The organism is Mucilaginibacter inviolabilis (assembly GCF_011089895.1).
Classification (GTDB): domain Bacteria; phylum Bacteroidota; class Bacteroidia; order Sphingobacteriales; family Sphingobacteriaceae; genus Mucilaginibacter; species Mucilaginibacter inviolabilis.
This window is the reverse complement of the sequence record NZ_JAANAT010000005.1, coordinates 115,343-173,013: the sequence shown is the minus strand read 5'-3', so window position 1 is coordinate 173,013 and position 57,671 is coordinate 115,343. Positions and strand designations below refer to the sequence as shown.

Below are 57,671 nucleotides of genomic sequence, written 5' to 3'. Positions count from 1 at the left end.
ACTGATGTCCAGGTATTCAAAATCGCTGGTTGAGGTGCGTACTTTTCGGTAGGAATTAAAATTGGGGAACTTTTGGCCAACGAGTTTGGTTTTAATAATTAGGCGTAGAGGTTTGAGTACGTAATTAGAATAAAACTGATCGGCCAGAATGGTAAGCAATATCATACCCAGTAATACCTGGAAAGCAATGTTTTGAAGCGGAGCACTGGTTTCATCAAGCGTATCTACACTTTTACCTATCTCCAGTAAGTAGTTGTGGTTTTTAACTTTAAAAGTGTGGCTTAGTATACGGTATTCAACGGTGTCGCCTTCAAGCCGGCGTTTACCCATTTTAATAGTATCTAAAAAGAAACCGGGTTCAACCTCATCCAAGCTAATGTATTCCTCTTTAAGGGGCAGGTAACTGCCATAAGCTTCGCCGTTTTCGATATAAGTTTGAATACCCCGACTTTTTACAATTTGCAGCAGCTTGTTTTTTTGTTTGATAAGTTTACTATCAACATAATTACTGCTTATGTTTTTGATCAATACGGGTACCAGCAATACAAACAGTACTACAATTACCAATTTTGATATGGCATTAAAAAGCGTAAGTTTTGTTCTGAGTTTCAATACTTAAGCGTTGATCTTTATTTTATAACCCAAGCCCCGTACCGTTTCCAGCCAATCGGGAGATCCAAAGGCATTTAACTTTTTCCGTATATTTTTGATGTGCGCATCAATATAGTTGGAGTCGTAATCATTATTTACTACGCTACCCCAAATATGTTCGCTTAACTGCATGCGGGTTAAGGTCCTGTTTTTGTGTAAAATTAAATAAGCTATCAGGTCAAATTCCTTTTTGGTAATCGTATTTACAACGCTATTTCCATGCGATATAGTACGATTGGTTAGGTCAATCAGGAATTCTCCCAGTTCAATAGTATTATTTTTTACTCCAAACTTGCGACGTATAATGGCCTGCATACGGCTTTGAAGTTCGAGCAGCGAAAATGGTTTGGGTAAATAATCGTCGGCTCCCAAATCAAGCCCCTTAATACGGTCGTTAATTTCGGCGCGGGCGGTGAGTATGATACAAGCGGCTTCAGAATCTACCTTTTTGGCCTCTTTCAACAGATCCAGCCCGTCATAATCAGGCAGACCAAGATCAATCAAAATAAAATCATACAGGTTAACCGCAATTTTTTCGGAAGCCGATGCTCCAGTAAAACAAACATCGCAGATATAGTTATAATTGGTCAGAAATATTTCCAGTTCCTGTGCAAGTGCCCGTTCGTCCTCAATAATCAATACATTCATACGCCGTTAATAAAAAAGGTAGTAAAATGTAAAGTTAAAAAACGATTCCCGCCTGTTTTCGAGGGTGCCCTCCACGTTAACCGGCATCGAATAGCGCCAGGAAGCTTCCAGCGTATAATGCGGCCTGTTATAGGCAACCGGTACCTTAAAGCTATAGTTAAGCACATTAAAGATCCTGTTTCTGCGTGCGGCACTCAGGTCGAGATTTTCTAATACAGCAGGAGGTAAAACGTGCTGGTAATTATGATCAACCTCATAACGCTGCACAAAATTCTGTGTTCCCAGGATCACATTGAATGAAGGATTGAACGACAGGTAGTCTTTATCGTCAAAAATACTCCAGCTGGTTTCAAAATATTTTGAGGTACTTACGGTAGTAAAAAAGTCATTCGACTTTCCGAAAAGATAATCCAGAACAACGGTGGTTTTAAAGAGTTTCCAGTCGTAGGCATTTTTAAAATTAATATCATTTGACGACGCCGATTTGATCACATTGGCATTCTTGTTAAATATGAACCGGGTATAACTAACCGCGCCCGAAAATGATTTGGAGAATTTGTAAAAATAGCCGCCGCCCACATCAACCTCATCAACAGGTGCATAGCCTAATACTTTGAGCACCGAGCCATATATAAACACCCCCGATTTGGTGTTATAAATAGCATCGCCGGTAACAAATGGATACTTGATGGGGCCGGTACGCCCAAAAAACAGGGCGTCGCTGCCATAACTTACACCAACAGAAACCGATTTTTTTCTGACAATAGTGTCTGTATCAGCATTGAGCCGATAGCTTTGACCTATAGTCAGGAGGTTCCTGTCAATACCTGCAGCGTACAGGGCATTGCTGCCGGCAATAAAAAAAAGTAAGCAAAGGTACTTCATCAATAATTGTTAATTTTTATTAACCTGTTAACTGCCATTTCTTCTGGGTATCTCCGGCGGGCGTTCCATACCCTCTGGCCGGCGTTGTCTTTTGGGTTTGGGTTTAGAGGTCACGGGTTCCCCTGAATCATCAACCTTTGTGGGCTTAGCCTGCTTTTTTGGTTTTGCTACCTCTTTAATTTTATTTTTTTCATCCTGCTTCGCATTTTTTACCAATATCGTATCCGCCAGAATTTTATTGTGCAGAATGGGTGCGATTTTGCTATAAACAGGATCCGACAGACTGTTTTTAGCGCCTGCAAATAACAAATATGGTGCAAATATTAATACCAGGACAATATACGCAAACCACTTTATCATTGAGGGGATGAAAAACTTAAAATTGTTGTCAAATATCGGTCAATTTATACAGTTAAATCCAAGGGGAGGGATACTGTTAACAAAAATACCATCTGCCTTAACATTTTGTATACAAAGTGTTAAGGCAGATGAGTAATGAAGCTTGCAGATTTGCCAGAATAATTATGATATGTTTAAATATAAATGCTTGTATCAGATACTAACATCCTTTGACGTATAAATACGGTTTTGGTCGTCAATAATAATACAGGCAATTTGATTTAGCTGATTGATCATATACAGGCCTGCGTTAACACCAATGTTAATCAGTGGTGAAGCCATAGCGTCTGATAGCTCGGCTGTTGGGCTGATGATGCTCACGCTGGTAATTTCACTTACCGGGAAGCCTTTTTTGGCCGTCATTACACTAACAAATTTTTTGTTGCTGATGCTGGCATATTTTTCGGCATTAATGGATGTGGCAAAAGCCATATTGCTGATATCCAGATGGGCAAATGGTTGTTTTCTTTGTTCCGGATCGGCTGTGCCAACTGTCCATGGTTTTTGGTTCGGCTGTGTACCCCAGGTTAGCAAATCGCCCCCTGCGTTAATAACACCGCTGCTTACGCCATTCATTTGCAAAATATATTTGGCGCGGTCGGCAGCATAACCTTTGCTATTAGCGCCAAAGCCAATGCGCATACCTTTTTCCTTTAAAAAAACGGTTTGCTTAGCGGCATCAACCACTACGTTTTTATAATTGGTAAGCATTACCGGCGAAGGTGCTATTTTAACATCGGCATTTTCGGCAAGCACGGCGTCATCAGTATAAGCGGTACCGGTAAAGTAAGTAATGTCAAAGGCTCCGTGTGTAAGCTCTGATATTTGAAGAGCTCTGTCAATCAGTCTGAAAATTTCAGTATTTGCTTTCACCGGTGCAATGCCCGCATTACGGTTAATCTGGTTAATATAACTGTCTTCGCTAAAAGCCGACAGTAATTTTTCAACGCGGTTAATTTCGTTGATGGCAATATCAATTTGTTCATCGGCCAGTAGGGGATCGTTCCCAACTACACTAATTTCAAATTTATCACCCATTAAGCGTACACTGCGCCTGTAAGTGGCTAAATTATTGGTTAAAGTTTTTACTGCCAGCATAAATAAAATTTAGTTATTGTCAAAAAAATAAGCGGTGTTATGAAGCGCTAAGTACAATACGAAAGTGTTATCAAAAGCGCTACATCATCACTGTACAAGGACTAAAGTAGGCGGCTTATATGAAAATAAGATGAAAAAGGGATTGTAATTATCGCATCGCGATAGTTTTCACATTTTTTAACAATTGGATTACAGTTGGTTAGGTAGAATAGGTTGTCTGTAAATTAAAAATGCCTTAAGTATATAACTTAAGGCATTTTTATATCATATTAAATAATCTTTCCGATCCAGAAAAACCGCGTCGGGTATGGTTAAACTACTGTTCCTTCTTTTAGTTTCTCTGCATTTTCGGCAAATTGCAGGGCTTCCATTATTTCCTGCAGATCGCCATTCATTACACCGGGCAGGTTATATATGGTAAGCCCGATGCGGTGTTCGGTTAAGCGGCCTTGCGGATAGTTATAGGTACGAACCTTTGCCGAACGGTCACCGGTAGATACCATGGTTTTACGTTTTTTAGAGGTTTCTTCCAGGTGTTTCTGCAATTCCATCTCATAAACACGTGAACGTAGAACCTGTAAAGCCTTATCGTAATTTTTTAACTGCGATTTTTGATCCTGGCATTGCGCCACAATACCGGTAGGAAGGTGGGTTAACCTAACGGCAGAATAGGTAGTATTTACCGATTGACCGCCTGGTCCTGATGCGCAGAACAGATCTTTACGGATATCACTTACCTGTAAGTCGATATCAAACTCATCAACCTCGGGTAATACTACAACCGAAGCAGCCGAAGTATGTACCCTGCCCTGGGTTTCGGTATCAGGTACACGTTGTACGCGGTGTACGCCCGACTCATATTTTAAGTTACCGTAAGCGTCTTCGGCGTTTACGTTAAACACAATCTCTTTATAGCCGCCACTGGTACCTTCGGTATAATCAACCAGTTCGGTTTTCCAGCCGCGTTTTTCGCAGTAACGCATGTACATGCGATAAAGATCGCCGGCAAAAAGAGCTGCCTCATCACCACCGGTACCACCGCGGATCTCGACAATAGCATTTTTGCTGTCTTCAGGATCTTTAGGGATCAGCATCAGGCGGATCTCTTCCTCTTTTTCTTCGCGCTGAACGAGTAATTCATCCAGCTCTGTTTTGGCCATTTCACGAAATTCTTCGTCTTTTTCTGTGGCCAGGATCTCTTTATTGGTGTCGATATTGCTGATGATGTTACGATAGATGTGGTACTCATCAACAATTTTGGCAAGGTCTTTATATTCCTTATTCAGCTGGGCAAAGCGTTTCATATCCGACATTACTTCCGGATTGCTCAATTCGCCTTCTACACTTTTCCAACGTTGAAATATCAGCTCTAATTTCTCTAACATATATTATCCTCAATATCTATAACTCATTACAGTTGATGATGGTCCGGGTTAAGAAAATTCTTTATGTTTTCGATCGGGATACAGACATACTGCAAAAAGCCCACAAAAATACATATTTTCAGGCATATATAATTCAGTGTATTGTAAGTATTATGGTGAGTGGTTAGTAGTGAGTGGTGAGTTTTAATTTTGAGTCAAAACCTTGATGTAAAATGGATATGAGTATTTTTACTACTCACCATTCACCACTTACTATTCAAAGCTTTTCAAACTGCTTTAATTTGAGTTCGGTCCCGTCAAATTCGGCGTAGGTGTTGTAGTTAACCCATTCGCCCAGATTAATGTAGCGGCTGTTGGGGTTTAGCTGTATATCCAGGGGCAAGTGCCGGTGACCGAAGATGAGATAATCGTAAAAATTGGTTTGTAATTCTTCGCGGCAAAAAGTAACCAGCCATTCCTGTTCCCCTGGTTTCGGGTTCTCTTTTTTCTCGTTGCTGGTTCGGCTATGCGTCGACCAATAATTGGCAATGCCCACCCCCAGGTTAGGATGTATGCGGGCAAAGAGCCATTGGCAAAATCTGCTTCGGAAAAAGTTTTTCAGCACTTTATAAAAACCATCGCCCGGGCCAAGGCCATCGCCATGATGCAGGAAAAACTTTTTGCCGTTGCGTTCTATCTTCAACTCATTGCTGATAATGGTGGCGCCCAGTTCCTTTTCAAAATAATCAAACATCCACATATCGTGGTTGCCTTTAAACAGGTAAAGCTTTACGCCTGCATCGGTAAGTTCGGCCAGTTTGCCTAAAAAACGGATATAGCCTTTGGGTACTACGGTTTTATATTCAAACCAAAAATCAAATACATCGCCCATTAAAAACAGCTCGGCGGCATCGGCTTTAATACTATCCAGCCAGCGAACTATCCGGTCTTCGCGTTTACGGCTTTCGGCATAACCGCCGGCGCCTAAATGAAAATCAGATGCGAAGTAAAGTTTGTTACGGATTGACGACATACCGGGCAAAAATACATTTTAAGCATGAAAGCAGAAAACGCTACCACTCACTGGATTTAGGGCAAACATCTCGCCCCGTTTATCGTTGTATACCTAATTAAACCCACAAAATTATGGCAATCCCAGAAAATCCCAATCTTGATGATGCTCAGGAAGATAAAGACCCTGGTAATGAATTTGAACAGGGCGACGGAGTAGATACCGGCAACCAAATATTGGATGCCGACGAGCCCAATATCAGCGGTTTGGAAAGAGCGAGCCGCGCTTCGGAATCAGCCTTTACCTTAAACTTTGAAGATGGCATAGCTCCCCGGGCCGATCAGCAGCCCGACAAGAAAAAGGACAGCAAGCTTGGCGCTTAACCATTTGTAAACATGGGCCAGGTATATTTGTAAATATTTGATGACAAGCACGATAAATCAAAGCTTTCCATTATCATTACAGAGATGAAAAAGATATTAACCTCGGCCGTTTTGCTACTTGCTTTTGCAGGTGCGGCAAACGCGCAGCACGCGTTTAACGCTGCTGAATTTAAAAATAACCTGGGTAAAACAGGCACCCTTTGCGATACGGTTTATTCTATGAAAATGGTAAACGATACGCTCACGCTGCTTAATCTGGGCGGTGCCTATCCGCATCAGAAATATACTGTTGCTGTAAAGGGCAAAACAACATTAGATCTCCCGCATATCAAAGGCAAACAGGTATGTGTAACCGGTATTTTTGAAATGTTTAAAGAACAGCCCGAAGTAGTGGCCACTCAGCCGCAGCAGATAGAGGTTCATTAAAAATAAAAGAGGCTGTATCATAAAAATCACCACTGTTGTTGGGCTACTGATGAATTGAGATTTAGCCGGTGATATTTATAAAAAAGTGGGTTTACACATTTTTCTCACAAAAAATATGTAATTAATTGATTATCAATTACATGAATCAATGTTAACCATGAAAAGTGTAAACCCATGTAAACCCACTTTTTTGTTAATTTAGTCAATCCAGCCCAAAACCAGCTACCGCTTAAATAGCCAAATAAGTCAATAAAAAAAGAGCCCGCTCATGAGCGGGCTCTTTTTTATTTGCAGAATAGGTGGAAACCTGTTTGATATCAATTAAAACTCTTTTACCAGGCCAAACACAATCTGACCTTCGGTCATCGGTTGTTTGGTAACTATACGGCCCAGGTTACTGGTACGGCCGGTAGTAGAAATATTTGGTCCATCCGACTTAATATAATTGCCTTTCAACAACAAGTCCCAGCCCGAACCCATGTCAAAGCGAACATCGACACTACCACCATAAGCAAAGGCTGTACCTTTTGAGCTTTGCTGGGTAAACGTTCCGGTTTGTGCCGGTACACCGGTAATATCCACAGCCACACTTGGTGTAGCGGTATTTTTAATAGCACCTGCCGATGCCCTCAGATCAAACCTTAAGCGATGGTATACAAATGTATATTGTGGGCCAATCAAAACATTGTAGCTTCTGTATCGCTTGTCGGCAGTAACAGTTGAGCCGTCGGCTTTAAAATCATTAGTATATCCCTGTGAAATTATTTGATCATCATTATAGGTTAAATTACCCTGATCTTGTTTGGATACAGTAAAGCCTATGGCAAAATGTTTGTAAAAATAAACAGCTCCATCAACACCCAGTACAAGCCCATTTTTAGCAAAGCCTGCTTTAGTGTTGCTGTAATCGGTGCTTTTAAAATCGCTCATCGGGCGTGACTGGCCACCAAATATGCCAAAGTAGCTTTTAAGCTTGGCCGGGGCGTCGCCATCGTTTTGACTATCCTGAGCCCGTGCATTAAACACTATCAGCATCATTAGGGCTGCCGTAAGTAATGTAAAGATTTTTTTCATGTTATAAATTTGTACTAACAACTTGTATAAGTTTGCAGCTTACCATCTTATCCGGTTTAGCAAACGTGTAAAAAAAAGCATTATTATCAATAAAGATGCAGATAGTAAAAATCCATTGTAAATAAATAATTACATCCGGAACCTGTTATCAATAAAAGCGGGATTAAATAACCCGGCTTTGGCTTGTTTTCGTAATCGGGGGCTAATATAGCTTGCCCCGCTCAATTAAACAGCAGGATTGGTTAAAATTAACAACTTTTAACTTTATCAGTTGATTAGTTCACTGGTTCATTTGTTCATTAGTGCAGGATCGGAGAGCTATGTTGCCAAGACAAATGAACAAATGAACCAGTGAGCCAATGAACGGACAAACAAAATCCCTACCTTTAGTTTTCCTGTAATTTAAAATCAACATGAAACTAACTACCTGTTTATTTGCATTTGCTGTTTTATTTTGCAGCTATACCCATGCACAACAAATGACTATAAAAACGCTACCCTACCCCCAGACCAAAAAAGTTGATACCGTTGATACTTATTTTGATACCAAAGTACCAGACCCATACCGCTGGCTCGAAAACGATCAGGCCACAGATACTAAAGAATGGGTAAAAGCCGAAAATAAGGTTACCCAAAACTACCTGGGCCAGATCCCGTACCGCGAAGAAATACGCAAACAGCTGGAAACCCTGTGGAATTACGAAAAATACACCGCCCCCTTTAAAGAGGGTAAATACACCTATTTTTATAAGAATGATGGTTTGCAAAGCCAATCGGTTTTGTACCGGCAGATAGGTGATAATGGTACCCCCGAGGTGTTTTTAGATCCCAATAAATTTTCAGCCGATGGTACTACCTCGTTACAGGGGATAGATTTTACCAAAGATGGCCACCTGGCTGCTTACCAGATATCCGAAGGCGGGTCTGACTGGCGGAAGGTGATTGTGATCAAAACCGCAGATAACAGTGTGGTTGGTGATACTTTAACTGATATCAAATTCAGCGGTCTGGCCTGGAAAGGTACTGATGGTTTTTATTACAGCAGCTATGATAAACCCAAAGCTGGCAGTCAGCTATCGGGCATGACACAGTATCATAAATTATACTATCACAAACTGGGCACTCCCCAAAGTACCGACAAACTTATTTTTGGCGGTGATAAGACCCCGCGCCGCTACATTGGCGCCTATCTTACCGAAGACGAACGTTTTCTGGTGATCACCGCAGCTACATCAACCACCGGTAACGAACTGTACATACAGGACCTGAGCAAACCGGGCAGCGATATTGTAAATGTGATAGACAATTTTGATAATCAGCATTCGATACTGGATAATGTAGGCAGTAAACTATATATCCTTACCAATATTTATTCCCCCAATTTTAAAATCGTTACGGTTGATGCGGCAAACCCAACGGTAACCCACTGGCAAAACCTCATCCCCGAAACTAAAAATGTATTGAGCGCCACTACAGGCGGTGGTAAAATCTTCGCCGAATACTTGCAGGATGCTACTTCTTTTGTGCAGCAATATGATATGAATGGCAAGCTGGAACGTACCATTACCCTGCCATCAGTGGGGACCGCTTCTGGCTTCGGCACAAAAAAGGTTGAGAAAGAAACCTATTATACTTTTACCAATTATGTTTATCCGCCCACCATTTTTAAGCTGGATATTGCTACTGGCAAATCAACCTTGTATAAAAAATCGGGTGTAAAGTTTGATCCGGAACTATACGAATCAAAACAGGTGTTTTATACCTCTAAGGATAAAACCAAAATCCCGATGATCATCACTTATAAAAAAGGTACGGTACTGAATGGTCAGAATCCTACCTTATTATATGCCTATGGTGGTTTCGGTGTTAGTTTGACGCCGGCTTTCAGTACATCAAACATTATATTGTTGGAGCATGGCGGTATTTACGCCGTGCCGAACCTGCGTGGCGGCGGCGAGTATGGCGAAACCTGGCACCGCAAGGGCATCAAAATGAAAAAGCAAAACGTATTTGACGATTTTATTGCCGCAGCTGAATATCTCATCAAAAATAAATATACCTCTAAAGAGCACCTGGGGGTATCGGGCGGTTCCAATGGCGGTCTGCTGATAGGAGCGATGATCACTCAACGCCCTGATCTGTTCAAAGTAGCTTTCCCGGCGGTAGGTGTTCTGGATATGTTACGTTATAACAAATTTACCGCGGGAGCCGGTTGGAGCTACGATTATGGTACCGCCGAAGATTCGAAAGAAATGTTTCAATACCTGTACAACTACTCGCCGTATCATGCCTTAAAGCCGCAGGAGTATCCGGCAACGATGGTTACTACCGCCGATCATGACGACCGTGTGGTACCTGCGCATTCCTTTAAGTTTGCCGCACGCCTGCAGGAATATCAGAAAGGTACGGCCCCGGTACTCATCCGTATTGAAACCAAAGCGGGCCATGGCGCCGGGCAATCAACAGCCCAGGTAATCAGCGGTCAGGTTGATAAATGGGCCTTCATGTTCTGGAACATGGGCGTGAAATGGTGAGGGAGTAGCGAGTTATGAATGTGTTAAAAGCCAGGCCACGTGCAATTCCTTCCCGCGGGAAGGGGAGGAAGGGGTTTACTGAACTATCCAATATGAAGCATTTTTTTATTGCCGCATTATTATGCTGCAGCATTTCATCAATCTTTGCCCAATCCAAAAAAACAAATATCAACATTGTTTTTATCGGCAATAGCATTACGCAAGGCGTGCAGCTGACTGATCCGGCTGCGGAAGCGCCGCCTGCTACCGCCATAGCCTGGCTGCGTAAACAGGTAAGCCTGGGTACGGTTGAATTTAGCAACCAGGGCCACAGTGGTTATACCACACTTGATTTTTTACCCGGTACCAACACCTTTACCCAGGTAGAACAGGCTGCTGGAGCTTTTACGGATAAAGAAGCCCTGCTGATATTTTCCATGAAATTAGGCACTAACGACAGCGCCATACAAGGCCCGCACGGCTCACCCGTATCGCCTGCTGATTATATCCAAAATGTAAAAACGATAACCGATAAGCTGCTGACCGATTTTCCGAAAGCTATCATTATTTATCAGCACCCCCTTTGGTACAGTCCAAATACCTATAATGGTGGCAAGTATCTGCAGGAAGGTTTATCGCGTCTGCAAAGTTATGTGCCCAAACTGGATAGCCTGGTAGCTACTTACGGTACCACCAATCCACACCACGTTTTTGTGGGGGATAAAAAAGGATTCAACTACTTCAAGAAACATCATTTAACGGATCTGATACCTGAAAATGGCAAGCAAGGCACATTTTACCTGCACCCCAACAAACAAGGTGCTTTAGCTTTGGGGGAGTTTTGGGGGAGAGCGATTGAGAAGGTGGTGAGGAAGGTGGCTAAGTAATGGATTACCTTAAATAATAAATACTATATCATGTCATTGCTGTAAGGGTACGAAGCACCCCTCCACTGCCGTTGTTGGTGTTGTCACCAACAACAATCTGCATGAGTAATTAACCAGTAAGTATAATGTTGGTGACAACACCAACATTGGCGGCGAGTAAATTCGGCCTGACCTGACCTTATAATACCTTCGCCATTCTTTTTACAAACCATTTTTGCTTTTTAACCAAAGAGTGCCCAACTTCGCAGTCCAAAGTTTACTATGATATCGCATTATAAAAAAATAGCCCAGGAGCTTTCCATTGCCGAAAAGCAGGTGAGTGCCACAGTTGAATTGCTTGACGAGGGCGCTACCGTTCCGTTTATTTCCCGTTACCGTAAAGAGGTTACCGGTACGCTTGATGAAGTGCAGGTGACCGAAATCCGCGACCGTGTACAACAACTGCGCGACCTGGATAAACGTCGGGAGGCCATCCTGAAATCGCTTACCGACATGGGTAAACTAACCCCCGAGCTGGAAAAGCAGATCAACGAGGCCGAAACTATGGTGACGCTGGAGGACATTTACCTGCCCTATCGCCCCAAACGAAAAACCCGTGCTACCACGGCCCGCGAAAAAGGCTTGCAGCCCCTCGCCGATTTATTACTGGAGCAAAACAAAGTTGATCTTGAAACCGCTGCCGAGGTCTATATAGATGCCGAAAAAGGGGTGAACAGCATAGAAGAAGCCCTGGCCGGCGCAAGGGATATCATTGCCGAAACCATCAGCGAAAATGCCGAGGTACGTACCCGCATCCGCGAGCTGTTTATTGAAAAGGGAACCTTTCAATCCAAAGTTGCCGAAGGTAAGGAAGAGGAAGGCATCAAGTATAAAGATTATTTCGACTGGACAGAACCCGTAAAATCGGCTCCCTCACACCGTATCCTGGCCATGCGCCGGGGCGAAAAAGAAGAGATCCTGTGGCTGGATATTAAACCCGAAGAGGAACAAGCCATTGCCATATTGGAAGATACTTTTGTAAAAGGCATCAACTCATCTGCCGATCAGGTTAAACAGGCCATTGCCGATGGTTACAAACGCTTGCTGAAACCATCTATGGAAACCGAGGTGCGCCTGGTTACCAAAAAGAAAGCCGACGAAGAAGCTATCCGTGTGTTTGCCGAAAATGCGCGCCAATTGTTATTGAGCGCACCACTGGGCCAAAAACGGGTTATGGCTATTGACCCGGGTTTTCGCACTGGTTGCAAACTGGTTTGTTTAGACGAACAGGGCAAGCTATTGGAAAATACCGCCATTTACCCGCATACGGGAGCAGGGCAGGCGCGTGAAGCCGAAAAAACTGTTCAGCATTTGTTTGAGAAATACAATATCGAAGCTATTGCCATTGGTAACGGTACTGCCGGTCGCGAAACGGAGGTGTTTGTACGCAATCTGAATTTGCCAGGCGCAGTGATTGTAATGGTGAATGAAAGCGGAGCATCTATCTATTCTGCATCCGATGTGGCGCGGGAAGAATTCCCGGATAAGGATATCACCGTAAGAGGGGCGGTATCTATAGGCCGTAGATTGATGGATCCACTGGCTGAATTAGTAAAAATCGACCCAAAATCAATAGGTGTTGGCCAATACCAGCACGATGTGGATCAGAACAAACTACAAACTTCACTGGATGATACCGTAATGAGCTGCGTAAACGCGGTAGGTGTGGAGCTGAACACGGCATCTAAACAGATATTAGCTTATGTATCAGGTCTTGGTCCGCAATTGGCGCAAAACATCGTGGAGTACCGCGATCAGAATGGAGCATTTAAACGCCGCGACCAGTTGAAGAAAGTTCCCCGTCTGGGCGATAAGGCTTTTGAACAGGCGGCTGGTTTTTTACGCATCCACAATGCCGAAAATCCGCTGGATTCCAGCGCGGTACACCCCGAGCGTTACAGCCTGCTGGAACAAATAGCCAAAGACATGAATTGCACGGTGAAGGATTTGATGGGCAGTGCTCCGCTGCGTAAAAGCATTCCGCTGCAAAAATATACTTCAGAAACGGTGGGTTTACCTACCTTAAATGATATCATGGCCGAGCTGGCCAAACCCGGTCGCGACCCGCGCGAGCAGTTTGAAGCTTTCAGCTTTACCGATGGCGTAAATGCCATTGGCGATCTGAAAGTGGGCATGAAGCTGCCGGGCATCGTCACCAACATTACCAACTTCGGCGCTTTTGTAGATATTGGTGTTCACCAGGATGGATTGGTTCACCTGAGCCAGATCACCAATCGGTATATCAAAGATCCAAACGAGGTATTGAAAGTGCACCAGAAGGTGGAGGTTACCGTGACCGAGGTTGATGTGAACCGCAAGCGCATAGCTCTATCCATGAAAGAAAATGATAAAAGCGCCCCGCAGGAAAGACGGAATGACGACAGAAGGCCTGGCAACGGGAACAATAAACCCACTTATAATAAACGGGTTGAAAAAGAACCAGAAACTGATATGGCTTTAAAGCTGGCTGCTTTAAAGAGTAAGTTTAAATAGGGCAATAAAATTAAATTGTCATCCTGAGCGATAGCGAAGGATCTGTTGTACGAATAGATCCTTCGTTCCTCAGGATGACAGTTGGGGTATATCAAGTAAAATTTTATTCCAAAGTGATCTGCCTCCTGATGCTTTCTTCAAGCGAAATAAAGGTTTCGGTACGTTGGATACCTTTAACTCCCTGAATCTGCTCGTTCAAAACCTCGCGCAGGTGGGTGGTATCATGACATACGATCTTGGCGAAGATACTCCACTCGCCGGTAGTATAATGCAGCTCAACAATCTCTTTTATGGTTTTTAATTGCTTAACCGCCTCGTTGTACTGAGAGCCCTTTTCGAGGTAAATACCCAGGAATGCTGTAATGTCATAACCTAGTTTTTGAGGATCTACTTCCAGGCTGGCTCCCTTTATTACACCCATCTCTTCCAACTTTTTCATTCGCACGTGTATGGTTCCGCCAGAAACGATTAACTCTTTAGCTATCTCGGTGTACGGAGTGGTAGCATTCTTCATTAATATTGATAAAATCTGAATATCAAGATTATCAATTTCTAAATTTTGAGCTTTTCTGTGGGACATAAATTTGAATATCTATATTGAAATACAAGTTTAATTAAAATTTGAATAAAAATAAAATATTTTTGTTGAAATATTTGCAAGGAATTGATGGGTCTATTAAATTTGTATCAAGCAAATGACAATTGCTTTCTGTTCTTTAATCAAAAAAACAATGTTGGGTGGTGAAATTTTTGGCAGACACACCTCCTTGTCCCGGTGGCGGAGATCATAGAAAACCCGAAGCGGGCTAACTACTCTGTGGAGGTTCGAATCCTTCCCCAACAGCAAGTTCCTCAGCAAGTCGTGGAACTTTTATCCTGTAGGATGGTGAAATTTTGGCAGACACACCTCCTTGTCGCGGTGGCGGAGAAATTGGGAAACTTTTAGCAATAAAAATAACCACTCCGTGGAGGTTCGACTCCTTCTCCTACAGCTCTTCTCATAATTTAGGTTTATAATTGGTTAGTAAAGGCCCCTGCCCATCAGGGGCTTTGCTGTTTTGCAATAGAACCAAGAAATTAGAATCAAGAATTAAGACAAAAAATACACCTTACTTATCTTTACTCCTGCGTTTAAGTTGTTTTCTCTCTTGATTCCTGACTCTTATTTCTTGATTCTTTTCTCAATTGTGTCATTTTTACGCATTGATATTATTATCTTAATATTTTTATGATAAATTTGATCGAATACTTATTATTGTAATCGATTGCGAAGCCCTTGTTCCTGATCGTAAAACCCAATTAAACCAATTATAATAACACCATGAAAAAAATCCTACTCCTTTTTCTCACAGCCTGTTGCTGCATCACTTATCTTGCATTTAAACTGGCTGGGAGCGGTAAACCCCGTGTGCTTATATTTTCAAAAACAATGGGTTTCCATCATGCCTCAATTGATGTCGGTATCGCAGCCATTCAGAAACTGGGCAGCGAAAACGGATTTGATGTGGATACCACTAAAAATGCCGACATGTTTACCGACGATAACCTTAAAAAATACGCCACCGTTATCTTTTTAAGCACTACCGGCGATGTACTCAATTACCGGCAGGAAGCTGCCTTTGAGCGTTACATACAAGCCGGCGGTGGTTATGTGGGTGTACACGCCGCTACCGATACCGAGTATGATTGGGGCTGGTACGGCCGTTTGGCTGGGGCCTGGTTTTATGACCACCCGGGCATTCATGATAAAAGCCCTAATGTGCAGCCGGGTGTTTTAAACGTAGTGGATAACAATAACGCGGCAACCAAACACCTGCCCAAAGTATGGAAACATACCGATGAGTTTTACAGCTTTAAAAAAGCGCCTGCACCCGATGTTCATGTATTGGTTACTATTGACGAAAGCAGCTATACCGGAGGCAAAAGAATGGGCTATCATCCTATGGTATGGTACCATGATTTTGATGGCGGACGTGCCTTTTACACCGAATTGGGCCATACCGACGAAACTTATAAAGATGCCGACTATCTTAAAATGCTGCTTGGCGGTATAAAATATGCCATTGGCGAAAACAAGGACCTTGATTATTCAAAGGTTAAAACACAATTGCCGCCCGATGAGGATCGGTTTAAAAAAACACAGTTAGTAACAGGTTCGTTTTATGAACCTACTGAGATGACCATTCTGCCTAATTTTGATATCCTGGTATTGCAGCGTCGTGGCGAGATTATGTTATACAACCACACTACTCGGAAAGTAAAGCAGGTAGGTGCTTTTGATGTATATTATAAAACCCTGCATACTCCCGGCGTAAATGCCGAAGAAGGGATGCTGGGCCTGGCTAAAGACCCTGATTTTGCCAAAAACCACTGGATCTATATTTATTACAGCCCTGCCGATAGCTCAGTTAACCGCCTGTCGAGATTTACTTTTGAGGGCGATACCATTACCAAGAAAACCGAAAAAGTAATATTGGAAGTAAAGGCCCAGCGCGAAATTTGTTGTCATACTGGCGGCTCCATCGCTTTTGGCCCGGGTCCTGATAAAATATTGTTCTTCTCGGCTGGTGATAACTCAACGCCTTTTGATGAGAAAGGACAGAAATATGTGAGCAGCGGCTACGCACCTTTAGACGACAGACCAGGTCATTACCAGTTTGATGCCCGCCGCTCGGCCGGTAATACTAACGATCTGCGCGGTAAAATTATGCGTCTTAAGATTAATGACGACGGAACTTATGATATCCCCGCAGGAAATCTTTTCCCGAAAGGAACACCAAAAACACGCCCCGAAATTTATGTAATGGGCGACAGGAACCCCTACCGTATTTCGGTCGATCAAAAGAATAGTAACTTATATTGGGGCGAAGTTGGGCCCGATGCGCACAATGATAGTTTAGATACCCGCGGCCCAATGGGTTACGATGAGATAAACCAGGCCCGTAAAGCAGGCAACTTTGGCTGGCCTTATTTTGTGGCCGATAACAAACCATATCATGTTTATGATTATGCTACCGGTACTTCCGGCGCAGCATTTGATCCGCAGCATCCTATTAATGAGTCGCGAAATAACACGGGTTTAAGGGATCTGCCGCCAGCACAGCCTGCATTCATATGGTATCCTTATGGACCTTCGGCAGAATTTCCGCAGGTAGGTACAGGCGGCCGTAACGCTATGGCCGGTCCGGTTTATTATACTGATATGTATCCGGATTCGACACGCTTACCCGAGTATTATAATGGTAAATTTCTTGCTTATGAGTGGATGCGCGGCTGGATAAAAGCGGTTAGCATGACCCCAGAGGGTGATTTCGATAAAATGGAACCATTTTTCCCGAAACTGAAATCGAATTCCATGATCGATATGGAAGTAGGCCCCGATGGCAGGTTATATGGTTTGGAATATGGCAGCGGCTGGTTCAGTAAAAACCCCGATGCCGGATTGTTCCGTATTGATTATATCAGCGGCAACAGACCGCCTTCTATAGCTTTCTTAAAAGCCAATAAAACATCGGGCAATTTACCGTTTGCCGTTAAACTAAGCGCTAAAGCTACCGACCCGGAAGGCGATCAAATCACTTACTCATGGAACCTGGGTAACGGAGTTACTAAAGAAACAACAGTTCCGGAGTTAAACTATACTTACACCAAAGTAGGCAGTTATAACATTACGGTTACCGCCAAAGACATCCACGGCGCCAAAACTAAAAGCACACCATTAAATGTATATGCTGGTAATGAAGAGCCACAGGTAACGGTAAAATTAACCGGTGGCAACAAATCTTTTTATCTTCCGGGTGTGCCTGTTAAATACGCGGTAAAGGTAACTGATGGTACTAAAACTGCCAGTGTCGACCGCAGTCGCATTTTTGTAGAGGTTAACTACATTGATGATTATAAAAAACCGGTATCGGCAACGCAGTTAGAACAAACTACTCCCGAAAACAGCGGCAAAGCTATTATGCTGAGCATGGATTGCAAAAGCTGTCATAAAGAAGTGGGCAAATCAATAGGTCCGTCATTTACCGAAGTATCGGCTAAATATAAAAAGGACCCTAAGGCGATGACTAAACTGACCCAAAAGGTAATAAAAGGTGGCGCCGGTGTTTGGGGCGAAGTACCGATGTCGGCACACCCCAGCATTAAAAAAGCCGATGTGGAGCAGATCATTACCTGGGTTCTTTCATTAAATAATCAGGGCAATAAAAAGAAATCCCTACCTGCAGAGGGCAGCATCATACCAAAACCGGGTAAACAGCCAAATGCTACCATGGTATTGTCGGCAGCTTATACAGACAATGGCGGTAAAAACATTAAAGCCTTAACCGGCAGGGGTGTGGCAACGTTAAAGAGCAATAATTACTTATTTGCCGGTAACGAAAAAGTGAACGGCTTTACCGCGTTTAAATACAACGGTATTAACCTGATGATTATGCCGCAAAACGGCGGCTGGTTTGAAGTAGATGGTATCGATCTGACCGGTGTACGCTCGGTAGATATGACCAACTTCTGGCAGGCACCTCCAAACAATACCCTCGATTTTGAGGTGCGCTTAGATGCGCCCGATGGTGAGCTGGCAGGTAAAGGAAGTATGCCTGTGCCAACAGCCGACCAGAAAGGGGGGCTTACCCATGTAACCATCAACCCGGTAACGGATGGCAAACTGCACAAGCTGTACTTTATTTACAAACCTGTAAAACAGGTAGCCTTGGTAGCCGGGGTTACGGGCTTACAGTTTAATGCAAAATAAGACAGGACTATCCCTGCAGATATAAAACAAAAGCCCTGGCAGGTTATCTGCCGGGGCTTTTGTTTTTATTCTTTGTCATCCTGAGCGGGGCGAAGGATCTATTAACGAACTATCATACGAGCTAGCAGATACTTCACTGCGTTCAGCATGACAAATTAATGGTGTAAAAAAGACTCCCTTAAAGTATCTTAAATCCTACGCTTAGCGCCCAAAGGTTTTGACGCTTGGCAAAGCTGTCGCTTACCTTGGTTAAGCCGCCTTCATAACGCAAATCGGCGGTGATAGAGCCTATGTCAACGCCCGCACCCACCTGATAACCAATATTGCTTTTGTTGAAATTATTAGCAGCTCCGCTCAGATTGCTGCCTAAACTTACACTGTTATCTAATTGATAAGTGTAAATAGGGCCGCCCATTACGCGGAAATTCAGGTCTTTTTGCCCAAATGATCTGCCGATTAACAAAGGCACGTTCAGGTTGGTAAACCGCACTTTACCGTTAAATGCGGTATTGTTATCGCTCGATTCAAATTTACCGCCTGTACCGCTTAAATAAAGCTCGGGCTGTAAATACCAGGTGTTACCTATGCGGGCAAATAAACCGGCCTGGTAACCGGTAAGGGTTGATTCTTTTACATTGTCGGTGCTGATTTTTGAAAAATTGACACCGCCTTTAATACCTAATGAAACTTGTGCTTTGGCTCCGATGCTGACCGCTATCAGTAATGCCGCACTCAATAATAATTTTTTCATAATCTTGATGTTGGTGATGCCGTGTGAGTGTTGGTTTACGCACACGGCTGTTTTTAAAATAAATTAGTTTATAAACGGCTTTTATAAGCAAAGCGTATTAGTTGATATGTTAAACTTTTAAACATTGCCCGCCATATCCGGTTCTATGGCCGGCTGTGGAGGCGCATATTTGCGTTTATTATGGCTCTATTGGCCTTATTTAGCAAGGGGCCGCAATTGTGCGTCTCTACAATAAAAAGTGGACTAAGTATTTTAAATATCACGGAGTAATTTGGCTAATATTTCAACACTGAGCTGTAGTTCTTCAACGGTGGATGACGCAAAGCCAAGCCTGGTAGTGTTGGATATTGCACTTTCCCCATCCAAATACAGACCTTGTTTTAAGGCATTTTGGGATAGCTTCACCAAATCTATATGTTTATCAAACTGCGTCCATACAGCCAGGCCACCATCGGGGATCTTAAATTGTACATGATGGTACAATTGGCTGTTCATCAGATCGCAAAAAGCATCACGCCTTTGCCGGTAAACGCGCAATGATTTACGCAAATGGCGCTGAATAATACCATTTTGCAAGAGCTCGGCCACCGCGTTTTCTAACAAGGTATCGCCCTGGCGGTCAATAATACGACGTAAGCAGGCCAGATGTTCAATCACATTTTCGGGCCCAATAAGATACCCCACCCGGATGGCGGGCGATATGGTTTTTGAAAACGAGCCGCAATACAACACCATACCCGCTTCATCGGCGCTGGCAAGCGGCATCAGGGGTTTATTCTGGTAATGAAAATCGTAGTCATAATCGTCCTCAAAAATGATAAAACCATGTTTTTGAGCTAATGCCAGCAACTGCACGCGTCTGTCGGCCCGCAGGGCTACTGTGGTAGGGTAGTGGTGGTGCGAGGTAACATAAACCATACGCACCGGTTGTTTTTGGCAAAGCCGTTCAAGCTCATCGATATCCAATCCATACTCATCTACGGGTATTTTAACCAGGTTGGCGCCCGCCTGTAAAAAGTTCATCTGCGCGCCCATCCAGCCTGGTTCGCCGGTCACTACGGTGTCGCCTGCTTGCAATAAACCAGTACAGGCCAGATACAAGCCCATCACCGTTCCGCGTACCAGAATAATATTGGCCGGGCTGATGTGCAGGCCACGGGTTTGGTTCAGGTACGCTGCCAGTTCCTCGCGCAGCCATGCCGAACCCCGGGTATCGCCATAACCCAAACGGGTGTAAGGATTGCCGGTTAATAGCTGAGTACGATAGGCTCTCGACATATCAAGCACAGGAGCCAGCCGCGTATCCGGAAAGCCATCATCAAGGTGCAGCGGCGTATTGGAAAGAGTTACTTTGCGCTGAAGGTGCGTTACCGAGCCGATATTAAAACCGGCTACCTGCGCTGTATTAATAAAGCCGGAAACTATAGCCTGTGGTTTAAACGCGGGTAAATGCCCGGCTACAAAGGTGCCGCTGCCCGTTTGGCTTTCCAGCCAGCCCTGCGCCAGCAATTCGTCGTAAGCACGTATTACTGTTTTACGGTGGATGCTTAATGAAAGCGCCAGCTGGCGGGTGCTCGGTAGCCTATACCCGGCGGATAAAGTACCCGCTTTGATCAGTCCCATTAATTGGTTGCTGATCTGCAAATAAACAGGCAGGGTATTGTTTTTATCGATATATAAAAGTGATGAAAGTATCTGCATTATAAACTGGACTACCTGTTTTGTAATAATTGGATGATTATGACGATCCAATAAACATATAATTTTATAAAAAAACAAAATTATGGCAGCTCCAAAATCACATCTCGTTCCGAGCCGGTCGGCCAAAAGAGCCAACTATGAACCGGAAACCATCCATAGCATACTTGACGAAGCGCTTTATTGCACCATCAGTTATTCGTTTGAAAATAAGCCTTTTTCTATCCCTACAGCTTTTGTGCGTTACGGGGATAAAATTTACATTCATGGCTCGGTAGGCAGTCACTTTATCCGCGAGCTGGAAAAAGGCATCCCGGTTTGTATCACGGTAACCCTGATGGATGCTCTGGTGGTTGCCAAATCGGCTTTTCACCACTCGGTGAATTACCGCTCGGTAGTGATATTTGCGCAAGCCGAAAAAGTAGAGAGCGTAGAAGATAAAATCGAAGCTTTTAAATGGCTTACCGATAAAATTGTACCGGGCAGTTGGGACTATTTGCGTCCCATTAAAGAAAATGAAGTACGCAAAACAACTGCTTTGGCTTTCAGTATTGAGGAGGCATCGGCCAAGATTCGCTCAGGAATGCCGGTTGACGACGAAGAAGATGAGGCATTGCCTATCTGGTCTGGATTGATCCCGTTGCAAAACGGACGCATGGCACCACTCCCAGATAAATTCAGCGAACATATGCCTTTGCCGCCGCACCTTGTTGGTGGTCTTTAGTCCAAAGTTTGAAATCTTGAGTCTATAAAGAGGAAACAGGAGTACGTATAGCTCCTTTCTTCGGGAAGGGGAGAAGTCTGGAGTAAGCAAATCAAATCTTCATAGTAGGGGGTTAGGCTAAAGCCACTAGCTGTTGGTCTATTTATCCGCCCCTTAAAAGGGACGGCAATGAATTAAAAAGAATAATAAATAATTAATTCATTGCCGTTGGCTTCAGCCAACGGATAATTGGCCAGGGCAACAGGGCTTTAGCCCAATGCTGTAGTTGTTATTAGCAAAATAGTTAGGTCTTTGGTTTAAGTTAAACGGAAAGTTCGCGGTGGCAGGGATAACTTTATAGAATGACGTTTCCGTCAAAATCAAACTTATATTTTCTGTTATCCCAGTCAGTAGCCAGAATATAATCATTGGTAATAACAAACTCTTCTTCATTGCTATCCAATGTTACAAAAATATCAGCACCGCTCTGCTGCCAAATCAAATCACCATTGGCACCTAAACGACTGATTTCTATTTCACCGTGAACAATATAGTCTGATTGATATTTGAATATTTCAAAACAAGTGGCAAAATCGGCTTTGGTTTTCCACTGTAACAGCAAAGTTGGTATGCCAAGGCAAAATACACTATCAGAACAACAGATCACCAACCTGTCAGGTTCAATGATCATTCCGGTTGCGTGAATAGCCGTACCTCCACCAGATGCCCCAATAAGTGCACTATTTAAAAGTGAGCCCTCCTTATAAACCTTTATCCCAAAAGCTGATGTAGATCGATAACCATTCTCATTGACATAAATGGCGTTATAATCATGAACATTAGCTGTCGAGTCGCGCCGAAAATCAGGATCAGAAAAAATGTCAATTTGAAATTCGCCTGCAATCAGTGGGGTCATTCTGGATAATTTCAGGTTTTCGAGAGATTAGTACAGGGAAGATTAAGTTTGATTATAAAAGTTTGTCATCCTGAGCGGAGCGAAGTATCTATTCGCCGATTTGCATATTACATGCCAGATTCTTCGCTGCGCTCAGAATGACAATTATTTTTTATTTGCACATCCGCACATCAATTCACTCAATCCCGCAGAGCAGCCTTGATTTTTTCTTTGGTAGCACTAAGTTCTTCGGGGGTAAAGCTTAGTTTGGGGCGGGCAAAGTTCATATCATCAACCCGGTTCATGGGAATCAGATGGATGTGCGCATGCGGAACTTCTAAACCAATTACCGCAACGCCAACTTTTTTGCAAGGGATAGCCTTTTTGAGCGCTGTTGCCACAATTTTCGCGAAAATGTGCAGGCCGGTATAAGTTTCGTCGTCCAGGTCAAATATATAATCAACCTCTTTTTTGGGTATTACCAGCACATGCCCTTCAGCCAGCGGACTAATATCCAGAAAAGCTAAAAACTCATTACTTTCAGCTACTACGTGCGCGGGTATTTCGCCCGCTATTATTTTTGAAAAAATGCTCATGATGTTTTTAGTTGATTGTGTGAATAGTTGATTGAGTTTGATTAAGTTGCCCGAATTTTGATTTTTCGTTGTGTTTATGCAAACATTGCTGTTTCCTGAAACTGAACCAACCTAATATAACTCAATCAACCAATAAGCCTATCTGCTGATTTCCAGTATTTCAAATTCAATTTTACCGGCCGGTACAGTGATCTCGGCGGTTTCGCCAACTTTTTTGCCCAGCAAGCCTTTTGCAATTGGAGATGTTACCGATATTTTACCGGCTTTCATATCGGCTTCGCTTTCTGATACCAGCTGGTAGCTCATAGTAGCGCCGTTTTTAAGATTTTTGATCTTTACCACAGATAATGCCAACACCTTGGATACATCCAGTTTCGACTCATCAAGCAGGCGTGCATTAGCCAGGGTTTCCTGCATTTGCGCAATTTTAGCCTCGTGCAAGCCTTGTGCTTCTTTTGCGGCATCGTATTCCGCGTTTTCAGAAAGGTCACCTTTATCCCGGGCCTCGGCTATAGCTCTTGATATATCCGCACGTCCGGTTGTTTTTAATTTTTGTAATTCTTCTTTTAATTTCTCTAAACCATCTTTGGTAAAGTATGATACCTCTGCCATAACAATAAATTATTTAATGTTCACTTAGTTGGTCATCCCAAAAAAAACCGCCCCCCTTTTTTTAAGAGGGACGCAATGACTCTAAAAACAAACAAGACTACATGGGCCCGAGCCTACATAGTCTTGCTTTTGTATTTAACGAAGATAAGTTATTTAAATTTTAATATCCAAATTTATTTGATGTGCGGATGTGTAAATATGCAGATGTGCAAATGATTGATAACCCTCTTTGCATCTGCATATCCGCTCATTTGCATATCTGCACATTATCCAATCGCCTCCAGTTTCTCGGCCATTACTTCGCTTATTTTGCGGTAGGAGTCAAATGTCCAGCCGGCAACGTGGGGGCTCAGCAACACCCTGCCGCTTTGGCGCAGTTCATCAAACCATACCTGCTCGGCCAGGGCCGGGAATTTTTCTACCTCCAATACATCCAAACCCGCACCCAGTATTTTACCCTGCTTAATAGCGTTCAGCACTGCGCTTACTTTAGCTGTTTTGCCACGCGAAGTATTGATGAAAAATATAGGCTTTTTAAAGTGGAAAAGATATTCGTCATCCACCAATCCATTTGTTTCGGGTGTAAGCGGGATGTGCAGACTCAGTACATCGCTATGTTTCACAATATCCTCCATGCTTACCTCCCGGGCATAACGATCGCTAAAGCCGGTTTTATATTTATCGTAAGCAATTACCTCTACCTGGAAACCCGAAAGCTTACGGGCAAAGCTATGCCCCATATGTCCGTAACCAATAATTCCTACGGTTTTACCTTTAAGCTCAAAGCCACGATTGGCTTCGCGCTGCCAGCTGCCGCCGCGTATTTCGGCATCGCCTTTATTTAAATTATTCATTAAAGATAACAGCAAACCAATGGCATGTTCGCCCACCGCGTCTGAATTACCTTCGGGCGCGTTGATCAGGCTGATGCCCTTTTCGCTCGCATAAGCTTCGTCGATATTATCCATACCAGCACCGGCGCGAGCCACAAAACGCAGGTTGGTTCCGGCATCTATCACCTGTTTATCAACCCTGAATTTGGAACGGATCACCAGTCCGGCGTAATCGCCTATGATCTGCAAAGCTTCATCAGCTTTGATCAGGGGTTGGTAATCGCATTGATAACCTTTGGCGGTGGCCATCTCCATAAATATGGGATGCACATCGTCAACTATAAGAATGTTATTTTTCAATTTCGAAATATTATGAAAGGGCAAATCTACAAAACCTCCAATTATTCGCCATCAGCTATTTATTGTGTGACAGATTTTTACAGTTTGAATAGAATTGCAAGGCAGATGTAGCATGCTGTATTTTGAACGCCGGTAATGACTCACCCCGACATCGCTTCGCTCGTCACCCCTCTCTACGCGAAGCGTAGAGAGGGGTTCTCTTTCTTTTTTCTTTACCCTCTTTCCGCCGCAGGCGAAGAGAGGGTGGTCCAGCGGAGCGTAGACCGGGTGAGTCGGCTATGCATCATTCAATCTTGAGTTCGTTTACAAACGAGCGCAAGTAAACCAGATGAATCTTTTTCACCGACCATTTTAAATATATTTGTTTAGCAACCAATCAATATTTTATGGAAAACTTACAAAAACAGGTTAAAGCATTAAAAATATACTCAGGTATGTTAACCTTGCTGGTATTAATAGTAACAGCATTCAGGCAGAACAATAACATCAACGAACATTTTAAACACATTACCGCCGAACGCCTGGATATTGTTGATGCCAATGGTCAGATCCGCATGGCTATCAGTAATCACGAGCGCCAGCACCCGGGCACCCTCGGCGGTAAAGAGCTGCCTAAACGCGACCGCCCCGCAGGCATGATATTTTTTAATGACGATGGAGACGAATGCGGCGGACTGGTTTATGATGGCAATAAAAATGGCGCTGGAATGGTTTATTCTATCGATCAATATCTGAACGATCAGATCATGCAATTACAATACAATCAATATAATCAAGGTAAAAATCTGCAACGGAGCTATGGTTTTAAACTGTGGGATAAGTACGATAATTTTCCTTCGGCGAAAGTGATGACCTATGTAGATTCATTAAAGAAACTGAATGATACCGCTGCGTACAATGCCGGCGTCAAAAAACTACAACAACCGGGCGTTATAACCGCCGAACGGCTTTTTGTAGGCAAAACCACCAAAGGCGAAGTAGGCCTGTTTTTACGGGATGATAAAGGCAGACCCCGTCTTAAAATTTATATCAATCAACAAAATCAACCTGTTATAGAAAGCCTGAATGATAAAGGCGAGGTTGTGGCGTCGAAGTAAAAACTGCCATTTTGAGCGGTTTCAAAAACTGGCACGGGAATAGCTTTATAAGTCTGGAGTACTGAGTATTAAGTATGGAGTTTTTGGTTATAACTTAATACTCACAACTTAAAATTAATGACAAAGATGAAATTAATCAAAATAAAAAAGCTGGGCGCCGACATCAAACACCAGGCCGAAAAGCTGGCCGATAGCGGCTTTAAACAAATATTTACTCATATAGATCAGCTCAAGATAAAAAAAGGGGTTGATACGATGGGGTTGGATAAGTTTATAAACCAATGCGCGATGATGGCAGCGGGCTCGGGTGCTGTTGCAGGCAGTGGCGGTATGATCACGCTTATAGCCGGTTTGCCTATTGATTTTGCCAACCTCATTACCCAGCAATTTAGGGTAACTATGGCCATTATGTATTATAATAAGGGCAGTTACCAAATTGAATTTAATGATTTCATGGGTCTGGTTGCCACTTCGTTAAGTGTGGAGGCTGGCGTAGCCATATCCAAAACCATGATGGAGGGCATTGCCGAAAAATTCCTGATGGTACTGGGCACCCGTACTGCCGAAAGAATGGTACCCGTGGTGGGCGCCGTAATTGGTGGCACGGCCAATTATCTGTTCATTAAACGCATGGCCGAAATGGTGAAGAAAATGCAGGATGCGCCGGTGGTGATACCGATAGATTAGCCCCCTAACCCCCTGAAGGGGGAACGATATTCTTATTTGCTCCCGCGAGATTAGCGATAGCGTATCTCGTGGGCTGCATATGGTAAGCTTCCAGCTTACGTCAGCTGAAGCCATGTGTACCACGAGCTGAAAGCTCACGAGGGCAAAAGAAGCATAAGATTTGTCATGCTGAATGCAGTGAAGCATCTATTGTTGAACTTTTCAATTGTAGAATAGATCCTTCGTTCCTCAGGATGACAAAGAATATGTAAAGCCGTCCGAATAATAGTCAACTATTCCAATAACCCCTCCGGTATTTTTCCATCCACTTTTGAAAACGGAATACCCAGCAGTTTTACCATAATGGGTGTCATATCGCGCAGATTCATTTCTTCGATCACAGCGCCTTTCCGGATGCCGGGGCCATGGGCGATGAGACCGGTAAGGATATTTTTGGTGTCGGGGAAATACCCGTGTGTGCCGCCTTTACCGGGTTTTACAGCATTGCCCGTACTGGCATTGCCAAATGCAGCGTCATGCTCGCCGGTAAGCGCGAAGGCAACATTGGGGTTATAACCGCCTTTGGTTAATTGTTCTTTGCTGATAATACGATAATATTGTTTAACGTTATCGGGTTGTGCGTCCAGTAATGCTTTTACTTTATCGGCGGTAGCTTTATCAGCAGGATCCTTCAGGTACAGGTAAGCAGATCCGCCGGAGGCATTGAATTGGGCTTTCCAGTCGCCGGTTTTCAGATCGGTGATCAAGCCGGCTTCTTTGAGCCATACATTGGGCGAGATCGTCTTTTTTACATCGTAAAACCCATGGTCGCCACCTATGAGCAATACGGTGCTTTCCCATATACCTGCTGCTTTCAGGGCATCTACAATAATACCCACGGCAGCATCAGCATCGGCTACCGCTTCCCGTACATGTGGTCCGTAACGCCCTTCGGTATGTTGCGCACCGTCTACAGAAAATACGTGAATGGTCATAAGCCCGGGCTTACTTTTCTTGATTACATAAGCGGCTATTTGAGCTATGTTCTGATTCTTTCCCGCATCTATTACGTCAACGCCACCAAACACTTCTTTCTTTACCTCGGCATAAAAACCCTGTGGTAACGAATACTGCTCGCGAACCCCATCGCCCAGGCCGCCTATGTCCGGGATGTTGTAATCAACCGGGGCATTGGCCGATACGGGCCAGTAGAGCGAAGCAACGGTCATGCCCTTTTCTTTGGCAGCTTTCCAGATGGTAGGGGCATGAATGGAGCTATCCTGCCAGTAGGGCTGTTGTGGCGCACCATCGGGGGTAAATATATTGTTATAAAATATGCCATGTTTTACAGGCTGCACACCCGTAACGATAGTGGTATGTGAAGGATAGGTCATGGAAGGGATACGCTGTTTACGCCTTTGGCATAAGCTCCGTTTTTCATCAGCGCGCGCAGGTTAGGCGTTTGCCACCCGCTGTCGAGATAAAAATCGGGTCGTAGCCCGTCAATGGTCAAAAAGATAACGTGTTTGGCGGTTTGTGCCATCAGTCGCCCTGTTATCATAAACAAGGCCAGTAGTGCTATGGAGAATTGCTTTTTCATATGGTATTGAACCGATTAGGGTTTTGCGGGAGTAGGGGAATCCACGAACAGATAAAAAGAACAGCGCAAAAGTGTTGGTAATCCTGTTAACTTTTTATGATATTATGATTATTTAATTTGCTTGAAGTGGGTAGTTCAATTTAGGGTTACGGAAAAATTGCTTTTACCTTAAATAGTTTGTAGGAGGCACCTACGGAGCCATAAATAAATGTTTTCTGTCTATAAACAGGTTACTCCTCCGGAGTTTTGCAAATGACACAAACACAACTCCAGAGGAGTAACCTGTTTATAGATAAAATATAGAAGGAGCATGGGCTCCGTAGGTGCCTCCTATTTTAAAAGCAATCTCCCATACGGTTATACATAATCAGTGCCGGAGTCAAAAAAATTACTTATCTTTATATGTAAACAGCAGGCCTGCTTCCTTTATCAAAGGGAGCAGGCCTGTTTAGTTAAGAAAAAATGAGGTCCAAAACTGACCGTTTGGTGTGTAATAAAATGGTTGTCAATTATTTAATACTTTTTAAAGTTTTAAAAGCACATCAAAACCATGTTGGAATTTGTTAAAAAGTGTTAAAATCGAGTTTTTTAGAGCTTTTTTGAGCTCATTTTCCCCCGTTTTTGATCGGGATTTTGTTAAAATCCGGGGTTTAAAAAGTTTTTTCGAGTAGATTTTATTGATGGTTTCGACCTGCAGCTACTTCGTTGGTTAGTTTTACAAAATCGGCAACGGTGAGGCGTTCGGCCCGCAGATCGAGGGTGGTATTGCCTGCCATCTGTTCTTTATTGATCAATGATGATATGGCATTACGCAGGGTTTTACGGCGTTGGTTAAAACCGGCTTTTACAATTTGCCAGAATAGTTTTTCGTCGCAGTCCAGTGCTTCTGCGCTATTCCGCGTCAGCCTGATTACTGCCGAAAGTACCTTGGGCGGCGGATTAAACACCCCCGCTTTTACGGTAAACAGGTATTCTACCTTATAATAGGCCTGCAAAAACACGCTCAGGATGCCATATTCCTTACTACCGGCCTTGGCAGTACAACGTTCGGCCACTTCCTTCTGAAACATGCCAACTACTTCCACTACCTGCTGGCGGTTGTCGAGCACTTTAAATAATATCTGGGAGGATATATTATAGGGGAAATTGCCAATAATAGCCAGCGGACCCTGGAATACGCCTTTAAAATCCATCTCCAGAAAGTCGGCATTAATGAGGCGGTTGCCGAGTTGAGGGTATTTTTTTTGTAGAAACTGGTATGATTCCTCATCAATATCGATTAGAGACACTTCATACTCGGTCTTCTGCAATAAAAAGTCGGACAGGATACCCATCCCCGGGCCAACTTCCAGTACGTGTTGGTAACGGCCATCTGGTTTCAGGCTGTCCACAATTTTAGCTGCGATATTTTTATCTGTCAGAAAATGTTGCCCTAAATGTTTTTTTGCCCTTACCAACGTCATTATTAATCAAATATTTGAGCAAATTAAGGCATATTTGTGCTTTATTCGGGAACTATAAGCTTAAAATCTTTTATTTGCAGTAAAAAAAGCCAAAAGCCCAAGGCCAAAAGCATAAAGTTTAAGGCCAGGTTTAACATAAATATAAACAGATTATGGTCAGTGAAATTGCCTCAAAATCGGTGAAATCCTGTAGTAATCAGTGTAATCATACATAATAACATGAGCGATAAAATTAAAGTAGGGATAAGCATAGGTGATGTAAATGGCATTGGATTAGAAATAATTATAAAAACACTGGCAGACGCCCGCATTTATGATTATTGTACCCCCATTGTTTACGGGCATACTAAGGTAGCTTCGTTTCATCGTCGTGCAACCCAGGTTAATGAGCTTAATTTTCATGTTATTAATGATCCGTCGCAATCGCAATCCAAAAAGCCCAACATGATCAATTGCTGGGAAGAGGATGTGAAAATTGAAATGGGCCAGGTTACCGAGGCCGGTGGAAAATACGCCTTTATCTCTTTGGAGCGCGCCACTTTTGATCTGAAGGAAGGTTATATTGATGCCCTGATCACAGCGCCTATCAATAAAGACAACATACAAAGCGACCAGTTTAATTTTCCGGGTCATACCGAATATTTACAACAGCGCGATGGCGCAGCTGAATCGCTGATGTTCCTGGTGAGCGATACCCTGCGGGTTGGTGTTGTAACCGGACATATTCCTATCAGCAAGGTATCTGAAAGTATTAACGGCGAAAAAATACTGGCCAAGCTTAAGCTGATGAACCATAGCCTGCAAAATGATTTCTGGATACGCAAACCCAAAATAGCAGTGCTGGGCCTTAACCCACATGCCAGCGATAACGGACTGATTGGCAGCGAAGAAAAAGAAGTGATTATCCCGGCCATTGAAGAGGCCCGTAATAATGATATACTGGCATTTGGCCCATACTCGGCCGACGGTTTTTTTGCCAATGGAACTTATTTGCAATTTGATGCGGTGCTGGCTATGTATCACGACCAGGGACTTATTCCTTTTAAGCAAATAGCTTTTGAATCGGGAGTTAACTTTACCGCAGGCTTAAACTTTGTACGCACTTCGCCCGATCATGGTACCGCTTATGATATTGCGGGTAAAAACCAGGCTTCGGAAATATCATTCCGCGAGGCGCTGTTTACAGCTATACATATTGTAAAACATCGCCGCGAAACCTTGGAGTTGAATGAAAATCCGCTGGTATTTACCAAACTGAGTCGTGACAGGGACTAAAATCCGCTCTGTAATAATAATGTTTCAATTTAATTAACGTTAGATTAAAACATTTGCTTAGTTATCGCATTTACCACTTTAATGAATGATTTTTTTAGTCGAGTCCGATCCATTGACGCTTTCCGTGCGGTAACAATGTTCCTGATGATATTTGTGAATGACCTCGACGGAATTCCAAATACACCAAATTGGCTCAAACATGCTGGCGAAAACGTTGATGCTTTAGGTTTAGCCGATACTATTTTTCCTGCGTTTTTATTTATCGTAGGTTTATCTATACCCTTTGCATTTCAAAACAGACTTAAAAAAGGTGATTATAAACTGCTGTGGCGCATTGCAACCCGTTCGTTCGCGTTGGTATTTATTGGCTTTTATCATGCCAATATGGAGACTTATAATGAAGTTACAACACTGCTGCCCAAGCCCGTTTGGGAAAGCCTGGTTACGTTTAGCTTTTTCTTTATATTTTTAGATTACAGTAAAGATACCTCCAATCTTAAACGGTACATATTACAGGGTTTCGGTATTGCGTTGCTCCTGGCCATGTCTATCCTCTATAAAACCAGCGATCCGGGCCATACCTGGCTGCATTTTACGTGGTGGGGTATCTTGGGGTTGATTGGCTGGGCATATCTGCTTTGTGCACTGATATATTATTATTCGGGCGGGTATTTATGGATCCAGGCAGCGGCATGGATATTCTTCATGTTCTTTAATATCGATTTCCACTTTGGTTTCCTTAACTTCCTGGCTCCACTACAGAAATATGTATGGATAGCCGGCAATGGGGCCATGCAGGCCTTTACCATGTCTGGTGTGTTTGTATCTGTGCTGTATATGCGGCTTAAGGCTAATAATGAGCTTAAACTGTTATGGGCTGCCTTGTTCATGATCGCTATCATTATGTTTAACATGGGCTTTATTGTACGATACTTTAGTGGTGGTATCTCCAAGGCTCGTGATACCCCTTCATGGGTGCTCATTTGTACAGGTATTAGCTTGGTGATGTATGCAATTTTTATTTACGTGGTTGATTTTAAACATAAATACAACTGGTTCAAGATCATTGAACCAGCCGGTACCAATACATTTACCTGTTATATTGTACCTTTTTTGTTTTACCCCATATATGAAATGAGCAACCTGGGCTATCCCGAATATCTGAATCAGGGAACCGGCGGATTAATTAAGTGTATCATATTTGCATTTGTAATGGTTTGGCTTACAGGATTGCTTGATAAGATCAATATCCGGCTTAAAATATAGTTTCAAACACAAAGTCACTATTTGCTTTAAGCCCTTGGTTTGGCACTTTAAGCTAAAAAAGAACCTGTTAAATTTCAAATACCGAAATGGTATTTGGTTTATATTGTGCCGTATTTTTGATAATTAGCCTTGTAGATTACAATATTATCTTTACCTTTAACCGTTAGTATTTTATCCCGTCCATAATCAAATTAAAAAAACAGTTTCCAATTGTAGTATTTTTCCCTACATTTGCGGGCTAATTGTTGCTCATTGAAATCGCTTAGAACATATTCGATTCCTTTTACAGGGCTTAAACTGGGAAAACACCGGTTTGAATACGCTGTTGACGATGCTTTTTTTGACGAGTTTGATTACTCGCTGGTAAAAAAAGCTAATCTGCAGTGCCTGGTAGAATTAGATAAGCAGGAAACCATGCTGATACTGGATTTCCACATCAGCGGAACTGTTAATACCACCTGCGACAGGTGCTTAGCCGAATATCCGCAACCGTTGGATATAACCGAGCAGCAGATTGCCAAGTTTAGCGACGAGGTGATTGATGAAGATGACGAGATCATCACCCTGAATAAAAATGATCATGAGATCAATATAGCAGGGTTAATATATGAATATATAAACGTTGCCATGCCATTTATATCGGTATGCGGCGATGAGGGTAACACCTCTTATTGTGATAAAGAGATGCTCGAAAAGTTAAATAACCTTTCGGGAAATGAAGGACAAAATGAGCAGACAGACCCGCGGTGGGATGTACTCAGAAAAATAAATAAATAACAAATAACAGGATCATGCCACATCCAAAACGTAAAATATCCAAATCAAGAAGAGATAAGCGTAGAACACACTACAAAGCTGAAGCTCCAACTTTAACTACCTGCCAAACTACAGGTGCCGTGCATTTACCGCACAGAGCTTATACTGTTGATGGTAACGTTTACTACAACGGTAAATTACTGATAGAGAAAGCAGCAGTAGCATAAGTTTAATTTTCTGAAAATGAAGATTGGCTTAGATATTATGGGCGGTGATTTTGCTCCCAAAGCAGCCGTTTTAGGGGCAATCGAAGCTTATAAGGCTTTATCTGCCGACCAAAAACTGGTGCTCATCGGGGATAAAGAAATTGCCGCCACTATTCTTCAGGAAAATAATGTGAGCCCGGATCACTTTGAGTTTGTACATACAACCGAAGTGATAGGTATGGGCGAACATCCTACAAAGGCGATTGTTCAAAAACCAGATTCGAGTATTTCGGTTGGGTTTCAATTGCTTAAGGAGGGACAGATACAGGCTTTTTCTTCAGCTGGTAATACCGGCGCCATGCTTGTTGGTGCCATGTTCAGCGTAAAAACCATTCCCGGCGTTATTCGTCCGGCTATGACCACTATTGTACCCAAACTTAAAGGAGGTTTGGGTATTTTGTTGGATGTAGGTGCCAATGCCGATTGTAAACCAGATGTTCTGGTGCAGTTTGGCGTGCTGGGCAGTTTACTCGCGCAGTCGGTATATGATATCAACAATCCGCGTGTAGCGTTAATGAACATCGGCGAAGAAGAAGAAAAAGGTAATATCCTGAGTCAGGCCACCTACCCTTTAATGAAAGAAACATCCCTGTTTAACTTTGTAGGTAACGTTGAAGGACGCGACCTGTTTAGTGAAACTGCTGATGTGTATGTATGTGATGGCTTTACCGGTAACGTCATATTAAAGCTGGCCGAATCGTTTTATGTGATAACACGAAAGAAACAGCTTAAAGATGAGTTTTTTGACCGGTTTAATTACGAACAATACGGTGGCAGCCCTATTCTGGGTGTAAATGCACCGGTAGTTGTAGGCCATGGCATCTCAAGTCCCGAAGCTATCAAAAACATGATCCTTTTATCAAAAAACATGATTGAGAGCAATCTGGTTGACAAAATTAAACAAGCTTTTCAGTAAAAAGATAAAAGATGAGTAAAATTCATGCTGCTATTACTGCTGTACATGGTTACGTTCCCGACTATATCCTTACCAACCAGGAGCTTGAAACTCTGGTTGATACCAACGATGAGTGGATTGTAAGCCGTACCGGCATTAAGGAGCGCCGTATACTTAAAGGCGAAGGCTTGGGTACATCTGATATGGCAGTTCCCGCGGTTAATGGCTTGTTAAAAAAACGGGGAATAAGTGCCGAGGAAATTGACCTGGTTATTTTTTGCACAACTACGCCCGATATGCCATTTCCGGCAACAGCAAACATCCTGGCCAACAAAATTGGCGCGGTGAATGCATGGGGTTTCGACCTTCAGGCAGCCTGTTCAGGTTTTATATTTGGCCTTACCACAGGTGCCCAGTTTATTGAAAATGGTAAACATAAAAAGGTACTGGTAGTTGGCGGCGATAAAATGTCGTCGATAATTAATTATGAGGATCGCGCCACCTGCATTATTTTTGGTGATGGTTGCGGCGCAGTGTTGCTTGAGCCTAATACCGAAGGCTATGGCATTATGGATTCTATCCTGAAAAGCGATGGCTCCGGGGCACAATATTTACATCAAAAGGCCGGAGGTTCTGTAAAACCAGCAACGCATGAAACCGTGGAGGCCCGTGAGCATTTTGCTTATCAGGAAGGTCCTGCAGTATTTAAATTTGCGGTAACCAACATGGCCGATGTGGCTCACGAAGTAATGGAGCGCAATAGCCTGGTGGCTGATGATGTTGCCTGGTTGGTGCCTCATCAGGCCAATAAGCGGATCATTGATGCTACAGCCAGCCGTACCGGGTTAAGTGCCGATAAGGTGATCATCAATATTGAACGTTATGGTAACACAACTAATGGAACAATACCATTATGTTTGTGGGAGTGGGAGAGCAAGTTTAAAAAAGGCGATAATCTTATTTTAGCGGCATTTGGAGGCGGATTTACCTGGGGTTCTATTTATTTAAAATGGGCTTATTAAGTGTACAGGTCAGAAAAATAAAACATCTGTTCATTTTAATATGTTACTTAATTTATAGCTAAATCATAAAAAACATTTGCACATTTGCAGTCTGCATATTTGCATATTGCCAGTTTGCACATTATCATATTAACTTAGATAATAAACTTTATCCAAAACCACTCAATCCCAAAGTATGGATATTAAACAAATTCAGGACCTTATTCGTTTTGTTTCAAAATCAGGCGTAAACGAAGTGTCAATTGAGCAAAAAGATTTTAAGATTACCATAAAAACCAATGAGGTACAACCGCAGGTTATTCATGCAAGTATCCCGGCACAAACTGCTCCGGTAGCATTACCGGTTGCTCCGGTTGCCCAGGCAGCAGCACCTGTGGCTACTCCTGCTACCCCGGCAGCGGAGGATACCTCAAAGTATCTTACTATCAAATCGCCAATGATCGGCACTTTTTACCGTTCGGCTAGTCCTGACAAGCCATTATTTGTAAATGTTGGCGATGAGATAAAAACAGGCAGTGTTGTTTGCATTATCGAAGCCATGAAACTTTTCAACGAGATCGAATCTGAAATTTCAGGTCGTATTGTCAAAGTATTGGTTGACAATGCATCTCCTGTTGAATACGATCAACCTTTATTTTTAGTAGAACCAGTTTAGATGTGCAGATGTGCGGATTTCAAATGTGCAGATGATCTTAACTCATTTGCACATTTGCAGTAAACACAATTGAACATCAATCATTAATATTTTCATCTGCATATTTGCATATTTGCACATCAAAAAGACCATGTTTAAAAAAATATTAATAGCTAACCGGGGTGAGATTGCCTTACGTATTATTCGTACCTGCAAAGAGATGGGTATAAAAACCGTAGCTGTATATTCAACTGCCGACCGTGATAGCCTTCATGTACGTTTTGCTGATGAGGCTGTTTGCATTGGCCCGCCACCAAGCCGTGATTCATACTTAAGTATCCCAAATCTTATTTCGGCGGCCGAGCTTACCAATGCCGATGCTATACATCCAGGCTATGGCTTCCTGTCTGAAAACGCTAAATTTTCGGCTATTTGTGCCGATTATGGCATCAAATTTATTGGCGCTACTGCCGAGCAGATCAACCAAATGGGTGATAAGGCATCAGCTAAAGACACCATGAAAAAAGCCGGTGTACCTATTGTACCTGGTTCAGACGGTTTGCTTACCGATGTAAAACAAGGTATTTCTATAGCCAACAAAATAGGTTATCCTATTATATTAAAAGCAACTGCCGGTGGCGGTGGCCGTGGTATGCGTATTGTTTGGAAAGATGAAGAGTTTGAAAATGCCTGGGATTCGGCCCGTGCCGAGTCTGGTGCTGCCTTTGGCAACGACGGTCTTTACCTGGAAAAATATGTACAGGATCCACGCCATATCGAGATACAGGTAGTGGGCGATCAGTATGGTAAAGTATGCCACCTTTCTGAACGCGATTGTTCAATTCAACGCCGTCACCAGAAACTGGTAGAGGAATCACCATCGCCATTCATGACCGAAAAACTGCGTAAGAAAATGGGGGAGGCTGCTATAAAAGGAGCCAAAGCCGTTAAATATGAAGGTGCCGGTACCGTAGAATTTTTGGTTGATAAAGACCGTAATTTCTACTTTATGGAAATGAACACCCGTATCCAGGTAGAGCACCCGGTTACAGAAGAAGTAATCAACTTTGACCTGATCAAAGAACAGATCAAAGTTGCGGCAGGCATCCCTATTTCGGGCAAAAACTACGAGCCAACCATGCATGCTATTGAGTGCCGTATCAATGCCGAGGATCCTTTTAATGGTTTCCGTCCATCACCAGGTAGAATAACCAATTTCCATTCACCTGGTGGCCACGGTGTGCGTATCGATACACATGTATATACCGGTTACGTGATCCCACCTAACTATGATTCGATGATAGCCAAAGTGATTTGCGTAGCGCAAACCCGTGATGAAGCACTGAGTACCATGGAGAGAGCATTAAGTGAATTTGTGATAGAAGGTGTAAAAACAACTATACCATTTCACCTTAAATTATTGCAGGATCCTAACTTCCGTGCTGGTAATTTCACCACCAAGTTTATGGAAACCTTTGAATTTTAAAATAAATTCAAACTATCTTCATATAATTAAACGTACTTAGCACAATAGCGTTTTTACAGCGGTATTTAAACCATGAGCGATAACAAACTAATTAAGGCCATCAAAGACAAAGGCAAAACGATGGAAGCAGAAATGTCTTTCTTCGATCATTTGGAGGCGCTGAGATGGCATTTAGTAAGGGCGTCAATAGCCATTGTAATATTTACCGCTGTAGTATTTTATTATTACGACTGGATTTTTGATACGGTGATCATGGGCCCAAGCAGGCCTACCTTCTGGACCTATCGTATGCTTTGTAATATTGGTGCAGCTTTACACCGCTCCGGATTTTGTATTGATAAAATCAATATACATCTTCTTAATACCGAAATGGCGGGCCAATTCACCTTACAGATCAATTCGGCGCTCCTTATAGGTATTACTATGGGGGTTCCTTACCTCATCTGGGAGATTTGGCGCTTTGTAAAGCCTGCCCTGCATGAAAAAGAACGTAAAGCCGCTACTGGATTTGTTTTTTACGCCTGTATACTGTTTTTCCTGGGTGTGATGTTTGGGTACTATGTTATTACCCCCATGTCTATTAATTTTTTATCAGGCTATACGGTCAGCACACAAATTGAGAATAAGTTCACAGTTGATTCTTATTTATCGTCGGTTGCTACCCTCACCCTGGCAACTGGTTTGGTATTTCAGTTACCCATTCTGGTTTACATATTATCAAACCTGGGTATCTTAACGCCTAAATTCATGCGTGAAACACGCAGGTACGCTATTGTGATCATCCTGATCATAGCAGCGGTGGTAACTCCAACACCTGATATGTTAACCATGACTGTAGTAAGTATCCCGTTATTTATACTTTACGAAGTAAGTATTGTAGTGGCAGGCTTGGTTGAGAAAAGAAAAATAAAACGCCACGAAGAAGTAATGTCATAACCAGATATGCACACGACATATAAAAAAGCTGCCCCTTAAGGGCGGCTTTTTTATTTAAAAACATGGTTTACATAAATTCGCTATTTTACTGCAAGAAAATACCGTAATTAATTGATTGTCAATTATATAAAATCATGTTAACCCAAAAAAGTGTAAACCCATGTAAACCCACTTTTTAAGCAGGTAGGCAGTTTGTGCGGTCAAAATGCCCTACACTTCCGGAGAGCATTTAAGCGGATCTTATGTTGAAAGCCTTACTATGTTAAATTGGCATATCAGCACATCTAAATAATTTGCACATTTGTATCTTAACTTAACACTTATTTAACTGATGAAAGAAGGGCTAAAGATTGCCATTGGCGCCGACCACGCCGGCTTTGATTATAAACAGGCTTTGCTGGAAACCGTAACCGCAGCTGAGTTAAAAGATTTTGGCACCTATTCCAATGCCTCGGCAGATTATCCCGACTTTGCCCACCCCGTTGCCTCGGCAGTTGAAAGCGGTGAATTTGATCTGGGTATTTTGGTTTGCGGTAGTGCCAACGGCGTAGCCATTACGGCCAATAAACATCAGGGTATTCGCGCAGCCATCTGTTGGACAGTTGAACTGGCAGAACTGGCCCGGAAGCACAATGATGCCAATATTGTATGTATTCCTGCCCGCTTTATCAGCATTGATGAAGCCAATAAAATTGTAGCAGCTTTTCTGAATACAGATTTTGAGGGTGGCCGCCACGCCACGCGCGTAGGTAAAATTGCCTGTTGATTAAGCTGAAAGCAAAAAGCTTAAGGCAGAAAGCCATGAATAAGAAATTCCATGAACATAACTAACCTATAAACATGAAACAAATATACCTGTGGGCCATTTCATCGGCATTTGCTTTAAATGCCTGTGCCCAGCAAAACCCAACAATTGTAAAATACGCCAAGCTAATCACCGCTGATGATGCCAAAAAGCATTTGAGCATAATAGCATCTGATGCGTTTGAAGGCCGTGAAACCGGCAAACCCGGAGCTGAGAAAGCTGCGAATTATATTGCAGCAGAATTTAAAAGATTAGGCTTACAAGCCCCGGTAAACGGGTCTTATTTCCTGGATGTGCCGCTTACAGAAAATGCGCTTAGAGTAACGGATTTTACCGTAAACGGAAAAGCGTTTACCTATGCTAAAGACTTTTACCTCATTGGTACCTATCCTGATAATAGCCTGACCGCAAATGAAATCGTATTTGTGGGTTATGGAACCGAAAGTGAGATAGGTAATACCGATTTGACCGGGAAAATATTGCTTTGGGTAAATGAAGATAAACCGGAAGCGGGATCTACCCCCAATACAAGTTATCGCATGACGGCTATCCGTACCAGGATCATTAAAAATCTCCAAAACAAAAAGCCTTTGGCTATACTTGCCGCCAATCCAGGCATTGCTGCTGCCTTGACCCGTTTTGGTAACAGTATGACAAGTCCGCGTTTAACTATTAAAAAGGAAGGCGGCGCATCGCAAAACGCCAATGCCCCGGTATTTCAAATTACCATTAATCTGGCAGATGATCTGGTAAAGGCAAGTGGCAAAACTTATGATCAGTTAAAAACGGCCTCGGCTTCAGCTGTCAACCAACCTTTGACTGTAAAAACCGACATCGCCCTGAAATATCATACCGAAAAGAAGGATGTAAAAGCAGTTGATGTATTAGGATACATGCCGGGTACCGATCTTAAGGATGAGGTGTTGGTATTTTCGGCTCACTATGACCATATCGGTTTAAACCTGGATCCAAATGCTAAGGATAAGGTAAATAACGGTGCCGATGATGATGGCTCCGGTACTACCGGCATATTGGAAATTGCCCGTGCGTTTTCACAAGCTAAAAAGGACGGCCATGGCCCACGTCGTAGTATCCTGTTTTTAGGTAATGTTGGTGAAGAAAAAGGTTTATTGGGATCGGAATACTACTCTGAGCATCCGGTTTTCCCATTGGCTAATACGATTACCGATCTGAACATTGATATGATTGGTCGTGTGGGTGAAGAATATATAGGTAAACCTGACTCGGCTAATTATGTTTATGCCATAGGATCATCTATGCTGAGTAAAGAACTACATGAAGTTGGAGAGAATGCCAATAATACTTATACCAAGCTGCATTTGGATTATAAGTATGACGATCCAAACGATCCAAACCGGTTTTACTATCGCAGCGATCACTACAATTTTGCCAAACATGGCGTGCCTATTATATTTTACTTTAACGGAGTGCATGCCGATTATCACCAGCCTGGCGATGAAGTGAGCAAGATCAACTTTCCATTACTAGCTAAACGTGCGCAACTGGTATTTTATACTGGCTGGGATCTGGCGAACCGGGATAAACGCCCTTTTGTGGATGGTAAAGTATCTGAAGAAACCAGATAATAATCAGGTTCATAAAATTAAAAAAGAGGCGCATGTTTGCGCCTCTTTTTTTGCTGTGTTAAAAACTTAATCAACCGTTCAATAATCAACCAATATAAAAAAAAACTAAATTCGCATATATGGGAAGCACTGCGGAAGAGTTTTTGGTAGCCTCTGAAGAGAAGGCATTTGATGTTGATCACCGCCGTATTATCAATAATAACATTGATAAATACAGCACCGCTGTGGAACGTGGCCTTTCCCGCATTACTAATCTTGAAAACGCCAAACGTAAGGGGCATGTGATCAAATGGAAGGTAATGGAAAACCTGGATAAGTTTTTACCAGAGTTTGAAGCCAACTTCCAAAAACGTGGCGGAAAAGTAATCTGGGCCAATGATGCAGAAGAAGCCAATCGCGAGATACTAAGTATCATCCGCAAAGCCAACGCCAAAACTGTCGTCAAATCAAAATCAATGGTTACCGAGGAGATTCATTTAAATGAGTTTCTGGAAAGTAATCAGATTGAGTCGTTAGAAACTGATCTGGGCGAATACATTGTGCAGCTTTTGGGGCAAAAGCCTTATCATATAGTTACCCCGGCCATGCATCTCAGCAAAGAGGATATAGCCAAACTATTCCACGAACGTTTCGGTACTCCGATTGATGCCACGCCAGAGCAACTGACCCTTAAAGCGCGCGAATTACTGCGCGAGAAATATCTGCAAGCCGATATTGGTATTACTGGAGCCAACTTTTTACTGGCTGATACGGGCAGCATCGCCATTAGTGAAAACGAAGGGAATGCCCGTTTATGCACTACGTTCCCTAAAATACACATTGCAATCGTCGGTATCGAAAAATTGATCCCATCCATCGCCGATCTCGACCTGTTCTGGCCCATATTATCCACCCATGGCACCGGGCAAAATCTCACGGTTTATAACACCATTTTAAGCGGCCCGCGCCAGCCGAATGAAACCGATGGCCCCGATGAAATGTATGTGATATTGTTAGATAATGGCCGTACTAACCTGTTAGCCCAAAAAGAACAGCGTCAGGGGTTATACTGTATACGTTGTGGTGCCTGCTTAAACGTTTGTCCTATTTACAAAAACATAGGCGGTCATACCTACAATACCACTTATAGCGGTCCTATTGGCTCCATTATTACGCCACATACCAGGGGAATGGGGGAATTTAAACACTTAAGCTATGCTTCCAGTTTATGCGGCAGGTGTACCGAGGTTTGCCCAGTTAAGATCGATATTCACAAAATGTTGTTGCTTAACCGGCGCGATGCGGTAAAAGAACATCTGGTTACCACCAAAGAACGCTGGGGGTGGAGCATCTGGACAAAAGGTATGCTCAAGCGTAAGCTCACCGACTTTTTTGGCGGTAAAATGAAAAACTTCCTGCTCAAAACCTTCTTTAAAAAGACATGGGGACACCTGCGGGATATGCCCAATGTTGCCGAAAAATCCTTCAGTAAACAGTGGCAGGAAAAGAACCGCGTTCAGGAAGACGAATAAATCTATACTATATCCCATACTACCATGCGAAAAATAATTTTGAACCTGGCTTTAAGCCTCGATGGATATATTGAAGGCCCTAATGGTGAGTATGATTGGTGTTTTGCCGATCAGGATTATGGCATGACCGAGTTTTTAGGTAATACCGACGCCATATTTCTTGGTCGCAAAAGTTACGAAATGCTCATGAGCGCAAGCCCCGAAGTATTCTCGGCAATTAAAATGTACGTTTTTTCGAATACCTTAAAGCAAGTTGGTGCTAACGCAGAAATTATTACCGAGGCTGATTTTAAAAGCCGTATAGAAGAAATCAGGCATCAACCCGGAGCAAATATCTGGTTGTTTGGCGGGGCAGAACTGGTATCGGCATTTATAGCTCATAACATGATCAACGAAATGTTGATATCCGTGCACCCTGTAATTTTAGGCGCAGGCAAACCACTTTTTATCAATATAAAAGAACGAACAGAACTCACATTGATCGGCAGCGAACAATTCAGCAGTGGGTTAGTGCAGTTGAAGTATACTCTTAAACCCAAGTTTGATATGAATATGTTGGGTAATCTGTAAAAATCAAAACTTCAAAAGGATACCATTTACAGCCTTAAAGATATCGTCGGCCAGATTTTTCAAGGATGGAAATTTCATTGGTACAAGGTTTATTTATCCAATGTACTGATTTTTGTAAAATATATGCGGTAAAACCCTATCTGCACCTGCTTGGGGATTGCATTTTACACATTAGTGTTTATATTTGCGGTCGCAAAAAACATCATTTTATATAAATATAATGAGAGAAATACAGTTCAGAGAAGCGCTAAGAGAGGCCATGGTCGAAGAAATGCGCAACGACGATAAAATATACCTGATGGGTGAAGAGGTTGCCGAATATAATGGCGCCTACAAAGTAAGCCAGGGTATGCTGGATGAATTTGGTGCCAAACGCGTTATTGATACGCCCATCTCTGAATTAGGCTTTGCCGGTATCGGCATTGGCTCTGCCATGAATGGTTTGCGCCCGATCATCGAGTTCATGACCTTTAACTTTTCGTTAGTGGCTATCGACCAGATCATCAACGGTGCAGCCAAGATCATGTCTATGAGCGGTGGCCAGTTCTCGGTTCCGATCGTTTTCCGCGGCCCTACAGGTAACGCGGGTATGCTAAGCTCACAACACAGTCAGTGTTTTGAAAACTGGTATGCCAACTGCCCGGGTTTAAAAGTGGTAGTACCATCAAATCCTTACGATGCTAAAGGTTTACTAAAATCAGCTATTCTTGATCCGGATCCGGTTATTTTCATGGAATCTGAATTAATGTATGGTGATAAAGGCGAAGTTCCTGAAGAAACTTATTATATACCACTAGGCAAAGCGAAAGTGGTTAAAGAAGGTACGGATGTTACTTTAGTAGGCTTTGGCAAGATCATGAAAGTGGTTATCGCTGCAGCTGCCGAGCTTGAAAAAGAAGGTATCCATGCTGAAGTGATCGACTTACGTACTGTACGTCCTATTGATTATGCTACTGTGATTGAATCGGTTAAAAAAACAAACCGTTTAGTGATCATCGAAGAAAGCTGGCCTTTAGGCTCAATAGCTACTGAGGTTGCTTTTAAAGTACAAAAAGACGCGTTTGATTACCTTGATGCACCTATATTACGCATCATGGGTGGCGACGTTCCACTGCCTTATGCACCAACCCTGATCCAGGAATACCTGCCAAATCCGGAGCGTGTTATTAAAGCGGTTAAAGAAGTAATGTACGTTGCTAAATAATAACGCTATAGAGATATTGCAAAAAGCCCCGACCGATTGGTCGGGGCTTTTTTATTTGCCTATAATTTAAAAGACGGATTAAGGATAATCCCTGAAAAGCGAGCCATTTTATTAAAAAGTGGGTTTACATGGGTTTACACTTTTTACAGTCAATATTGATCTAACTTATTTATTATCAACAAATTAACTAAAATTCGCCCTCAAATAGTGTAAACCCAGATTTTGGCTAAATTTAGATCCCTTCAGAGTCCCCCCAACTTATTTTGCCATCTTTCCTAACAATAAATTTACCATCATTTTACCATGAAGAGGAACTGATATTATTTAATTACCTATTTTAGCTAATAAATCATCGGTATGCAATACTTCAATCCTAAAACATTAAAGTCAATATTCCTAATAGCAATAGCTATTATTATTTGTAGCAGCGTTTATGCGCAAACCCCAGCGGCATCCACTGCTGCCAAAGCGCCTGCTGCTACCGGAGCTACGGTTTATATTGACAAGTTTTTTAAAACTTATGAAAAAGATGGTACCTCCAGAGCTATCATCAACATTTTTAAAACCAATCCATTGGTTGATTCAACGAGCTTGAGGGGGTTGATCGCCAAAATTGATACCACCCGGGCTTTAATCGGCTTGTACATTGGCAAGGAATTGATTGTACAACGCAAGGCGTCAAACAGCCTGATCTTGTATAGTTACCTGGTAAAACACCAGAATCAACCGGTACGTTTTACCTTTATGTTTTACAAGCCAAAAAATGATTGGTTAATATATCGCCTGTATTTTGACGATCAGGTTGATAATGAACTGGAAGAATCGGCCAAGATAAATGGAAAAACGCCGTAAAAAGAGCTTAAGGCAGAAAGCCAAAGGTCTAAAGCATTTACGCTTTAGGCCTTTTTATTATTTCTTATATAGCTTTAAGCTTTTTCCCTTGAGCTTTCAGCTCTTTAGTCTACCAGGATATTCTCTCCAAATTTTTGCGATACGGTAGTGCTTTCTTTATCATTGATGCTGATCACCAGCGAATTATCATAAGTTATTTTTTCGAGCAGTTTGATGTTGGTACCTATGCCAATATCCAATTTTTGCAGGTACTGTAAAAACGAGCTGCTGGTGTCTTTTACGGCAGCTACCCGGCAATTAGTGCCTGTTTTCAGATCGGCTAATGTTACCGAATAGGGTTTGGGAACTTTACCGTTTGCTTTTGGTATAGGGTCGCCATGAGGGTCATACTCCGGGAAACCGAGAAATTTATCCAGTCTATCGGCCAGGGTAGCATCATTGATATGTTCCAGCTCCTCGGCAATATCATGGATCTCATCCCAATGATATCCCAGCTTTTCCAACAAAAACACCTCCCAAAGCCGGTGACGACGAACAATCAATACAGCATCCTTTAAACCAACGGGGGTTAATTTTACGCCTTTTTTCTTGTCGTACTCTATCAACTGCTTGTCGGTCAGCTTACGGATCATATCCACTACCGATGCCGGGTTGTTTTTCAACGACTCGGCAATGGCTGTAGGCGTTATCTTAAAATTGGGTTGCTGGCTAAGCCGGTAAATTGATTTCAGGTAATTCTCTTCCGATAATGTGTACATCCACTTTTATGATTACACACAAACATAAATAAAACATAGCGTTAATTATAAAATTAGTCTTATCTAATTTTATATATTTAATTAATCAAATAAATTAAATATGTTTGCATAAATTTAAACTATATGCGAACACTGTTTTTACTTTTTATATTATTGATAACTAATCAACTTTTTGCCCAAAACGGAGTTTTAAAAGGGCATGTCACTGGTAATAATGAACCCTTATCATATGCCTCGGTGAGCATTAAAAGCCTGGGGAAAGGGGTAAGTACCAATACTAAGGGTTATTTCGAGATCAAAAACATTCCTCCGGGAACCTATGGCATTACTTTTACCAGCATCGGTTATGAAGCTGACACCATCCGAATTACCATTAACAACGATGAACCCGTTATAAAAAACGTGAGCCTGAAAGAAAAGCCATCCAAACTCAATGAAGTAGTAGTAACCGGGGTATCACGAGCTACTCAACTACGCAGTAACCCCGTGCCTATAACGGTAATGAGCAAAAAAGAGATTGAACAGCACGTAAACAATAATATCATCGATGCCATTATCAAAGGCGTACCTGGCGTAAGCGCGGTTACTACCGGCCCCAATATCTCTAAACCTTTTATACGGGGCCTGGGCTACAACCGGGTGTTAACCTTGTACGATGGTATACGCCAGGAAGGCCAGCAATGGGGGGACGAACACGGCATCGAGATAGATCAATACGGTATTGGTCGCGCAGAGGTGGTAAAAGGTCCGGCCAGCCTAACCTATGGCTCCGATGCTTTAGCCGGGGTGATCAACCTGATCCCCTATATTCCCAATGGCGACGATGGCAAACTTAATGGCGATTTCATAACCGATTATCATACCAACAACGGCATGATTGGTACCTCCATTGGTTTATCCTACAAGCAGAACAACTGGAAATACGCTTTTCGTGCCACAGCCAAAACTGCTCACGATTATCAGAATAAGATAGACGGTTTTGTATATAATACCGGTTTCCGAGAATTTAATCTGTCAGGCATCGCCCGGGTGGATAAATCATGGGGTTACTCACAAATTGGCGCTACACTATATGATAACCGACAGGAGATTCCCGATGGTAGCCGCGATTCCCTGAGCCGTCGTTTTACCAAACAGATCTATGAAGCCGGACAAGACGATATCAAAAACCGTCCTATAGTCTCCAACAGCGAATTGCGTTCTTATTCAATAGCGCCCTTGCATCAGCGTATACAGCATTACCGGGTATATAATACCAATTCTTTTAAAACCGGCGATGGCAGTATCAACACCTCATTGGGTTTTCAGCAAAGCATCCGCAGGGAATATGACCATCCAACCGTTCCGGAGCAAGCCGGCTTATACGTAGTACTCAACACAATTAATTATGATGTAAGATATAATCTGCCCAGCTTAGGTGGCGTGGAAACCACCGCGGGTATCAATGGCATGTACCAAACCAATCGCAGTAAAGCAGCCACTGATTTTCCGATACCCGATTATAACCTGTTTGATGCAGGAGGCTTCCTGTTTGCTAAAAAGAGCTTTGGTCGCATTGATATTTCCGGCGGTTTAAGGTACGATACCAGACACATTACCTGGAATAATTTTTATGTGGGTACAGATGCGCAAACCGGGTTTGGTAGGCAAGTACATTTGCCCGATACAGCGGGCGCCAGTTTGCAATTTCCGGCCTTTACGCATAATTACCGCGGCTTTTCGGGCAGTTTAGGCCTTACTTATAACATCAGCGATCGTCTGTTGCTCAAAGCTAATATTGCCAAGGGCTATCGGGCACCAAACATTACCGAAATTGGTTCAAACGGACTTGACCCTGGCGCCCATATTGTTTACCTGGGTAACCGCAGCTTTAATCCCGAATTTAGCCTGCAGCAGGATCTTGGTTTTATTGCTTATCTGCCCGATATGGACATCATTGCCGAAGTATTCAACAATAATATCAACAACTATATTTACCAGGCCAAACTGAACGACGCCAATGGCAATCCGGTTATTATTGTGCCTGGTAATAGTACTTATCAATACCAGCAATCAAAAGCCCGCCTTTATGGCGCCGAGTTGACGCTAAACCTGCATCCACAAAGTATCAAGTGGCTGGCATTAGATAACAGTATATCATACGTAAACGGTATCAACAAAAATCAGCGATTGATAGATGAGTATGGCGATGCTGCAAAGTACCTTCCTTTTATACCTCCTTTGCATATCCGGTCGGCATTAAGAGCAACGTTGCCCGGAACCTATGGCATATTCACTAAGCTAAATGCGCGTATTGAGGCCGATGGGTACGCAAATCAGAACCATTTCTATGCGTTGGATAATACGGAAACTTTCACTAAGGGATATACGCTGTTTAACGCGGGACTGGGTTTCACTATTAAAGCCGAAAAGGCAAAATCATCTTTTTATGAGTTTTTTATCCAGGGCGATAATTTATTTGATACCGCTTACCAGGCTAATTTGAACCGGTTAAAGTATTTTGAATATTACCAGGCGTCGCCCAACGGGCATATGGGCATTTATAATATGGGACGAAATTTGAGCTTTAAGGTTATTTTTCATTTCTAACTAAAACTCAAAAACGGGCTCCCTGCTAAAGGGAGCCCGTTTTTATGCACAAGATTTTTGATTAATGGTGTCCATGATCGCCATGACCTCCGCCGTGGTTTCCGTGGTCGCCACCGTGATTTCCACGATCTCCACCCCAGTTACCGCGTCCGTGACCGCGATCACCGCCCCAGTTGCCATGACCGCGATTACCACCCCAATTGCCGCCCCGATTACCCCAATGGTTGCCATTGTTGTAGTGCGGGCGTGCATAAGCTGTTCTGCGGGCGTAATTGCCATGCCAGTAATTAGCATAGCGTACATCACGACTATTGCGGATGATCACCTGGTCATGACGGCCTCTAAAGCCCGCATAATGATCCCTGTAATACCCGTGCCTTAACCATGGGTTACGATCATTGATCACCACTTTATAACCATTATACAGGTTGTAATGGCGGTAGCGTACAGGCAGGTATGCCCGATGTACCCAAATATTATTCTCAAAATATACATACTGATGGGTAGGCACATCATAATAGGTATCAATATCGGGCATATAATAGTAATTGGCATAATCATACCCTACTGGGCCCCAGGCCGGCTGGCTGCCAATATTTACGCCTAAACTTACACTAACCTGGGCGCTGGCGGTTTTGACGGCAAAGCAGCTAAGTAATAATGCTGCTGATAAAATGAGCTTTTTCATTTATAGATCTTTTAAGTGTTGATAAGGATCATGGTAAAAATCATTTAACTGAATTAGCAGGCCATGACCACCTATTTTATAACGTTGTTTGAATGTAGGACATTATTTATTGCTAAAAGTTTAAATTAAAACACCGGCAGGTTGGTTTACATTCAATTGAGACAATAGTACAAAAAACGAGCCCACCCATTATGGCAGACTCGTTTGTATATAAAAATTAACAACAATAATTAATTCCTGTGTCCGTCACCACCGTGGTCACGGTGATCATCATCGCGGTGATCATCTCTAACGGTTTTATGTACCACAACCCTGCGGCTGTTTCCACGGTCGCCTCTCCAATGGTTGGTATATTTCACCTCTTTGCTGTCGCGGATGATAGTTTGGTCACGGCGACCTCTATAACTTATATATTTTTTCCTGATCACATCATTATGAACCCAGGGAGAAGGTTGGTTTACTACTACTTTATAGCTGTGGTAAACATCATAATTGCCAAAACGCGGTGGCAGAGCCGCACCGTGTACCCATACATTATTGTTCATATAAACATATTGATGGGCATTCACGTCATAATAGGAGTCGATATCGGGCAGGTAATAATAATCGGCATGATCATAGCCTGTAGGGCCCCATTCTGGCTGGCTGCCAATATTGATACTTAAACTTATTTGAGCGCTGGCTATTTTTACTGATAAGCAGCTTAGCAGTATAATCGCAGTTAAAATGATCTTTTTCATTTGTTTTTGTGTTGGTTGTATGTATGACAACCAGCTTAAACAAAAGTTTAGCCAACAGCTGTATTGCGGGGTAACTAATCAGTTACAAATATGTAATTTATTGATATTTAGCAGATTGTGCTATTGCTCGTCGTCTGAGTCTTTATCCGCAGCCTTTTTTCCGGCCATTGCCAGTACGGGTTTTCCAATCACTTTGTAGTTGCCTTCACCCTTTAATATCGACGCGATCTGCGCCTTATCCTGCATGGTTTTTACCGCCTGGGCCAGCTCTTTATCGTATTTGAAATTGGTTTCGTAACGCCCCCGTTCAAAATAATAGCGGGAAGCTATTTCGTTTTCCAATACCTGTTTTATTTCGGCTTTATGCTGCTGCAGATCGTTCTTTTTGCTGGTCAGTAGTTTTGCCTTTAAAATATCATATTCACCCTGGATGTCACCAAACTGCTTTTCTTTGGTGGCTTCCGTTTTTAAACTGCTCAATACTTTCTCGGCAGAGGTGGTATAGCTGTAATTCTTATCGGCCAGGTATTTTACAAAATCATTGTAATCAGCATCAGATAAGCTAAACTCTTTTGGTTCGGCTATTTTAGCGTGCGTGTCGCGGTAAACGGTGGCGTAATCAAATATCAGCAGCTTACCTACCAGTGCCTGGGTTACATTGGCAAATTTTTCCTGTTTGATAAAAATATCCGGGTAAATGCCGCTGCCATCAAAAACCGACCGGCCATTTTTTGTTTTAAACTCATGGATCAATGAATCCGCTACTTTTACCACGCTGCCATCATCTTTGCGGTGTGTATAATCCAGGGCCTGTATACAACGGCCCGACGGCACATAGTATTTGGCAATGGTTATTTTAACCAGGCTGTTATAAGGCAGGTTAAAGGTTTGCTGTACCAGACCTTTACCATAACTGCGCTGCCCAATGATAATAGCGCGGTCAAGATCCTGCAGAGAGCCGGCTACAATTTCTGATGCCGAGGCAGAGTGACTGTTTACCAGCACTACCAGGGGCAGATTAGGCTCTAACGGTGTACTTACTGTACTATAGGTAAAGTTTTTATCCTTGATCTTTCCTTTTTGCGATACTACTTCTACATCTTTCTGTACAAACAGGTTCACGATTTTTACTGCTTCCTGTAGTATACCCCCTCCGTTTGAGCGCAGATCTAATATAATACCGTTTGGATTGCTCTTTTTTAGTGTCACCAGCGCGTTGGTAACCTCGGCTGCTGAATTTTCCAGGAATTTATCCAGTTTGATATAGCCCATGTTACCCTCAACCATACCAAAATAGGATACGTTGGGCTGCTTGATTTCATCACGGATCAGGTTCTTTTCAAAAGGTTGCGGTGTATTATCGCGTTTGAGCAGCAATTTGATGGGCGCCCCTTTTGAACCTTTGAGCAGCAGGCTTACCTGGTCGTTATTTTTTCCTGTAAGATCAATGTCATTTATTTTCAGAATCTGGTCGCCGGGGTGTATATCGGCCTTCTGAGCCGGAAAACCAGAGAAAACATCAGATACATATACCTTGCCATTGCGTGCAAAAATGCTGGAACCGATACCCCCGTACTGGGTGCTTACATAATGCAGCTTATAATCTTCAATTTCCGATTCGGGAACAAATTCGGTGTATGGGTCGAGCCCGTCGAGCATGGCATCAACACCTGTTTTTACCAGTTTTGCCGAATTGATGTTGTCTACGTAGTTGATATTCACCTCTTTATAAACCGAGGCAAAAACATCCAGATTTTTCGATATCTGGAACAGGTCGTCATTAAAAGCCAGTCCACCGCCTGCCAGTAATGCTATACCGGCAAATAAACCTATCTTTTTATATCTTTTATTGATCGCCATACCCAGTTTCTTCATTAAGCCTATAAAAATACAAAAAAGCTTATTGTTTTTTACAAACCGGGTCTTATTTACAGCCTGTTATTGTCAATATTTACCAAAGCCTTTTTCAAAGTGAATACCACATACTTGCGGTCGCGGTTCACCAAGTCCATTAATTTGGTTATCAGGCTTTCTTCCTGGCCTTCGGCGTATTGCAATTGCTCGTCGGTAAGGTGGTTATATTTGCGTTGTACTTTTATTTTGATGCGCTCCCAATCCTTGTTGGTGATACTGATCTCAGCCATGACTAATTATTTTCAGCAAAAATATAAAAAATACATCGCCGCGGTATTTTAAAATATCAGCAGTATTACAGATGGTTCAAAAAAACTTTTTAAACCTTGAATTTTAACAAATTTCAGATCGAAAACAGCGTAAAAACGGCTCAAAATTCGTTCAAAACCATCTATTTTAACACTTTTTAACAAATTTTAGCCGGGTTTTGAGGCGTTTTTAAAACTTTAAAAAGTATTAAATAATTGATTTTCAAATAACTAGATGTAAAACGGTTGGTTTTGGCCCTTCTTTTCTTTAAACTAAACAGCCCGGGTGTCTGTTTATAAAACATCCGGGCTGTTGGTTGATATAAATATACGAAAATTTAAGCGTATGTGGAAATGCTGCAGATCTACTTCACAATTCTTTTCACGTTATCCTTTACAAAAGTGTCCCAGCCGGAGTATGATTTTTTACTGCCGGTTTTGCTGCCTGTGGATATGCGCTGAAAGGAGTGGCAAACGGCCACGGCCAGTCCGTCGGTAGCATCCAGAAAATCCGGGGTTTCTTTAAAGCTGAGCAGGTTTTGCAGCATGGCGGCAACCTGTTCCTTTGTGGCATTGCCATTACCGGTGATGGATTGTTTTATTTTACGGGGCGCATATTCGGTAATATCAATACTGCGCGATAATGCTGCAGCCATGGCCACCCCCTGTGCACGGCCCAGTTTGAGCATCACCTGTATGTTTTTACCATAGAAAGGGGCCTCAATAGCCAGGCAATCGGGTTTGTAATTATCAATAAGGGCAACGGTTTTTTCGAATATACGCTGCAGTTTAAGCATATGATCGTCCAGCTTTTCCATTTTCACTACGCCCAGGGCCAGGAGTTCTATTTTGGGTCCGGTTTCTTTAACCAGTCCATAGCCCATTACGGCGGTGCCGGGATCGATGCCTAAAATGATACGTTCTTTGGTGTTTACTTGCTGCACGTTTCAAAGGTAGTTATATCGCAGCTAAAAGCCGAAGGCAGAAAGCTGAAAGCTTTTTTAATTGGGGGAGTTTAAAACAGCCATGTACTGCTCCCTGCTGATCATCCGGGCGCCCATTGATTCCATGTGATCTGTGTGTACCTGGCAATCTACGAGTTTGTAGAGACCGCTTTGGCATACATGGATAAGCGCCGTTTTGGAGGCATTACTTACTTTGCTAAACATACTTTCGCCGCAAAAAATATCGCCTACCTGTACGCCGTAAATGCCACCAACTAATTCCTGCTCCTGCCAAACTTCAACCGAATGGGCATAACCTTCGGCATGTAACTGATTATAGGCGGCCTTCATATCGTCGGTGATCCAGGTACCATCCTGTCCTTCACGCGGAACGGTGGAGCAGGCCGTGATCACCTCATTAAAACAGGTATCGGCGGTAACGCTGAACCTGCCTGAGTTGAGCACCCGGCGCATAGACCGGGATATATTGAGCTCTTGCGGATAAAGCACAAAACGTTCATGCGGCGAATACCACAAGATGGGCGTATCGTCACTATACCAGGGGAAGATGCCGTTTTGATAGGCCAGCAGCAGGCGCCGGGTCGATAAATCGCCGCCTACAGCTAAAAGCCCGTCTGGTTCGGCCAGAGCGGGCTCAGGAAATACTAAACGTTTATCGAGCCTGAATATCATCAGGCGCAAATTTAAGCTTTTATCGATCCCTTATCATATGGATGGAAGTATCATGAAAATTTACATGTAATGTTTTGAAAGGCTGGTGCGTAAAATAAATAAGAATATAATTTATATATTGCTTTACTGTAATTTTGGCATCAGCAAAATAAAGGTTGTGCTTAAATGAATGCCATTTGCTGAAATGGCATTTGGATTGATATACTGTAATTAATGAAACAAAAATTTTACGATACTGCTGTGAAGCAGGAAAAAGCTGTTTTGGTTGGTGTAATGACACCGCACGTAACCGATGAGCAGGAGAAGGAGTATTTAGAGGAACTGGAATTTTTGGTGGCCACTGCCGGTGGCGAAACAGTAACGAGTTTTACCCAAAAACTGCAACGCCCGGACAGGGCAACTTTTGTAGGCTCTGGTAAACTGGAAGATATTAAAGCCTTTGTTATTGAAGAGGAGATTGATATGGTGGTTTTTGACGACGAGCTGTCGCCATCGCAAATGCGTAATATTGAACGGGAATTGCAGGTGAAAATATTGGATCGTAATAACCTGATACTGGATATTTTTGCCAACCGGGCACAAACCGCCCAGGCTAAAACCCAGGTAGAGCTGGCTCAGCTGCAATACCTGTTGCCCCGCCTTACCCGTTTATGGACGCACCTTGAGCGCCAGAAAGGTGGTATTGGTATGCGTGGTCCGGGTGAATCACAAATTGAGACCGACAGGCGTTTGATCCTGAATAAAATATCATTGCTGAAAGAAAAGCTAAAGCAAATAGATAAACAGAACGAAACACAGCGCAAAAACCGTAACCAGATGGTGCGTGCCGCTTTGGTGGGGTATACCAACGTGGGCAAATCAACCATCATGAACATGATATCCAAATCGGATGTATTTGCCGAGAATAAGCTGTTTGCTACGCTGGATACTACTGTACGGAAAGTGGTGATTGAAAATGTGCCTTTCCTGTTATCGGATACGGTTGGGTTTATCCGCAAGCTGCCTCACCATTTGGTGGAGTGCTTTAAATCGACCCTGGATGAGGTGCGCGAAGCTGATATCCTGGTACATGTGGTGGATGTATCGCATCCGAACTTTGAAGACCAGATACGTACCGTTAACGAAACCCTGAAAGATATCGGCGCTATTGATAAAAAGATGATCACGGTGTTTAATAAGATAGATGCTTTTAAACCCGAAGAACACCAGTTGGAGCCACAAGCCGAGCCACTTACACTAGAGGATTTTAAACATAGCTGGATGGCGAAGAATAACAGCCCGGCGATATTTATATCGGCTACTAAAAAAGAGAATGTCGACGAATTCAGGGATCTGTTGTATAACGAAGTGAAAGCCATACATACCGAAAGATATCCGTATGATCAGTTGTTGTATTGAGGGCCCCCTAACCCCCTGAAGGGGGAACTTTGGATGAAATTGAGTCATGCCGAATTTATTTCGGCATCTCATGAGCAGGAATAAAACATATTGCTCACCTATCCTGTGGAATCCTGAAACAAGTCCACTGTTGTCCGTGAGAAATAAAACAAAAGAGCCGTGCTTATGCGGCTCTTTTGTTATCCCTTAGGAATTTTCCCTGTATTTTATGTTTGCTAATTTATTAGGTTTTAGGTATAGGTAGTCGTTTTTGAAATCGAGTATCATGTTAAATCGTTTCAAAAATTCATTACCAAAGTTATTGATCTCAAAACCTGCCGGGTTTTTGCTGCCTAAAATAAGTGTGGGTATGTTGTTTAATTCAAAACTATTAATGGTTAACAGCGGTGCAAGCACCACTTTTGTTTCAAATGCTACCCCTTTAGGATTGTGCAATACCAGCGATTTGATTAGTTTTAAGTTTCTGGGAAAGTTTTGTTTACTTATCCAGGCGCTATCTAAAATAATGGCTGTATTTGAACCTGTGTCGAATAAAAAATCGCCAAAATACTTTTTCTTCTCTATTTCAAAATTCGCTTTTGCAATAACAAAAGAATGAACAATCTGCAGTTTTGACCTCACGTACCCTTTGGGGATCTTGATTGGTTTGGAGTGGATAATCAAAAAATGGAGATCATAATTAACTTCGACGGTTTTGCTCTCAAATAAATTCCAGCCGAAACGCCCATCCATATCATGGGCCGTTATGTCTGTGGGGGCAACTTCAGGATTAGTCCAGGTCAGATTTCCCATTTGTAATTTGAACACCTTATTTAACTTGTTGTAGTTGGGCGCTGTTTTACCCGCCAAAGCATCGGGCTGGTTAGATAGCAGTTTGGTTTTTTTGAAGATAGCATCCTTTGTTAACCTGAAATTCCAGGAGCCGGTATCAAAATGCAGGTTTAAGGTATCGGTATTATTAACAATGGTTTTTACACAAATAACATCATTGCCGACTAAGGTAAACGAGATGCTATCATGCCTGGCCATATTATTTTCTGAGTTATTTTCAGGGGGGATGGCACTTGCAATTTGTGTATAGCAGGAGTCTTTACCATTGAGCACTATCACAAAGTTGAATTGAGTGCCGGGTTTTACTTTTACCCTGATGGAGTCGATATCGGTATAAAAAGTAACCCATTTGGTTTTTCTTGTTCTTTCGACAGTAAAAACATCCGGCCTGATCTTTGGTGAAAGTACCCAGGCATTTTTATCTAAATAACCCCCATCATTGATATCCACATTTTTTGAAGTTGCTTTGATGACCGGCAGTTTTGATTGAGAAAATCCCGTTTGAACCCCCAGAAACAGGATAAAGAAAAGAAGGTGTTTCATTTATAGTCTTTTATAGATCTACAAGATACATCATTCTGACTTGTTAAAAACGAAAACCTAATCAAAAGGGCGCTATTAGTGAGTTTTAATATCCGCAATGGCTTTATCTAAAAGGGTATTGAATTCCCGCGGTTTTTCGATCATCGGGAAATGCCCGGTGGCATGGATATACAATAACTTGAAGGGGATCTGATTACTTGCCAGATGTGTGGTGTCGGTAGGTTCTACATCGCTATTGATGAGGTATAGCTTTGTTTTAGCCGCTTTTAGCTTTGCTATTTCGTTAAAGTCGCCATTATCTTCCATGCAGGCCGCGGCAATTGAGGTGTCAACATGGGCAACGTCATTAAGTACCCGGGTTTTAACTGCTGCGGTAGTTGTGGTATAAAAAAGGGATTGGTTAAAATATTCGAAAGCTATTTTTTTGAAGTGATGTTTCAGTGAATCTATAGCTGTTGCATAATCCTTTTTTTCTTTTGCTGACTGAGGTGCACTTTCCTTTACATTCTTGAAAACATCTACCACCACCAGACCGATCACCTGTTTCGGATTATCAACAGCAGCTTGTAATACAATATCACCCGACATAGAGTGGCCGATCAGTATTACTTTTTTCAAATCCAGTTGTTTAATTACCGAATCAACATCACGGCTAAATGTCAGCGTATTCCAGTTGTTACGGTTTTTGCCCGATTCGCCAAAGCCTGGAAGATCAATAGCTATCACCCGGTATTTCTTTCCAAAATAAGTGGCTTGATTGGTCCAGTAAGATTTGTTGATGCACCAGCCGTGTACAAAAAGTAAAGCAGTATCATTTTTGCCGGTATCTGTATAAGCTATATTGACGCCATTATCATGAATAGCCATTTTAGCGTTTGATCCGGGACTTTTAGATGTACCGTTACAGGATAACAGCATTCCTGATAAAACAATGCTTGTTAGCAGGTAGAACAATGGCTTCATAGTATGGCGTGGTTAATCACTGCAAAATACCATTGTTTTTGCTGATAAAGTAATTGTAAACAGGGATTTAACTTTATTTAACAGGTGCTGTTACTTACAACGAATCTACCTCATGTCATTGCGAGGAGGAACGACGAAGCAATCTCCTCGCGTTCTTATGGATAGGAATAGCTACGAGATTGCTTCGTCGTTCCTCCTCGCAATGGCATATATCTTCTATCAGGCTGCAACGGTAGCCAGCAACTCCTCTAGCCGCGCGTGCGAGTCAAGAACTCCTTGCTCCATGCCTGATTGCAGCATGCCATCGCGATCAGCAACTGATTGAAATACAGATTGCGTGACTATTCTTGTCCGGTTATTGGCTAAGGCTTCGAATTTTGT

54 protein-coding genes and 1 tRNA gene (2 of these 55 running past the window's edge) are annotated in these 57,671 nt (G+C 42.7%); 27 read left to right on the top strand and 28 right to left on the bottom strand.

All coding sequences use genetic code 11. From position 1 onward, the window contains the following. The 7 genes from G7092_RS27370 to G7092_RS27340 form a co-directional block, all read right to left on the bottom strand. Positions 1–612: the 5' end (the start) of a sensor histidine kinase gene (locus G7092_RS27370; RefSeq protein WP_166094869.1), read on the bottom strand. Its footprint begins 720 nt before the window's first position; the window shows 612 of its 1,332 coding nt (coding positions 1–612); its start codon is at positions 610–612; its stop codon lies beyond the left edge, outside the window. 3 nt (positions 613–615) lie between these two features. Continuing rightward, positions 616–1,299 carry a response regulator transcription factor gene (locus tag G7092_RS27365; RefSeq protein ID WP_166094867.1) on the bottom strand — a complete coding sequence of 228 codons (684 nt, stop codon included), beginning with the start codon at positions 1,297–1,299 and terminating at the stop codon, positions 616–618. 6 nt (positions 1,300–1,305) lie between these two features. Beyond that, entirely contained in the window at positions 1,306–2,184 is an 879-nt protein-coding gene (locus G7092_RS27360) for a hypothetical protein (RefSeq protein ID WP_166094865.1), read from the bottom strand. A 27-nt stretch (positions 2,185–2,211) separates the two neighbouring features. Next, complete coding sequence (locus G7092_RS27355; RefSeq protein WP_166094862.1) at positions 2,212–2,544, bottom strand: hypothetical protein; 333 nt, start codon at positions 2,542–2,544, stop codon at positions 2,212–2,214. A 192-nt stretch (positions 2,545–2,736) separates the two neighbouring features. Further along, the gene (locus tag G7092_RS27350; protein WP_166094859.1) at positions 2,737–3,681 is read right to left on the bottom strand and encodes an FAD:protein FMN transferase; all 945 of its coding nucleotides are present in this window, start codon (positions 3,679–3,681) and stop codon (positions 2,737–2,739) included. 311 nt (positions 3,682–3,992) lie between these two features. After that, positions 3,993–5,066, bottom strand: coding sequence for a peptide chain release factor 1 (gene prfA, locus G7092_RS27345; RefSeq protein ID WP_166094857.1), 1,074 nt, complete (start codon positions 5,064–5,066; stop codon positions 3,993–3,995). Positions 5,067–5,322: 256 nt separating this feature from the next. Beyond that, on the bottom strand, positions 5,323–6,078 hold the full coding sequence (locus G7092_RS27340; RefSeq protein ID WP_166094855.1) for a UDP-2,3-diacylglucosamine diphosphatase: 756 nt from the start codon (positions 6,076–6,078) through the stop codon (positions 5,323–5,325). A gap of 113 nt (positions 6,079–6,191) precedes the next feature. Between G7092_RS27340 and G7092_RS27335 the strand changes: the two genes are divergently transcribed. Together G7092_RS27335 and G7092_RS27330 are read left to right on the top strand one after the other, a co-directional pair. Next, positions 6,192–6,440 carry a hypothetical protein gene (locus tag G7092_RS27335; protein ID WP_166094852.1) on the top strand — a complete coding sequence of 83 codons (249 nt, stop codon included), beginning with the start codon at positions 6,192–6,194 and terminating at the stop codon, positions 6,438–6,440. Positions 6,441–6,524: 84 nt separating this feature from the next. Continuing rightward, a complete protein-coding gene (locus tag G7092_RS27330; protein WP_166094850.1) occupies positions 6,525–6,866 on the top strand; it encodes a hypothetical protein in 342 nt (113 codons plus the stop codon). Positions 6,867–7,187: 321 nt separating this feature from the next. Here the strand turns inward: G7092_RS27330 and G7092_RS27325 are convergent, their stop codons facing one another. Then, on the bottom strand, positions 7,188–7,940 hold the full coding sequence (locus tag G7092_RS27325) for a hypothetical protein (RefSeq protein WP_166094848.1): 753 nt from the start codon (positions 7,938–7,940) through the stop codon (positions 7,188–7,190). 413 nt (positions 7,941–8,353) lie between these two features. Between G7092_RS27325 and G7092_RS27320 the strand changes: the two genes are divergently transcribed. The 3 genes from G7092_RS27320 to G7092_RS27310 all read left to right on the top strand — a co-directional run bounded on the left by G7092_RS27320 (position 8,354) and on the right by G7092_RS27310 (position 13,872). After that, a complete protein-coding gene (locus G7092_RS27320) occupies positions 8,354–10,474 on the top strand; it encodes a prolyl oligopeptidase family serine peptidase (protein WP_166094845.1) in 2,121 nt (706 codons plus the stop codon). A gap of 92 nt (positions 10,475–10,566) precedes the next feature. Continuing rightward, positions 10,567–11,340, top strand: coding sequence for a GDSL-type esterase/lipase family protein (locus G7092_RS27315; protein ID WP_166094843.1), 774 nt, complete (start codon positions 10,567–10,569; stop codon positions 11,338–11,340). A 261-nt stretch (positions 11,341–11,601) separates the two neighbouring features. After that, positions 11,602–13,872 (top strand): Tex family protein, encoded by a 2,271-nt coding sequence (locus G7092_RS27310; protein ID WP_166094841.1) that lies wholly within the window; start codon positions 11,602–11,604, stop codon positions 13,870–13,872. A gap of 103 nt (positions 13,873–13,975) precedes the next feature. Here G7092_RS27310 and G7092_RS27305 read toward each other — a convergent pair whose 3' ends face one another. After that, on the bottom strand, positions 13,976–14,452 hold the full coding sequence (locus G7092_RS27305) for an Lrp/AsnC ligand binding domain-containing protein (protein ID WP_076373882.1): 477 nt from the start codon (positions 14,450–14,452) through the stop codon (positions 13,976–13,978). A gap of 152 nt (positions 14,453–14,604) precedes the next feature. Here G7092_RS27305 and G7092_RS27300 point away from each other — a divergent pair. Together G7092_RS27300 and G7092_RS27295 are read left to right on the top strand one after the other, a co-directional pair. Beyond that, positions 14,605–14,716: transfer RNA gene (locus G7092_RS27300), tRNA-Asp, on the top strand. 477 nt (positions 14,717–15,193) lie between these two features. Then, on the top strand, positions 15,194–18,622 hold the full coding sequence (locus tag G7092_RS27295) for a ThuA domain-containing protein (protein WP_166094839.1): 3,429 nt from the start codon (positions 15,194–15,196) through the stop codon (positions 18,620–18,622). A 178-nt stretch (positions 18,623–18,800) separates the two neighbouring features. Here G7092_RS27295 and G7092_RS27290 read toward each other — a convergent pair whose 3' ends face one another. Then, positions 18,801–19,373, bottom strand: a complete 573-nt coding sequence (locus G7092_RS27290; protein WP_166094837.1) for a porin family protein — start codon at positions 19,371–19,373, stop codon at positions 18,801–18,803. 252 nt (positions 19,374–19,625) lie between these two features. Next, entirely contained in the window at positions 19,626–21,074 is a 1,449-nt protein-coding gene (gene pdxR, locus G7092_RS27285; RefSeq protein ID WP_166094835.1) for a MocR-like pyridoxine biosynthesis transcription factor PdxR, read from the bottom strand. An 82-nt stretch (positions 21,075–21,156) separates the two neighbouring features. Here pdxR and G7092_RS27280 point away from each other — a divergent pair, with 82 nt between their 5' ends. Next, positions 21,157–21,795, top strand: coding sequence for a pyridoxamine 5'-phosphate oxidase family protein (locus G7092_RS27280; RefSeq protein WP_166094833.1), 639 nt, complete (start codon positions 21,157–21,159; stop codon positions 21,793–21,795). 334 nt (positions 21,796–22,129) lie between these two features. Here G7092_RS27280 and G7092_RS27275 read toward each other — a convergent pair whose 3' ends face one another. The 4 genes from G7092_RS27275 to G7092_RS27260 form a co-directional block, all read right to left on the bottom strand. After that, positions 22,130–22,690: a hypothetical protein gene (locus G7092_RS27275; RefSeq protein WP_166094830.1), complete on the bottom strand. Its 561-nt coding sequence runs from the start codon at positions 22,688–22,690 to the stop codon at positions 22,130–22,132. A 179-nt stretch (positions 22,691–22,869) separates the two neighbouring features. Further along, positions 22,870–23,268, bottom strand: a complete 399-nt coding sequence (locus tag G7092_RS27270) for an HIT family protein (protein WP_166095551.1) — start codon at positions 23,266–23,268, stop codon at positions 22,870–22,872. A gap of 135 nt (positions 23,269–23,403) precedes the next feature. Beyond that, positions 23,404–23,877 (bottom strand): transcription elongation factor GreA, encoded by a 474-nt coding sequence (gene greA / locus G7092_RS27265; RefSeq protein ID WP_166094828.1) that lies wholly within the window; start codon positions 23,875–23,877, stop codon positions 23,404–23,406. Positions 23,878–24,143: 266 nt separating this feature from the next. Continuing rightward, on the bottom strand, positions 24,144–25,070 hold the full coding sequence (locus tag G7092_RS27260) for an NAD(P)-dependent oxidoreductase (RefSeq protein ID WP_166094826.1): 927 nt from the start codon (positions 25,068–25,070) through the stop codon (positions 24,144–24,146). 386 nt (positions 25,071–25,456) lie between these two features. Between G7092_RS27260 and G7092_RS27255 the strand changes: the two genes are divergently transcribed. Next, on the top strand, positions 25,457–26,167 hold the full coding sequence (locus G7092_RS27255; RefSeq protein ID WP_166094824.1) for a hypothetical protein: 711 nt from the start codon (positions 25,457–25,459) through the stop codon (positions 26,165–26,167). Between the two features lie 126 nt (positions 26,168–26,293). Next, positions 26,294–26,854, top strand: coding sequence for a hypothetical protein (locus G7092_RS27250; protein ID WP_166094822.1), 561 nt, complete (start codon positions 26,294–26,296; stop codon positions 26,852–26,854). A 272-nt stretch (positions 26,855–27,126) separates the two neighbouring features. Here the strand turns inward: G7092_RS27250 and G7092_RS27245 are convergent, their stop codons facing one another. From G7092_RS27245 to rsmA, 3 genes are all read right to left on the bottom strand, one after another. Then, complete coding sequence (locus tag G7092_RS27245) at positions 27,127–28,227, bottom strand: alkaline phosphatase family protein (protein WP_202985441.1); 1,101 nt, start codon at positions 28,225–28,227, stop codon at positions 27,127–27,129. After that, positions 28,224–28,433: an alkaline phosphatase family protein gene (locus tag G7092_RS30570; RefSeq protein ID WP_202985440.1), complete on the bottom strand. Its 210-nt coding sequence runs from the start codon at positions 28,431–28,433 to the stop codon at positions 28,224–28,226. The genes G7092_RS27245 and G7092_RS30570 overlap by 4 nt, the downstream gene beginning before the upstream one ends. Positions 28,434–29,107: 674 nt before the next feature. Then, positions 29,108–29,896, bottom strand: coding sequence for a 16S rRNA (adenine(1518)-N(6)/adenine(1519)-N(6))-dimethyltransferase RsmA (rsmA, locus tag G7092_RS27240; protein ID WP_166094820.1), 789 nt, complete (start codon positions 29,894–29,896; stop codon positions 29,108–29,110). A gap of 219 nt (positions 29,897–30,115) precedes the next feature. Here rsmA and pdxA point away from each other — a divergent pair, with 219 nt between their 5' ends. The 15 genes from pdxA to G7092_RS27165 all read left to right on the top strand — a co-directional run bounded on the left by pdxA (position 30,116) and on the right by G7092_RS27165 (position 44,981). Further along, positions 30,116–31,171, top strand: a complete 1,056-nt coding sequence (gene pdxA, locus G7092_RS27235) for a 4-hydroxythreonine-4-phosphate dehydrogenase PdxA (RefSeq protein WP_166094817.1) — start codon at positions 30,116–30,118, stop codon at positions 31,169–31,171. 81 nt (positions 31,172–31,252) lie between these two features. Further along, a complete protein-coding gene (locus G7092_RS27230; RefSeq protein WP_166094815.1) occupies positions 31,253–32,437 on the top strand; it encodes a DUF5009 domain-containing protein in 1,185 nt (394 codons plus the stop codon). Between the two features lie 252 nt (positions 32,438–32,689). Further along, positions 32,690–33,214 carry a YceD family protein gene (locus G7092_RS27225; RefSeq protein ID WP_166094813.1) on the top strand — a complete coding sequence of 175 codons (525 nt, stop codon included), beginning with the start codon at positions 32,690–32,692 and terminating at the stop codon, positions 33,212–33,214. Between the two features lie 14 nt (positions 33,215–33,228). Next, the gene (gene rpmF / locus G7092_RS27220) at positions 33,229–33,420 is read left to right on the top strand and encodes a 50S ribosomal protein L32 (RefSeq protein WP_076373869.1); all 192 of its coding nucleotides are present in this window, start codon (positions 33,229–33,231) and stop codon (positions 33,418–33,420) included. A 16-nt stretch (positions 33,421–33,436) separates the two neighbouring features. Beyond that, positions 33,437–34,375 carry a phosphate acyltransferase PlsX gene (gene plsX, locus G7092_RS27215; RefSeq protein ID WP_166094812.1) on the top strand — a complete coding sequence of 313 codons (939 nt, stop codon included), beginning with the start codon at positions 33,437–33,439 and terminating at the stop codon, positions 34,373–34,375. Positions 34,376–34,386: 11 nt separating this feature from the next. Next, complete coding sequence (locus G7092_RS27210; RefSeq protein WP_166094810.1) at positions 34,387–35,376, top strand: beta-ketoacyl-ACP synthase III; 990 nt, start codon at positions 34,387–34,389, stop codon at positions 35,374–35,376. A 175-nt stretch (positions 35,377–35,551) separates the two neighbouring features. Continuing rightward, on the top strand, positions 35,552–36,031 hold the full coding sequence (gene accB, locus G7092_RS27205) for an acetyl-CoA carboxylase biotin carboxyl carrier protein (RefSeq protein ID WP_166094809.1): 480 nt from the start codon (positions 35,552–35,554) through the stop codon (positions 36,029–36,031). Between the two features lie 130 nt (positions 36,032–36,161). Then, complete coding sequence (accC, locus tag G7092_RS27200; protein ID WP_166094807.1) at positions 36,162–37,496, top strand: acetyl-CoA carboxylase biotin carboxylase subunit; 1,335 nt, start codon at positions 36,162–36,164, stop codon at positions 37,494–37,496. A gap of 72 nt (positions 37,497–37,568) precedes the next feature. After that, positions 37,569–38,432: a twin-arginine translocase subunit TatC gene (gene tatC, locus G7092_RS27195; protein WP_166094806.1), complete on the top strand. Its 864-nt coding sequence runs from the start codon at positions 37,569–37,571 to the stop codon at positions 38,430–38,432. Between the two features lie 331 nt (positions 38,433–38,763). Next, positions 38,764–39,198, top strand: a complete 435-nt coding sequence (gene rpiB, locus G7092_RS27190; protein ID WP_166094804.1) for a ribose 5-phosphate isomerase B — start codon at positions 38,764–38,766, stop codon at positions 39,196–39,198. A 74-nt stretch (positions 39,199–39,272) separates the two neighbouring features. Continuing rightward, positions 39,273–40,844, top strand: a complete 1,572-nt coding sequence (locus G7092_RS27185; protein WP_166094803.1) for a M28 family peptidase — start codon at positions 39,273–39,275, stop codon at positions 40,842–40,844. 119 nt (positions 40,845–40,963) lie between these two features. Further along, entirely contained in the window at positions 40,964–42,355 is a 1,392-nt protein-coding gene (locus G7092_RS27180; protein ID WP_166094801.1) for a LutB/LldF family L-lactate oxidation iron-sulfur protein, read from the top strand. A gap of 24 nt (positions 42,356–42,379) precedes the next feature. Next, positions 42,380–42,925 (top strand): dihydrofolate reductase family protein, encoded by a 546-nt coding sequence (locus tag G7092_RS27175; RefSeq protein ID WP_166094800.1) that lies wholly within the window; start codon positions 42,380–42,382, stop codon positions 42,923–42,925. Positions 42,926–43,145: 220 nt separating this feature from the next. Next, a complete protein-coding gene (locus tag G7092_RS27170) occupies positions 43,146–44,129 on the top strand; it encodes a pyruvate dehydrogenase complex E1 component subunit beta (RefSeq protein WP_166094798.1) in 984 nt (327 codons plus the stop codon). Positions 44,130–44,486: 357 nt separating this feature from the next. Further along, positions 44,487–44,981: a hypothetical protein gene (locus tag G7092_RS27165; protein WP_166094796.1), complete on the top strand. Its 495-nt coding sequence runs from the start codon at positions 44,487–44,489 to the stop codon at positions 44,979–44,981. Positions 44,982–45,085: 104 nt separating this feature from the next. Here the strand turns inward: G7092_RS27165 and G7092_RS27160 are convergent, their stop codons facing one another. After that, entirely contained in the window at positions 45,086–45,739 is a 654-nt protein-coding gene (locus G7092_RS27160; protein WP_166094795.1) for a metal-dependent transcriptional regulator, read from the bottom strand. 123 nt (positions 45,740–45,862) lie between these two features. Between G7092_RS27160 and G7092_RS27155 the strand changes: the two genes are divergently transcribed. After that, on the top strand, positions 45,863–48,328 hold the full coding sequence (locus tag G7092_RS27155; protein WP_166094794.1) for a TonB-dependent receptor: 2,466 nt from the start codon (positions 45,863–45,865) through the stop codon (positions 48,326–48,328). A gap of 61 nt (positions 48,329–48,389) precedes the next feature. On the opposite strand, the gene G7092_RS27150 is transcribed toward G7092_RS27155, so the two are convergent. The 6 genes from G7092_RS27150 to aat form a co-directional block, all read right to left on the bottom strand. Further along, positions 48,390–49,016, bottom strand: a complete 627-nt coding sequence (locus tag G7092_RS27150) for a hypothetical protein (protein ID WP_166094793.1) — start codon at positions 49,014–49,016, stop codon at positions 48,390–48,392. Between the two features lie 230 nt (positions 49,017–49,246). Continuing rightward, entirely contained in the window at positions 49,247–49,756 is a 510-nt protein-coding gene (locus G7092_RS27145; RefSeq protein ID WP_166094792.1) for a hypothetical protein, read from the bottom strand. Between the two features lie 120 nt (positions 49,757–49,876). Further along, positions 49,877–51,631 (bottom strand): S41 family peptidase, encoded by a 1,755-nt coding sequence (locus G7092_RS27140; protein ID WP_235953952.1) that lies wholly within the window; start codon positions 51,629–51,631, stop codon positions 49,877–49,879. Between the two features lie 53 nt (positions 51,632–51,684). Further along, the gene (locus G7092_RS27135) at positions 51,685–51,900 is read right to left on the bottom strand and encodes a hypothetical protein (RefSeq protein ID WP_076373854.1); all 216 of its coding nucleotides are present in this window, start codon (positions 51,898–51,900) and stop codon (positions 51,685–51,687) included. A gap of 383 nt (positions 51,901–52,283) precedes the next feature. Continuing rightward, positions 52,284–52,862 (bottom strand): crossover junction endodeoxyribonuclease RuvC, encoded by a 579-nt coding sequence (gene ruvC / locus G7092_RS27130; protein ID WP_166094791.1) that lies wholly within the window; start codon positions 52,860–52,862, stop codon positions 52,284–52,286. A 57-nt stretch (positions 52,863–52,919) separates the two neighbouring features. Beyond that, positions 52,920–53,555 carry a leucyl/phenylalanyl-tRNA--protein transferase gene (gene aat / locus G7092_RS27125; protein ID WP_166094790.1) on the bottom strand — a complete coding sequence of 212 codons (636 nt, stop codon included), beginning with the start codon at positions 53,553–53,555 and terminating at the stop codon, positions 52,920–52,922. A 213-nt stretch (positions 53,556–53,768) separates the two neighbouring features. Between aat and hflX the strand changes: the two genes are divergently transcribed. Then, positions 53,769–54,953 carry a GTPase HflX gene (gene hflX, locus G7092_RS27120; RefSeq protein WP_166094789.1) on the top strand — a complete coding sequence of 395 codons (1,185 nt, stop codon included), beginning with the start codon at positions 53,769–53,771 and terminating at the stop codon, positions 54,951–54,953. Positions 54,954–55,139: 186 nt separating this feature from the next. Here the strand turns inward: hflX and G7092_RS27115 are convergent, their stop codons facing one another. From G7092_RS27115 to G7092_RS27105, 3 genes are all read right to left on the bottom strand, one after another. Further along, the gene (locus G7092_RS27115) at positions 55,140–56,327 is read right to left on the bottom strand and encodes a hypothetical protein (RefSeq protein WP_166094788.1); all 1,188 of its coding nucleotides are present in this window, start codon (positions 56,325–56,327) and stop codon (positions 55,140–55,142) included. A gap of 75 nt (positions 56,328–56,402) precedes the next feature. Then, positions 56,403–57,290: an alpha/beta fold hydrolase gene (locus G7092_RS27110; protein WP_166094787.1), complete on the bottom strand. Its 888-nt coding sequence runs from the start codon at positions 57,288–57,290 to the stop codon at positions 56,403–56,405. 219 nt (positions 57,291–57,509) lie between these two features. Beyond that, positions 57,510–57,671: the 3' end of an SRPBCC family protein gene (locus G7092_RS27105; RefSeq protein WP_166094785.1), read on the bottom strand. 333 nt of this gene lie beyond the right edge of the window; 162 of the gene's 495 nt are visible here — the last part of the coding sequence; its start codon lies off the right edge, out of view; its stop codon occupies positions 57,510–57,512.

What these genes read in the sequence shown, in the direction of transcription:
- G7092_RS27365 (WP_166094867.1), bottom strand. Translation starts at nt 1,299, where the DNA reads ATGAATGTATTGATTATTGAGGACGAACGGGCACTTGCACAGGAACTG.
- G7092_RS27360 (WP_166094865.1), bottom strand. Translation starts at nt 2,184, where the DNA reads ATGAAGTACCTTTGCTTACTTTTTTTTATTGCCGGCAGCAATGCCCTG.
- G7092_RS27355 (WP_166094862.1), bottom strand. Translation starts at nt 2,544, where the DNA reads ATGATAAAGTGGTTTGCGTATATTGTCCTGGTATTAATATTTGCACCA.
- G7092_RS27350 (WP_166094859.1), bottom strand. Translation starts at nt 3,681, where the DNA reads ATGCTGGCAGTAAAAACTTTAACCAATAATTTAGCCACTTACAGGCGC.
- prfA (WP_166094857.1), bottom strand. Translation starts at nt 5,066, where the DNA reads ATGTTAGAGAAATTAGAGCTGATATTTCAACGTTGGAAAAGTGTAGAA.
- G7092_RS27340 (WP_166094855.1), bottom strand. Translation starts at nt 6,078, where the DNA reads ATGTCGTCAATCCGTAACAAACTTTACTTCGCATCTGATTTTCATTTA.
- G7092_RS27335 (WP_166094852.1), top strand. Translation starts at nt 6,192, where the DNA reads ATGGCAATCCCAGAAAATCCCAATCTTGATGATGCTCAGGAAGATAAA.
- G7092_RS27330 (WP_166094850.1), top strand. Translation starts at nt 6,525, where the DNA reads ATGAAAAAGATATTAACCTCGGCCGTTTTGCTACTTGCTTTTGCAGGT.
- G7092_RS27325 (WP_166094848.1), bottom strand. Translation starts at nt 7,940, where the DNA reads ATGAAAAAAATCTTTACATTACTTACGGCAGCCCTAATGATGCTGATA.
- G7092_RS27320 (WP_166094845.1), top strand. Translation starts at nt 8,354, where the DNA reads ATGAAACTAACTACCTGTTTATTTGCATTTGCTGTTTTATTTTGCAGC.
- G7092_RS27315 (WP_166094843.1), top strand. Translation starts at nt 10,567, where the DNA reads ATGAAGCATTTTTTTATTGCCGCATTATTATGCTGCAGCATTTCATCA.
- G7092_RS27310 (WP_166094841.1), top strand. Translation starts at nt 11,602, where the DNA reads ATGATATCGCATTATAAAAAAATAGCCCAGGAGCTTTCCATTGCCGAA.
- G7092_RS27305 (WP_076373882.1), bottom strand. Translation starts at nt 14,452, where the DNA reads ATGTCCCACAGAAAAGCTCAAAATTTAGAAATTGATAATCTTGATATT.
- G7092_RS27295 (WP_166094839.1), top strand. Translation starts at nt 15,194, where the DNA reads ATGAAAAAAATCCTACTCCTTTTTCTCACAGCCTGTTGCTGCATCACT.
- G7092_RS27290 (WP_166094837.1), bottom strand. Translation starts at nt 19,373, where the DNA reads ATGAAAAAATTATTATTGAGTGCGGCATTACTGATAGCGGTCAGCATC.
- pdxR (WP_166094835.1), bottom strand. Translation starts at nt 21,074, where the DNA reads ATGCAGATACTTTCATCACTTTTATATATCGATAAAAACAATACCCTG.
- G7092_RS27280 (WP_166094833.1), top strand. Translation starts at nt 21,157, where the DNA reads ATGGCAGCTCCAAAATCACATCTCGTTCCGAGCCGGTCGGCCAAAAGA.
- G7092_RS27275 (WP_166094830.1), bottom strand. Translation starts at nt 22,690, where the DNA reads ATGACCCCACTGATTGCAGGCGAATTTCAAATTGACATTTTTTCTGAT.
- greA (WP_166094828.1), bottom strand. Translation starts at nt 23,877, where the DNA reads ATGGCAGAGGTATCATACTTTACCAAAGATGGTTTAGAGAAATTAAAA.
- G7092_RS27255 (WP_166094824.1), top strand. Translation starts at nt 25,457, where the DNA reads ATGGAAAACTTACAAAAACAGGTTAAAGCATTAAAAATATACTCAGGT.
- G7092_RS27250 (WP_166094822.1), top strand. Translation starts at nt 26,294, where the DNA reads ATGAAATTAATCAAAATAAAAAAGCTGGGCGCCGACATCAAACACCAG.
- G7092_RS27245 (WP_202985441.1), bottom strand. Translation starts at nt 28,227, where the DNA reads ATGACCTATCCTTCACATACCACTATCGTTACGGGTGTGCAGCCTGTA.
- G7092_RS30570 (WP_202985440.1), bottom strand. Translation starts at nt 28,433, where the DNA reads ATGAAAAAGCAATTCTCCATAGCACTACTGGCCTTGTTTATGATAACA.
- rsmA (WP_166094820.1), bottom strand. Translation starts at nt 29,896, where the DNA reads ATGACGTTGGTAAGGGCAAAAAAACATTTAGGGCAACATTTTCTGACA.
- pdxA (WP_166094817.1), top strand. Translation starts at nt 30,116, where the DNA reads ATGAGCGATAAAATTAAAGTAGGGATAAGCATAGGTGATGTAAATGGC.
- G7092_RS27230 (WP_166094815.1), top strand. Translation starts at nt 31,253, where the DNA reads ATGAATGATTTTTTTAGTCGAGTCCGATCCATTGACGCTTTCCGTGCG.
- rpmF (WP_076373869.1), top strand. Translation starts at nt 33,229, where the DNA reads ATGCCACATCCAAAACGTAAAATATCCAAATCAAGAAGAGATAAGCGT.
- plsX (WP_166094812.1), top strand. Translation starts at nt 33,437, where the DNA reads ATGAAGATTGGCTTAGATATTATGGGCGGTGATTTTGCTCCCAAAGCA.
- G7092_RS27210 (WP_166094810.1), top strand. Translation starts at nt 34,387, where the DNA reads ATGAGTAAAATTCATGCTGCTATTACTGCTGTACATGGTTACGTTCCC.
- accB (WP_166094809.1), top strand. Translation starts at nt 35,552, where the DNA reads ATGGATATTAAACAAATTCAGGACCTTATTCGTTTTGTTTCAAAATCA.
- accC (WP_166094807.1), top strand. Translation starts at nt 36,162, where the DNA reads ATGTTTAAAAAAATATTAATAGCTAACCGGGGTGAGATTGCCTTACGT.
- tatC (WP_166094806.1), top strand. Translation starts at nt 37,569, where the DNA reads ATGAGCGATAACAAACTAATTAAGGCCATCAAAGACAAAGGCAAAACG.
- rpiB (WP_166094804.1), top strand. Translation starts at nt 38,764, where the DNA reads ATGAAAGAAGGGCTAAAGATTGCCATTGGCGCCGACCACGCCGGCTTT.
- G7092_RS27185 (WP_166094803.1), top strand. Translation starts at nt 39,273, where the DNA reads ATGAAACAAATATACCTGTGGGCCATTTCATCGGCATTTGCTTTAAAT.
- G7092_RS27180 (WP_166094801.1), top strand. Translation starts at nt 40,964, where the DNA reads ATGGGAAGCACTGCGGAAGAGTTTTTGGTAGCCTCTGAAGAGAAGGCA.
- G7092_RS27175 (WP_166094800.1), top strand. Translation starts at nt 42,380, where the DNA reads ATGCGAAAAATAATTTTGAACCTGGCTTTAAGCCTCGATGGATATATT.
- G7092_RS27170 (WP_166094798.1), top strand. Translation starts at nt 43,146, where the DNA reads ATGAGAGAAATACAGTTCAGAGAAGCGCTAAGAGAGGCCATGGTCGAA.
- G7092_RS27165 (WP_166094796.1), top strand. Translation starts at nt 44,487, where the DNA reads ATGCAATACTTCAATCCTAAAACATTAAAGTCAATATTCCTAATAGCA.
- G7092_RS27160 (WP_166094795.1), bottom strand. Translation starts at nt 45,739, where the DNA reads ATGTACACATTATCGGAAGAGAATTACCTGAAATCAATTTACCGGCTT.
- G7092_RS27155 (WP_166094794.1), top strand. Translation starts at nt 45,863, where the DNA reads ATGCGAACACTGTTTTTACTTTTTATATTATTGATAACTAATCAACTT.
- G7092_RS27150 (WP_166094793.1), bottom strand. Translation starts at nt 49,016, where the DNA reads ATGAAAAAGCTCATTTTATCAGCAGCATTATTACTTAGCTGCTTTGCC.
- G7092_RS27145 (WP_166094792.1), bottom strand. Translation starts at nt 49,756, where the DNA reads ATGAAAAAGATCATTTTAACTGCGATTATACTGCTAAGCTGCTTATCA.
- G7092_RS27140 (WP_235953952.1), bottom strand. Translation starts at nt 51,631, where the DNA reads ATGAAGAAACTGGGTATGGCGATCAATAAAAGATATAAAAAGATAGGT.
- G7092_RS27135 (WP_076373854.1), bottom strand. Translation starts at nt 51,900, where the DNA reads ATGGCTGAGATCAGTATCACCAACAAGGATTGGGAGCGCATCAAAATA.
- aat (WP_166094790.1), bottom strand. Translation starts at nt 53,555, where the DNA reads ATGATATTCAGGCTCGATAAACGTTTAGTATTTCCTGAGCCCGCTCTG.
- hflX (WP_166094789.1), top strand. Translation starts at nt 53,769, where the DNA reads ATGAAACAAAAATTTTACGATACTGCTGTGAAGCAGGAAAAAGCTGTT.
- G7092_RS27115 (WP_166094788.1), bottom strand. Translation starts at nt 56,327, where the DNA reads ATGAAACACCTTCTTTTCTTTATCCTGTTTCTGGGGGTTCAAACGGGA.
- G7092_RS27110 (WP_166094787.1), bottom strand. Translation starts at nt 57,290, where the DNA reads ATGAAGCCATTGTTCTACCTGCTAACAAGCATTGTTTTATCAGGAATG.